General features: G+C 74.0%; 49 protein-coding genes and 1 tRNA gene (1 of these 50 only partly in view). 27 read left to right on the plus strand and 23 right to left on the minus strand.

What is annotated here, in order from left to right; genetic code table 11:
• Nucleotides 1-148: 148 nt before the first annotated feature.
• The 5 genes from ACFYXS_RS28300 to ACFYXS_RS28320 form a co-directional block, all read right to left on the minus strand.
• On the minus strand, nucleotides 149-901 hold the full coding sequence (locus ACFYXS_RS28300; protein ID WP_389253157.1) for a hypothetical protein: 753 nt from the start codon (nucleotides 899-901) through the stop codon (nucleotides 149-151).
• Between the two features lie 77 nt (nucleotides 902-978).
• Nucleotides 979-1,833, minus strand: a complete 855-nt coding sequence (locus ACFYXS_RS28305) for an RNA polymerase sigma factor SigF (RefSeq protein ID WP_319663801.1) — start codon at nucleotides 1,831-1,833, stop codon at nucleotides 979-981.
• Between the two features lie 168 nt (nucleotides 1,834-2,001).
• A complete protein-coding gene (locus tag ACFYXS_RS28310) occupies nucleotides 2,002-2,928 on the minus strand; it encodes an RNA polymerase sigma factor SigF (RefSeq protein ID WP_389253410.1) in 927 nt (308 codons plus the stop codon).
• 341 nt (nucleotides 2,929-3,269) lie between these two features.
• Entirely contained in the window at nucleotides 3,270-3,566 is a 297-nt protein-coding gene (locus ACFYXS_RS28315; RefSeq protein ID WP_389253159.1) for a Dabb family protein, read from the minus strand.
• Between the two features lie 28 nt (nucleotides 3,567-3,594).
• Complete coding sequence (locus tag ACFYXS_RS28320) at nucleotides 3,595-3,759, minus strand: hypothetical protein (protein WP_319663804.1); 165 nt, start codon at nucleotides 3,757-3,759, stop codon at nucleotides 3,595-3,597.
• Between the two features lie 384 nt (nucleotides 3,760-4,143).
• Between ACFYXS_RS28320 and ACFYXS_RS28325 the strand changes: the two genes are divergently transcribed.
• The gene (locus tag ACFYXS_RS28325; RefSeq protein WP_389253161.1) at nucleotides 4,144-6,180 is read left to right on the plus strand and encodes a choice-of-anchor D domain-containing protein; all 2,037 of its coding nucleotides are present in this window, start codon (nucleotides 4,144-4,146) and stop codon (nucleotides 6,178-6,180) included.
• A gap of 75 nt (nucleotides 6,181-6,255) precedes the next feature.
• Here ACFYXS_RS28325 and ACFYXS_RS28330 read toward each other — a convergent pair.
• From ACFYXS_RS28330 to ACFYXS_RS28345, 4 genes are all read right to left on the minus strand, one after another.
• A tRNA-Ser gene (locus ACFYXS_RS28330) sits at nucleotides 6,256-6,342 on the minus strand.
• A gap of 10 nt (nucleotides 6,343-6,352) precedes the next feature.
• Nucleotides 6,353-6,808 (minus strand): tRNA adenosine(34) deaminase TadA, encoded by a 456-nt coding sequence (gene tadA, locus ACFYXS_RS28335; RefSeq protein ID WP_389253163.1) that lies wholly within the window; start codon nucleotides 6,806-6,808, stop codon nucleotides 6,353-6,355.
• A gap of 32 nt (nucleotides 6,809-6,840) precedes the next feature.
• Nucleotides 6,841-7,383 (minus strand): tRNA adenosine deaminase-associated protein, encoded by a 543-nt coding sequence (locus ACFYXS_RS28340; protein ID WP_389253165.1) that lies wholly within the window; start codon nucleotides 7,381-7,383, stop codon nucleotides 6,841-6,843.
• A gap of 222 nt (nucleotides 7,384-7,605) precedes the next feature.
• A complete protein-coding gene (locus ACFYXS_RS28345; RefSeq protein ID WP_319663809.1) occupies nucleotides 7,606-7,806 on the minus strand; it encodes a hypothetical protein in 201 nt (66 codons plus the stop codon).
• A gap of 157 nt (nucleotides 7,807-7,963) precedes the next feature.
• Between ACFYXS_RS28345 and upp the strand changes: the two genes are divergently transcribed.
• Entirely contained in the window at nucleotides 7,964-8,599 is a 636-nt protein-coding gene (gene upp / locus ACFYXS_RS28350; protein ID WP_384290175.1) for a uracil phosphoribosyltransferase, read from the plus strand.
• A 91-nt stretch (nucleotides 8,600-8,690) separates the two neighbouring features.
• Here the strand turns inward: upp and ACFYXS_RS28355 are convergent, their stop codons facing one another.
• Together ACFYXS_RS28355 and ACFYXS_RS28360 are read right to left on the minus strand one after the other, a co-directional pair.
• Nucleotides 8,691-9,368 (minus strand): LytR C-terminal domain-containing protein, encoded by a 678-nt coding sequence (locus ACFYXS_RS28355; RefSeq protein WP_389253169.1) that lies wholly within the window; start codon nucleotides 9,366-9,368, stop codon nucleotides 8,691-8,693.
• Nucleotides 9,369-9,535: 167 nt separating this feature from the next.
• Entirely contained in the window at nucleotides 9,536-9,832 is a 297-nt protein-coding gene (locus ACFYXS_RS28360; RefSeq protein WP_319134963.1) for a type II toxin-antitoxin system VapB family antitoxin, read from the minus strand.
• Nucleotides 9,833-9,929: 97 nt separating this feature from the next.
• Between ACFYXS_RS28360 and ACFYXS_RS28365 the strand changes: the two genes are divergently transcribed.
• Nucleotides 9,930-11,486, plus strand: a complete 1,557-nt coding sequence (locus tag ACFYXS_RS28365) for a helicase HerA-like domain-containing protein (protein ID WP_389253172.1) — start codon at nucleotides 9,930-9,932, stop codon at nucleotides 11,484-11,486.
• Nucleotides 11,487-11,488: 2 nt separating this feature from the next.
• Here the strand turns inward: ACFYXS_RS28365 and ACFYXS_RS28370 are convergent, their stop codons facing one another.
• Nucleotides 11,489-12,136 (minus strand): HhH-GPD-type base excision DNA repair protein, encoded by a 648-nt coding sequence (locus ACFYXS_RS28370; RefSeq protein WP_389253174.1) that lies wholly within the window; start codon nucleotides 12,134-12,136, stop codon nucleotides 11,489-11,491.
• A 129-nt stretch (nucleotides 12,137-12,265) separates the two neighbouring features.
• On the opposite strand from ACFYXS_RS28370, the gene ACFYXS_RS28375 reads away from it, so the two are divergent.
• The 4 genes from ACFYXS_RS28375 to ACFYXS_RS28390 all read left to right on the plus strand — a co-directional run bounded on the left by ACFYXS_RS28375 (nucleotide 12,266) and on the right by ACFYXS_RS28390 (nucleotide 17,495).
• Nucleotides 12,266-12,751: a hypothetical protein gene (locus ACFYXS_RS28375; protein ID WP_389253176.1), complete on the plus strand. Its 486-nt coding sequence runs from the start codon at nucleotides 12,266-12,268 to the stop codon at nucleotides 12,749-12,751.
• A gap of 134 nt (nucleotides 12,752-12,885) precedes the next feature.
• The gene (locus ACFYXS_RS28380) at nucleotides 12,886-15,111 is read left to right on the plus strand and encodes a family 2 encapsulin nanocompartment cargo protein terpene cyclase (protein WP_389253178.1); all 2,226 of its coding nucleotides are present in this window, start codon (nucleotides 12,886-12,888) and stop codon (nucleotides 15,109-15,111) included.
• 282 nt (nucleotides 15,112-15,393) lie between these two features.
• On the plus strand, nucleotides 15,394-16,680 hold the full coding sequence (locus tag ACFYXS_RS28385; RefSeq protein WP_389253180.1) for a hypothetical protein: 1,287 nt from the start codon (nucleotides 15,394-15,396) through the stop codon (nucleotides 16,678-16,680).
• Between the two features lie 77 nt (nucleotides 16,681-16,757).
• Nucleotides 16,758-17,495, plus strand: a complete 738-nt coding sequence (locus ACFYXS_RS28390) for a siderophore-interacting protein (RefSeq protein WP_389253182.1) — start codon at nucleotides 16,758-16,760, stop codon at nucleotides 17,493-17,495.
• A gap of 15 nt (nucleotides 17,496-17,510) precedes the next feature.
• Here the strand turns inward: ACFYXS_RS28390 and ACFYXS_RS28395 are convergent, their stop codons facing one another.
• Both ACFYXS_RS28395 and ACFYXS_RS28400 read right to left on the minus strand, forming a co-directional pair.
• Nucleotides 17,511-18,524: a CU044_5270 family protein gene (locus ACFYXS_RS28395; RefSeq protein ID WP_389253184.1), complete on the minus strand. Its 1,014-nt coding sequence runs from the start codon at nucleotides 18,522-18,524 to the stop codon at nucleotides 17,511-17,513.
• Nucleotides 18,521-19,120 (minus strand): RNA polymerase sigma factor, encoded by a 600-nt coding sequence (locus ACFYXS_RS28400; protein ID WP_389253186.1) that lies wholly within the window; start codon nucleotides 19,118-19,120, stop codon nucleotides 18,521-18,523. The genes ACFYXS_RS28395 and ACFYXS_RS28400 overlap by 4 nt, the downstream gene beginning before the upstream one ends.
• Nucleotides 19,121-19,236: 116 nt before the next feature.
• Here ACFYXS_RS28400 and ctaD point away from each other — a divergent pair, with 116 nt between their 5' ends.
• The gene (gene ctaD / locus ACFYXS_RS28405) at nucleotides 19,237-20,901 is read left to right on the plus strand and encodes a cytochrome c oxidase subunit I (protein ID WP_389253188.1); all 1,665 of its coding nucleotides are present in this window, start codon (nucleotides 19,237-19,239) and stop codon (nucleotides 20,899-20,901) included.
• 10 nt (nucleotides 20,902-20,911) lie between these two features.
• A complete protein-coding gene (locus ACFYXS_RS28410; RefSeq protein WP_389253190.1) occupies nucleotides 20,912-21,427 on the plus strand; it encodes a PaaI family thioesterase in 516 nt (171 codons plus the stop codon).
• Here ACFYXS_RS28410 and ACFYXS_RS28415 read toward each other — a convergent pair.
• The 3 genes from ACFYXS_RS28415 to ACFYXS_RS28425 all read right to left on the minus strand — a co-directional run bounded on the left by ACFYXS_RS28415 (nucleotide 21,420) and on the right by ACFYXS_RS28425 (nucleotide 25,443).
• Nucleotides 21,420-23,276 (minus strand): GMC family oxidoreductase N-terminal domain-containing protein, encoded by a 1,857-nt coding sequence (locus tag ACFYXS_RS28415; RefSeq protein ID WP_389253192.1) that lies wholly within the window; start codon nucleotides 23,274-23,276, stop codon nucleotides 21,420-21,422. The genes ACFYXS_RS28410 and ACFYXS_RS28415 overlap by 8 nt on opposite strands.
• Nucleotides 23,273-24,676 carry a hypothetical protein gene (locus ACFYXS_RS28420; protein ID WP_389253194.1) on the minus strand — a complete coding sequence of 468 codons (1,404 nt, stop codon included), beginning with the start codon at nucleotides 24,674-24,676 and terminating at the stop codon, nucleotides 23,273-23,275. The genes ACFYXS_RS28415 and ACFYXS_RS28420 overlap by 4 nt, the downstream gene beginning before the upstream one ends.
• Before the next feature lie 68 nt (nucleotides 24,677-24,744).
• Nucleotides 24,745-25,443 (minus strand): FadR/GntR family transcriptional regulator, encoded by a 699-nt coding sequence (locus tag ACFYXS_RS28425; RefSeq protein WP_389253196.1) that lies wholly within the window; start codon nucleotides 25,441-25,443, stop codon nucleotides 24,745-24,747.
• Nucleotides 25,444-25,637: 194 nt separating this feature from the next.
• On the opposite strand from ACFYXS_RS28425, the gene ACFYXS_RS28430 reads away from it, so the two are divergent.
• Nucleotides 25,638-27,044, plus strand: a complete 1,407-nt coding sequence (locus tag ACFYXS_RS28430) for a serine hydrolase domain-containing protein (RefSeq protein ID WP_389253198.1) — start codon at nucleotides 25,638-25,640, stop codon at nucleotides 27,042-27,044.
• A gap of 8 nt (nucleotides 27,045-27,052) precedes the next feature.
• Here the strand turns inward: ACFYXS_RS28430 and ACFYXS_RS28435 are convergent, their stop codons facing one another.
• On the minus strand, nucleotides 27,053-28,465 hold the full coding sequence (locus ACFYXS_RS28435) for an amidase (protein WP_389253200.1): 1,413 nt from the start codon (nucleotides 28,463-28,465) through the stop codon (nucleotides 27,053-27,055).
• A gap of 864 nt (nucleotides 28,466-29,329) precedes the next feature.
• Nucleotides 29,330-30,304 (minus strand): YbhN family protein, encoded by a 975-nt coding sequence (locus ACFYXS_RS28440; protein WP_389253202.1) that lies wholly within the window; start codon nucleotides 30,302-30,304, stop codon nucleotides 29,330-29,332.
• A gap of 245 nt (nucleotides 30,305-30,549) precedes the next feature.
• Here ACFYXS_RS28440 and ACFYXS_RS28445 point away from each other — a divergent pair, with 245 nt between their 5' ends.
• Nucleotides 30,550-31,980 (plus strand): fibronectin type III domain-containing protein, encoded by a 1,431-nt coding sequence (locus tag ACFYXS_RS28445; RefSeq protein WP_389253204.1) that lies wholly within the window; start codon nucleotides 30,550-30,552, stop codon nucleotides 31,978-31,980.
• Nucleotides 31,981-31,986: 6 nt separating this feature from the next.
• Here the strand turns inward: ACFYXS_RS28445 and ACFYXS_RS28450 are convergent, their stop codons facing one another.
• Nucleotides 31,987-32,928 (minus strand): GlxA family transcriptional regulator, encoded by a 942-nt coding sequence (locus ACFYXS_RS28450; RefSeq protein WP_389253206.1) that lies wholly within the window; start codon nucleotides 32,926-32,928, stop codon nucleotides 31,987-31,989.
• Between the two features lie 186 nt (nucleotides 32,929-33,114).
• On the opposite strand from ACFYXS_RS28450, the gene ACFYXS_RS28455 reads away from it, so the two are divergent.
• From ACFYXS_RS28455 to ACFYXS_RS28515, 13 genes are all read left to right on the plus strand, one after another.
• Nucleotides 33,115-33,774 carry a DJ-1/PfpI family protein gene (locus tag ACFYXS_RS28455; RefSeq protein ID WP_389253209.1) on the plus strand — a complete coding sequence of 220 codons (660 nt, stop codon included), beginning with the start codon at nucleotides 33,115-33,117 and terminating at the stop codon, nucleotides 33,772-33,774.
• Nucleotides 33,771-34,205, plus strand: a complete 435-nt coding sequence (locus ACFYXS_RS28460) for a hypothetical protein (protein ID WP_389253212.1) — start codon at nucleotides 33,771-33,773, stop codon at nucleotides 34,203-34,205. Before ACFYXS_RS28455 ends, ACFYXS_RS28460 begins: the two co-directional genes overlap by 4 nt.
• Nucleotides 34,202-34,453: a DUF3817 domain-containing protein gene (locus tag ACFYXS_RS28465; RefSeq protein WP_389253214.1), complete on the plus strand. Its 252-nt coding sequence runs from the start codon at nucleotides 34,202-34,204 to the stop codon at nucleotides 34,451-34,453. The genes ACFYXS_RS28460 and ACFYXS_RS28465 overlap by 4 nt, the downstream gene beginning before the upstream one ends.
• Before the next feature lie 64 nt (nucleotides 34,454-34,517).
• Nucleotides 34,518-35,192, plus strand: a complete 675-nt coding sequence (locus ACFYXS_RS28470) for a YoaK family protein (RefSeq protein WP_389253216.1) — start codon at nucleotides 34,518-34,520, stop codon at nucleotides 35,190-35,192.
• Nucleotides 35,193-35,453: 261 nt separating this feature from the next.
• Nucleotides 35,454-36,665 (plus strand): ferritin-like protein, encoded by a 1,212-nt coding sequence (locus tag ACFYXS_RS28475; protein WP_389253218.1) that lies wholly within the window; start codon nucleotides 35,454-35,456, stop codon nucleotides 36,663-36,665.
• Between the two features lie 432 nt (nucleotides 36,666-37,097).
• Nucleotides 37,098-38,387 (plus strand): glycosyltransferase, encoded by a 1,290-nt coding sequence (locus ACFYXS_RS28480; protein ID WP_389253220.1) that lies wholly within the window; start codon nucleotides 37,098-37,100, stop codon nucleotides 38,385-38,387.
• Nucleotides 38,384-40,243: a right-handed parallel beta-helix repeat-containing protein gene (locus ACFYXS_RS28485; protein WP_389253222.1), complete on the plus strand. Its 1,860-nt coding sequence runs from the start codon at nucleotides 38,384-38,386 to the stop codon at nucleotides 40,241-40,243. Before ACFYXS_RS28480 ends, ACFYXS_RS28485 begins: the two co-directional genes overlap by 4 nt.
• 17 nt (nucleotides 40,244-40,260) lie before the next feature.
• On the plus strand, nucleotides 40,261-41,406 hold the full coding sequence (locus ACFYXS_RS28490) for a right-handed parallel beta-helix repeat-containing protein (protein WP_389253224.1): 1,146 nt from the start codon (nucleotides 40,261-40,263) through the stop codon (nucleotides 41,404-41,406).
• A gap of 169 nt (nucleotides 41,407-41,575) precedes the next feature.
• Entirely contained in the window at nucleotides 41,576-42,955 is a 1,380-nt protein-coding gene (locus ACFYXS_RS28495; RefSeq protein ID WP_389253226.1) for a UDP-glucose dehydrogenase family protein, read from the plus strand.
• A gap of 306 nt (nucleotides 42,956-43,261) precedes the next feature.
• Nucleotides 43,262-44,281: a Ppx/GppA phosphatase family protein gene (locus tag ACFYXS_RS28500; RefSeq protein ID WP_389253228.1), complete on the plus strand. Its 1,020-nt coding sequence runs from the start codon at nucleotides 43,262-43,264 to the stop codon at nucleotides 44,279-44,281.
• An 86-nt stretch (nucleotides 44,282-44,367) separates the two neighbouring features.
• Nucleotides 44,368-45,486: a hypothetical protein gene (locus ACFYXS_RS28505; protein ID WP_389253230.1), complete on the plus strand. Its 1,119-nt coding sequence runs from the start codon at nucleotides 44,368-44,370 to the stop codon at nucleotides 45,484-45,486.
• A 58-nt stretch (nucleotides 45,487-45,544) separates the two neighbouring features.
• A complete protein-coding gene (locus tag ACFYXS_RS28510; RefSeq protein WP_389253232.1) occupies nucleotides 45,545-46,303 on the plus strand; it encodes an IclR family transcriptional regulator in 759 nt (252 codons plus the stop codon).
• Nucleotides 46,304-46,422: 119 nt separating this feature from the next.
• Nucleotides 46,423-47,526: a PP2C family protein-serine/threonine phosphatase gene (locus ACFYXS_RS28515; protein ID WP_389253234.1), complete on the plus strand. Its 1,104-nt coding sequence runs from the start codon at nucleotides 46,423-46,425 to the stop codon at nucleotides 47,524-47,526.
• A gap of 13 nt (nucleotides 47,527-47,539) precedes the next feature.
• On the opposite strand, the gene ACFYXS_RS28520 is transcribed toward ACFYXS_RS28515, so the two are convergent.
• Nucleotides 47,540-48,532, minus strand: a complete 993-nt coding sequence (locus tag ACFYXS_RS28520) for a ricin-type beta-trefoil lectin domain protein (protein ID WP_389253236.1) — start codon at nucleotides 48,530-48,532, stop codon at nucleotides 47,540-47,542.
• A gap of 158 nt (nucleotides 48,533-48,690) precedes the next feature.
• Here ACFYXS_RS28520 and ACFYXS_RS28525 point away from each other — a divergent pair, with 158 nt between their 5' ends.
• From ACFYXS_RS28525 to ACFYXS_RS28535, 3 genes are read left to right on the plus strand one after another with little or no spacing between them, the layout of a single operon-like run.
• Entirely contained in the window at nucleotides 48,691-49,362 is a 672-nt protein-coding gene (locus ACFYXS_RS28525) for a sigma-70 family RNA polymerase sigma factor (protein WP_389253238.1), read from the plus strand.
• Nucleotides 49,359-50,591, plus strand: a complete 1,233-nt coding sequence (locus tag ACFYXS_RS28530; RefSeq protein ID WP_389253240.1) for a hypothetical protein — start codon at nucleotides 49,359-49,361, stop codon at nucleotides 50,589-50,591. Before ACFYXS_RS28525 ends, ACFYXS_RS28530 begins: the two co-directional genes overlap by 4 nt.
• Before the next feature lie 17 nt (nucleotides 50,592-50,608).
• Nucleotides 50,609-55,162 carry an FtsK/SpoIIIE domain-containing protein gene (locus tag ACFYXS_RS28535; protein WP_389253242.1) on the plus strand — a complete coding sequence of 1,518 codons (4,554 nt, stop codon included), beginning with the start codon at nucleotides 50,609-50,611 and terminating at the stop codon, nucleotides 55,160-55,162.
• Between the two features lie 117 nt (nucleotides 55,163-55,279).
• Here ACFYXS_RS28535 and ACFYXS_RS28540 read toward each other — a convergent pair whose 3' ends face one another.
• A complete protein-coding gene (locus ACFYXS_RS28540; RefSeq protein ID WP_384290250.1) occupies nucleotides 55,280-55,585 on the minus strand; it encodes a hypothetical protein in 306 nt (101 codons plus the stop codon).
• A 49-nt stretch (nucleotides 55,586-55,634) separates the two neighbouring features.
• Nucleotides 55,635-56,132, minus strand: partial view of a hypothetical protein gene (locus ACFYXS_RS28545; protein ID WP_389253244.1) — the 3' portion only. The gene runs 378 nt beyond the window's last position; the window shows 498 of its 876 coding nt (coding positions 379-876); the start codon falls outside the window, past its right edge; the stop codon is at nucleotides 55,635-55,637.

Genomic DNA, 56,132 nt, shown 5'->3' on the forward strand with positions numbered 1-56,132 from the left:
CCCGTGGCGCCTGCCCACCGACTGGGGGGTCCCCCCGCGGGGGGGGGGCCCGCCCCCCCCCCCCCCCCCCCCGGGGCCGGGGGGGGGGGGGCCGGGGGGGGGGGGGGGGGGCGCGGGCCCCCCCCCCCCCCCCCGCGGCGCCGCGCGTTCACGGGACCCGGACGGAGACGTCGCGGGTCTCGACGTGCATGCCCGGAGGCACCCGCCAGGCGTCGACGCACACCGTCCAGGTCTCGGTGAGGGCCGCCCCGCCCGCCAGCGGCGCCGGCACCGGGTCGCGGCTCTCGATCGTGGCCCAGTCCAGGCCGAGCAGGCCGATGATGTGGGTACCGAAGACCAGCGTGCCCGTCGGGGCCGGGTCGTCACCGGTGTTGGCCAGCGTCACCGTGACGTTCTCGCACCAGCGGTCCTCGGCGGCGGAACGGACGACCGCGCTCACCACCAGCCGGGCGGGCGCGCCCGGTGACGCGGACGGTGTCGCCGCGGGCGGCGGGGAGCCGGACGCGGTGGCGGACCCGGGGCCGGGCGTCGGACCCGGGTCGCCGCTCACGGGGGCGGTCGCCGTGGGCGTGGCCGCAGCCGTGGTGCCGGGGTCCGGTGCCGTGGCGGAGCCGGACGGTACCGGGGTGCCGCTCGCCGCCGGCGCGCCCGGCCGGTCCTGGGGCGTGGGGCTGCCCAGGCGGGGCGGAGCCGCAGCGTCGCCCGGGGGGACCGGGCCCACGCCGACGTTCCGGGGCACGTTCACCGCGGCGCTGCCCGCGGGGCCCGGGGCGCCGGCGGCGACCCAGCCCGCTCCCGCGCTCTCGCAGTCCGGGCCCAGGGCGGCGAAGGCGCCGAGACAGACGGCGGCCGCCGAGGCTGCGGCGAGCGCGCCCCGGCGACCGGTCGGTATGTGCACCATCACACCAGTGTAATGACGAACCGTCAGTACCCAAGGGGCCGAACCGGCCGATGCGCACCGGCCGGTCCGGCAACTGCCTAGTGCTCCGCGGTGAGTCCCTCGCGCAGCTGCGCCAACGTGCGGGTCAGCAGCCGGGAGACGTGCATCTGGGAGATGCCGACCTCCTCGCCGATCTGCGACTGGGTCATGTTGGCGAAGAAGCGGAGCATGATGATCCGCCGTTCCCGCGGCGGGAGTTGGGCGAGCAGCGGCTTGAGCGACTCGCGGTACTCCACGCCCTCCAGCGCGGCGTCCTCGTAGCCGAGCCGGTCGGCGAGCGAACCCTCGCCGCCGTCGTCCTCGGGCGGCGGGGAGTCCAGCGAGCTGGCGGTGTAGGCGTTGCCGACCGCGAGGCCGTCGACCACGTCCTCCTCCGACACGCCCAGCGCGACGGCGAGTTCGGCGACGGTGGGCGAGCGGTCCAGCTTCTGCGCGAGCTCGTCGCTGGTCTTGGTCAGCGCCAGCCGCAGCTCCTGCAGCCGGCGCGGCACCCGCACCGACCACGAGGTGTCGCGGAAGAAGCGCTTGACCTCGCCGACGATGGTGGGCATCGCGAAGGTGGGGAACTCCACACCGCGGTTGCAGTCGAAGCGGTCGATGGCCTTGATGAGACCGATCGTGCCGACCTGGACGATGTCCTCCATCGGCTCGTTGCGGCTGCGGAAGCGAGCCGCCGCGTACCGCACCAGCGGGAGGTTGAGTTCGATGAGCGTGTCCCGCACGTAGGCCCGCTCGGGGCTGTCGTCCGTCAGCTCGGAGAGCCGCAGGAACAGCGAGCGGGACAGCGTTCGGGTGTCGACGACGGCGGGTTCGGCGATGTCGAGGCTGTCGTCAGGAGCATCGTGCGGCGCTTCGGTGTTCAGCACCTTCGGACTGCCCACTTCTACGGACATGCCACCCCCTTGAGGTCGCGGACGGGTGTCGCGGGCGACGGTTCGTTCCCCCACTGGAATACCGGAGGCCGGACCGCGACAAACGCTGTTCCCGCAGAATGTCACATGTCGGCAACACGCTGTAGCGCCATGTCGACTTATTTCCGCAGGGAGGGTCCCTCGCAAAGGTTACGATTCGAGCTGATTTGCGGATCGCAGCCGAGCGAAGCTCCGGGACAGCAAACGCGACACATGCATCTGCGAAACCCCCAGTTCCGCACTGATCTGGGACTGGGTCAGATTCCCGAAGTAGCGCAGCAGGAGAATCCGCCGCTCGCGCTCGGGCAGCTGCACCAGCAGGTGCCGCACGAGGTCGCGGTGCTCGACCCCGGTCAGCGCCGGGTCCTCGTAGCCGAGCCGGTCCAGCAGGCCCGGCGACCCCTCCCCGCCCTCCTGGGCCGCCTCCAGCGAGGTCGCGTGGTACGCCCGCCCCGCCTCCAGGCAGGCCAGCACCTCGTCCTCGGACAGCTTCAGCCGGTCGGCGATCTCGGCGGTGGTGGGGGTGCGCCCGTGGGCCACCGTCAGATCCTCGATGGCGCCGCTGACCTGCACCCACAGCTCGTGCAGCCGGCGCGGGACGTGCACGGTGCGGACGTTGTCCCTGAAGTAACGTTTGATCTCACCGACCACGGTCGGCATCGCGAAGGTCGGGAACTGCACCCCGCGTTCCGGGTCGAACCGGTCGATCGCGTTGATCAGCCCGATCGTGCCGACCTGGACGACGTCCTCCATCGGCTCGTTCCGGCTGCGGAAGCGCGCCGCCGCATACCGCACCAGCGGCAGGTTGACCTCGATGAGGGCGGCCCGCACCCGCGCGTGGTCCGGGGTCCCCGGCTCCAGCCCGGTCAGTTCCTCGAACAGCACCTGGGTCAGTGCCCGGGCCTCGATCGCGTTGGTGTTGGTGGTCCCGGAGCGTGTCCCGCCGGGCCGGCCGACCTGCCGGACCGCGCCGTCCGCGCCGCCCTGCCCGGAGCCGTCGTCCCGGGTCTCCGAGGCGTCCTGGGCGACGTGACCGTCCGGGCCGACGGTGTCGCCGGCGACGGTGACGCCGTCCATGACGTCAGTGCCGGCGGTGCCGGCGGTGCCGTTGTCCGGGCCCCGCCCCTCGTGGCCGTCCCCGGCCTCGCGGGCGCTGTGGATCCTGCCGTCCCGGCCGCTTCCTCCCTCGCCCCGGGTGTCCTGCGTTGTACCGGTCCCGCTGTCGTCGCCGGGAATTGCTGGTGACGCCGTACGGGCCGACACGGGCATGCCACTCCTCATCGGTCCACTCATCCGGCAAAAGCGGTCATAGCATCACAATTCATGTGCACTGTGTGCAAGCGAGGCGCGGTGCTAGACGAAAAAGCCCTCCGCCCGGCGGGCGAAGGGCTGTTCGGGACCGGGGTCGGCCGGGGCCGTCACTCGAACACGTAGTCCGCGATCACCCACGTGGCGAATTCGTGCCACAGGGCCACTCCTGCCTGGTGAGCGGGGTGCTCCAGGTAGGCGGTGAGGGCGGCGGCGTCGGCGACGGAGGCGTTGAGGGCGAAGTCATGGGCGACGGGGCGCGGCGAGATGTTCCAGCCGAGCTCCCAGGAGGCGAGTTCCGGGATCAGGCCGCCGAGCTCCTCGAAGGCGCGCACGCCGGCGACGACTCGCGGGTCGTCCCGCTCGACGCCCTCATTGAGCTTGAAAAGGACCAGGTGGCGAATCACGGCGCTGACTCCTCGGGGTCGCGGCCGATCAGTTGATCAGCGCGGTCATGAACTCACCGACGCCCTTGGCGGCGTCCGATATGCCCTGGAAGCCTACCTGTACAAGATCAGCAGCACGCCCCGGCGACGTGATGATCGTATAGAGCACGAAGACCACGAGGACGTACATGGTGACTTTCTTCGCCTGCGCCATGGCTGGAGTGTATCCACCGAATGGGCCAATCAGGCGGTCTGATCTGCCGTCGTCCCCGGCTCGTTTCCGGCTCTTCACCGGCGCCCGCGGAACGCGGCCGCAGCAGCTCGCGAGCGAGGGAAACGGCCTTCCCGCGCCCTGCCGGTAGCGCCGTGCGAGGGGCCCGCGTCTCCCCGGCGCACCCGCCGCCGACGGGCTGTCAGGTCCCGCCGCGCAGGGGCGAGCGCTCCGTGATCACCCGGATGCGGACGCCCGGTGGCCCGGACATTCCCCCGCTCATACGGTGCGTAATTGACTGATCACCACACAAAAGTGCGCCTCGTCCCCCCACGACCGCGCTCCTCAGCGGAGGTTTCCTTGACCGTGCGTCACATATCCCGACGCTTGTCCCTCCCCCGCGCCGCGGCCGCCGTCGTCGCCCCGGCACTGCTCGCGCTCGGGCTGCCCGCCGCCCTGCCGGCCGCGGCCGCCGGAGCCGGCGCCCCCGTCCTACCGCTGACGCTGCAGAGGACCGTGACGACGGCCGGGGACGGCTTCGCCCACGCCGGCGGCGGCAGTGGCACGGGCTCGCGGCTCGGGGCGGCACCTCCGGAGGGCAGCACGCTCGACGCGGGCGTGGTGTTCTTCTCCTCGGACAGCGCTCCCGACGACCCGGCCGGCGACGCCAGCCCCTACCGCTTCGGCGACGGCGAGACGTCCGTGACCCTCCCGGACTCGGCCGTGACCACCACGACCGTGGGCGGCCGCACCGTCGCCGTGGCACAACTGCCGGCCGCCTTCGCCGGCCGCGCCGCGGACGCCACCTTCACCGGCACGGTCCGCGGCGGCTCGGCGACCCGCTGGCGGCTCGCCGCCACGTACACCGGGGGCGCCACCAAGGGCGCGGTCGCCAAGCGCGTGGTACTCGTCGCCGGTCCCAGCGCCCTGGTGGACGGCGGGGACACCCCGCGCGCCGCGTCCCCCCAGATCGCGGCCGGCGCGGCCAGGAGCGTACGCGTCGGCGGACTGCTCGACGATGCCGTCGGCACCGGGGCCGCCCCGGTCGGGGTCCGGGTCGACAGCGGGGCCACCAAGGGGTCGCCGGTGACCATCGGCGCCGGTGAGTTCGCCGCCGTCGGCGACAGCACCTGGCAGCCGGGGGCGACCACCGTGGACGGCAGGTTCGCCGGCGGCCGGGGCGCCGCGGGCGTCGCCCTGGGGTACGGCTTCAGCTACCCCCAGGCCGCCCAGCCGGAGTTCAGGACGTCCAGCATCACCGACGTCGACGGCGGCGACCTCGCCCCCGGCGACACGGTCGCCGTCTCGCGCTCCGTGGTGAACACCGGCGGAGCCCCGGCGACGGGCGTCGTCCTCACCGACACCCTCACCGATCTCACCGGCGTGATGGACGTCCGGGTCGACGGCGCCCCGCCGGCGCGGGACACGGTCACCGTCACGGCGTCCTCGGTCACCGCACGGCTCGGCACCGGAGCCGGTGCCGCCTCCGGTGGCACCCTCGCCGCCGGGGAGACCGTGACCCTGTCCTACACGGCGCGGGTGGCCGCCGCCCCGTCCGGCCCGACCGCGACCTCCTCGGTCACGGTGGCCTACGCCAACGGGGTGGCCGGACCCAGCGACCTGAGCCTGGGCATCGCCACGCCCGCCCTCACCCTGAGCCCGGCGAGCCTGGACTTCGGCAGCGGGCCGGTGAACACCACCGGCGCGGCCCGGACGTTCACGCTCACCAACCGCGGCGGCACCGCCCGGACCGTGAACGGAGTGTCGCTGTCCGGAGCGGGCGCGGCGGACTTCGCGCTCGGCGCCGGCACCTGCACGGGCAGCCTCCCGCCGCGGGCCCGCTGCACGATCCCGGTGACCTTCCGGCCCACGGTGACCGGCGCGCGCACCGCCACGCTGAACGTGGACACCTCCGCGGGCGTCCGCAGCGCGGCGCTGACCGGCGTCGGCGTCGCCGCCACGAGCAGCGCCGACGTGCAGATCACCCTCAGTGCGCCGGAGGCCGTCGCGCCGCGCGGCCCCCTCACGTACACCGTGCGGGTGGTCAACAACGGCCCGGACACCGCGACGGGCGTGGCGGCCACGCTGGAGCTCCTCGGCCGCGGACCGCGCTTCGACGACGACCCCCGGCCCGGCCAGGGCCCCTTCCCGGACATCACCTGGTGGGGGGCGAGCACCCACGCGCCCGGCGGTGTGCGGTTCCTCAGCGGCGGCGGCCCGCACCCGTCCATCCAGCGGGTCGTGTGGACCATCGGTGACCTCGCCCCCGGCCGGACGGCGACCTTCGAGGTCGACCTGACCGCGCCGCCCGGCCTCGGCCTGGTCACCTCGACGGCCCGGGCCGTCACCACCACCTTCGACCCCGCGTCCGACAACAACGTCGCCACCGTCGCCACCCGGGTGACGCGGGACGACGAGGACTGATCCGTACGAGGGAGCGGAAAACGACGAGGGGCCCGGCAGCCGAAGCTGCCGGGCCCCTCGTCATCCTGCTCAAAGCGGTAGCGGTGGGATTTGAACCCACGGAGGAGTTGCCCCCTCACACGCTTTCGAGGCGTGCTCCTTAGGCCGCTCGGACACGCTACCGAGGGAGAGCTTAGCGGACGTCCGGGTGTGCTCCGAAATCGTTTGTGCGAAAGAAGCGCGTGAGCAGCTCACCGCACTCCTCCGCGAGCACCCCGGAGATCACTTCAGGGCGGTGGTTCAGGCGCCGGTCGCGGACCAGGTCCCACAGCGAACCGGCCGCGCCGGCCTTCTCGTCGAGGGCGCCGTAGACGACTCGGTCCAGCCGGGACAGGACCGCGGCGCCCGCGCACATGGTGCAGGGCTCCAGGGTCACCACCAGCGTGCAGCCGCCGAGCCGCCAGGAACCGGCCGTCCTGGCGGCCTCGCGGATCGCGATGACCTCCGCGTGGGCGGTCGGGTCGCCGACCGCCTCCCGCTCGTTGCGGCCCCGGCCGATGACCGCGCCGTCCGCGGACAGCACGACCGCGCCCACCGGCACGTCGCCGGTGCGCGGGGCGAGGGTCGCTTCGTGGAGGGCGAGCCGCATGGGCCCGGCCCAGGGGTCGCGGAGCGGGTCGGTCAGCGGACCGCCTCCAGAACGTCCGCACAGCCCAGGGAGTCGGCGATCTCGCCGAGGGCCTCGCCCGTCAGCGCGCCGTCGCCGCTGAGCGCCAGCAGCTCCTTGCCGCTCATCCCCAGGTCCACGAGCAGCTCGGCGTCGCCGAGCGGGCCCACGGGCACGTGCACCTCCGTCGGCCCCGGGACCACGTCGTCGTCGAGTTCCTCGCTGTCACCCTCCTCGGTGCCGTCGAGGTCGACGATCTCGTCCAGGTCCTCCGGGTCGCGGCCGAGCAGCTCGTCGGTGAGCAGGATCTCGCCGTAGGAGCTGCGGGCCGCCGCGGCGGCGTCGGACACGTAGATCCGGGGGTCCTCCTCACCGTCGACCCGGACGACGCCGAACCAGGCGTCCTCCTGCTCGATGAAGACCAGGACCGTATCTTCCTCGGTAGAGGCTGAGCGGGCCACCTCGGTCAGGTCGCCGAGGGTTTCCACATCGTCGAGATCGGTCTCGCGCGCTTCCCAACCGTCCTCGGTGCGCGCGAGCAGTGCGGCGAAATACACCGTGACTCTCCCACAGGTCTCAGGCCGTCCGGACTTTCGGGCGGGAGCCGGATGATCAGCTCGGGGGTCCCCGCCCACACTCGGCATCGTGGCAGAAACCTCGGCTTTGCGAAGGGTCTTCCGCGCGTGCCGCGTGCCAGGGCTTCCGGCTTTTTCCCTGCGGCGGCCTGCGTGGACCCGCCGGAACCCGTCCGGCGCGGGCGGTTCGCCCGTCCTGGTGGCCTACCAGCGGAAGGTGCGCATCCGCATCTGCTGGCGCGCCCGCGCCGCGCGCGCCCTGCGGGGTTGCACCCGGTCGCGGAGCTCCTTGGCCTCGTTCAGCTCCCGCAGGAACATCGCCCGCCGCCTTCTGCGCTCGGCGTCGCGCTCCTGCTGCGTACGGGCGTCGCTCGCGTCGGCGCCACCACTGTCGTGCTCCGCCATGGGGCACCACCTCTAGTGATCCGCGGGGCCCGGGCGGGACAGTCCGGGCGTAGGGGCTCGCCTTCCCGCTCCAGTGTGGTTTCAAAGCCGCCCCTTGCCCAGCGCCTGCGGGCGGCCGTTTCTGCCCCGCGGCGGCGGCGACGTTAAAGTCGGGGACATGCGGATCCATGTCGTCGACCACCCCTTGGTGGCGCACAAACTCACCACGCTGCGCGATGAGCGCACCGACTCGCCGACCTTCCGGCGGCTGGCCGACGAGCTGGTCACCCTGCTCGCCTACGAGGCCACCCGTGACGTGCGCACCGAGCAGGTCGACATCGCCACACCGGTGGCACGGACCACGGGCGTACGGCTCTCCCACCCGCGGCCGCTGGTCGTGCCGATCCTGCGGGCCGGCCTCGGCATGCTGGAGGGCCTGGTGCGCCTGCTGCCGACCGCGGAGGTCGGCTTCCTCGGCATGATCCGCGACGAGGAGACGCTGGAGGCCAAGACCTACGCCACCCGCATGCCGGAGGACCTGTCCGGGCGGCAGGTGTACGTCCTGGACCCGATGCTGGCCACCGGCGGCACCCTGATCGCCGCGATCGACCTGCTGATCGAGCGCGGCGCGGACGACGTGACGGCCGTGGTGCTGCTCGCCTCCCCGGAGGGCGTCGAGGCGATGGAGCGGGCTCTGGCGGGCAAGCCGGTCACCGTGGTCACCGCCGCCGTCGACAGCCACCTCAACGAGAGCGGCTACATCGTCCCCGGCCTCGGCGACGCGGGCGACCGCCTCTACGGCACCGCGGGCTAGCGGGCGCCCCCAACTGGGACGTCAGGGCGGTACGGACCCCGTGTGCGGGGTCCGTACCGCCCTGACGTCTGTCGCGGACTGCCGGGACGCCCTAGCAGCCGGCGGGCTTGGGGGCCGCGCTCGGCTTGGCCAGGACGACGAGGTTCCTCTCGACGACCCGATCGGCGGCGAGGGTGGTGAAGCCCTTGCCCAGCATGAGGTCGACGGTGTTGGCCGCGTGCTTGCTCTTGGGGGCCGCGGGCTTGTAGGTGGTGGTGCCCTTGAACTGGGCGCCGACCAGCTTCATGGCCGCCTCCGCCTTCGTGCCGGAGCCGCCGAGCAGCAGGACGGCCGCGTTGACCTTGCGGTCGTACTCGGGGTCGGCGTTGCCGAAGGTGCCGATCTTGAAGCCCCGGGCGGCGAGCTGGTCGGCGGTCTTCTTGGCGAGGCCGCCCTTGGCGGTCGCGTTGTAGACGTTGACCGTGAGCTGCCCGGGTTCGGGGAACGCGATGGGTTTGGTGCCGGACGTACCGGGCGCCGGGACGACCGCCTTGCAGGCCCGCTGCTTCGAGGCGTTGGCCGCTTGCGCGGTCTTCCCCTTGGCCGCGGCGTCGCCATCGAAGACGTCGACCAGCTGGAGCGTGCCCCAGCCGGCGAGGCCGAGCACGGCGACGGTCGTGACCAGTACCGTCACGATCCGGAACTTGCTCCGTGGACGGCGCATTCGTGGGTACTGGTTCCCGGTGACACGGTACTTCCCGCCCATGCCAGGGGGCGTCAGCATGCTCATGTGCGCAGCGTAGTGCGGGATTCCGACTTGGCCTACTAAACGATCAACCAATCGCGGCCAATCGGGACGACTTGAACCCGAAAGGGTCAACAATCGGCTGAACGGATGTCAGGACCGGTTCGCCGGGACCCCTTGACCCATCCGGGGTGCCGGGGGCCCGTCCGGGCTCAGTCCATCTCCAGCACGCGCGCGTGCAGCACCTGCCGCTGCTGCAGCGCCGCGCGCACGGCGCGGTGCAGCCCGTCCTCGAGGTAGAGGTCGCCCTGCCACTTCACGACGTGCGCGAAGAGGTCCCCGTAGAACGTCGAGTCCTCGGCGAGCAGGGTCTCCAGGTCGAGTTGCCCCTTCGTGGTGACCAACTGGTCGAGGCGTACCGGACGTGGGGCGACGTCCGCCCATTCACGGGTGCTTTTCCGGCCGTGGTCGGGATACGGCCGCCCGTTTCCGATGCGCTTGAAGATCACACGGAAAGCCTACCGGGCAAGGGCGTACGGGCGCAGCAATGGCGCAGGAGTGCGATGGTGGGCAAATACGGTGATAGCGGGAGCAGCGGAGCAGCCCATGACCACGCCGACGACGCCCGACGCCGCGCGAACCATCGCCCAGGGGTACGCCTTCACCGGACCGGCGCTCGATCTCGGGGCGCTGCTGTGGGACGGGCGGTGTCTGACGGACGCCCCCGTCCGCGTCCCGCTCGGCATGCTCGGCCGGCACGGGCTCGTCGCCGGCGCGACCGGAACCGGCAAGACCAAGACGCTCCAGCTGATCGCGGAGCAGCTGTCCGCCCAGGGTGTGCCCGTCTTCCTCGCCGACGTGAAGGGCGACGTCTCCGGCGTCTCGGCGCCCGGGACGGCGGGCGACCGTGTGGCGCGGCGCGCCGCCGAGGTCGGGCAGGAGTGGTCGCCGCAGGGCTGCCCCGCCGAGTTCTACGCCCTCGGAGGCATCGGCCCCGGCGTCCCGGTCCGAGCTACGGTGACGAGCTTCGGCCCGGTGCTGTTCTCCAAGGTGCTCGGGCTCAACACGACGCAGGAGCAGTCGCTCGGCCTGATCTTCCACTACGCGGACAGCAAGGGCCTGGAGCTGGTGGACCTCAAGGACCTGCGGGCCGTCGTGGCCTTCCTGACCTCGGAGGAGGGCAAGGGCGAGCTCAAGGGGATCGGCGGGATCTCCCCCGCCACCGCCGGGGTCATCCTGCGCTCGCTGACGGCCTTCGAGGCGGAGGGCGCGGGCCCCTTCTTCGGGGAACCGGAATTCGACACGGCGGAACTGCTGCGGACCGCGGAGGGGGACGGGCGCGGGATCGTGTCCGTACTGGAACTGGCGGCCGTGCAGGACCGCCCGCGGCTCTTCTCGACCTTCCTGATGTGGCTGCTGGCCGACCTCTTCGAGGACCTGCCCGAGGTCGGCGACCCGGACCGGCCGAAGCTGGTCTTCTTCCTCGACGAGGCGCACCTGCTCTTCAACGGGGCGAGCAAGGCCTTCCTGGAGGCGATCACGCAGACCGTGCGGCTGATCCGCTCCAAAGGCGTGGGGATCTTCTTCGTGACGCAGACGCCGAGGGACGTGCCCGCCGAGGTGCTGGGCCAGCTCGGCAACCGGGTCCAGCACGCCCTGCGCGCCTTCACCCCGGAGGACGCCAAGGCGCTCAAGGCGACGGTGCGGACCTTCCCGACGTCGCCGTACGACCTGGAGGAACTGCTCACCGGTCTCGGCACCGGCGAGGCGGTGGTCACCGTGCTCAGCGAGAACGGCGCCCCCACCCCGGTCGCCGCCACCCGGCTGCGTGCTCCGCGGTCGCTGATGGGACCGGTCGCCCCGCAGGCGCTGGACGCGGCGGTCAAGGGCTCCGCGCTGTACGCGCGCTATGCACAGGCTGTGGACCGGGAGTCGGCGTACGAGCGGCTGAGCGAGCGGCCCGCGCCGGCGGCCGCGCCCACACCCACTCCCGCGCCCGCGCCGCGGAAACGTGAGGAGCGGCCGGAGGAGGAGGAGCCGGGTGTGGTGGAGCAGGTGATGGGCAGCGGGGTCTTCCAGTCGCTGGCCCGCTCGGTGGGCACCCAGATCGGGCGCGAGATCACCCGGTCCCTCTTCGGCACGTCCAAGCGGCGGCGACGGTAGGCCTACGCCTTCTTGGCCTTCTTCGCGGGGGCCTTCGCGGCGGGCGTGGCGGCCTTGGCGGGCTTCGCCGGCTGGGCCGCCTTCGCCGCACGCTTGGCCTCCTGCTTGAAGGCCCGCACCTTGTCCAGGGACTCCGGTCCGGTGATGTCGGCGACGGACCGGAACGAGCCCTGCTCGCCGTAGGCGCCGGCGGCCTCGCGCCAGCCGTCGGGGGCGACGCCGAGCTGCTTGCCGAGCAGCGCCAGGAAGATCTGCGCCTTCTGCTTGCCGTATCCGGGCAGGTCGCCCAGCCGGGTCAGCAGTTCCCTGCCGTCGCCGACGCCGCGCCAGACCGCCTCGGCGTCGCCGTCGTAGTGCTCGACGAGGTACTGGCACAGCTGCTGGACGCGCTTGGCCATCGAGCCCGGGTACCGGTGCACGGCCGGCTTCTCGGAGAACAGGGCGACGAAGGCCTCCGGGTCGTAGGCCGCGATCTCGTGGGCGTCCAGGTCGTCCCGGCCCATGCGGGTGGCGATGGTGTGCGGGCCGATGAAGGCCCACTCCATCGGGATCTGCTGGTCGAGGAGCATGCCGGTGAGTGCGGCGAGCGGGCTGCGGCCGAGCAGCGCGTCGGCCTCGGGCTGCTGGGACAGCCGGAGTGTGGTTGCCATGGTCCGATGATCCCGCGTGCGGCGGGCCGCCGCTCCCGTGTCACCCGAACGGCGCATCGCCGATGGCCGACCGGGCGGTGCGGGCGGACCGTGTGAGGTGTCCACCACCGACGCGATGGGAGCCTTGTGATGAGCCAGCAGACGCAGTCGGTCAAGCCGCATCACCACTCGGGCTGGGCCACTGGCGGCACCGTGTTCGCGGGGGTCCTGATGATGGTCTCGGGCGTCTGGATGATCCTCGAGGGCATCTCCGCCATCGCCAAGGACGACGTCTGGGTCCGGCTGGGCCACTACATCTTCAAGTGGAACCTGACGGCCTGGGGCTGGATCCACCTCGTGCTGGGAGTCCTCGTCCTCATCGTCGGCACGGCCCTGCTCTCCAGCGCGCCCGGCTGGGCGAGGGTCGCGGGTATCGCGCTGATCGCGTTCAACATCCTGGTGAACTTCGCCTGGCTGCCCTACACGCCGTTCTGGGCCTTCCTGATGATCGCGATCGACATCTTCATCATCTGGGCCCTGTGCCGCGGCTGGGGCGACGACCACCCCGACCATCACGACCACCACCCCGGGGACGGTCACCACGGCAGGGACGACAAGCTCGGCCACCCGGTCTGAGCACGCGGCGCAGCGCGGCCCCGGAGGCGTCCCCACGCCGCCGGGGCCGCGGCGTCGCGTACGGGATGTCACACCTTCGTGTGGCATGACCGGTCCGCCGGATAGCGCCCACCCGCGCGGGTAGCGCTGAACGAGTGACGCAGCCATTTGAACTGCCCGACTTCTACATGCCGTACCCCGCGCGCCTCAATCCCCGTCTGGAGGAGGCGCGGGAGCACTCCCGCACATGGGCGCGGGACATGGGGATGCTGGAGGGTTCGGGCATCTGGGACACCGCCGACCTCGACGCGCACGACTACGCGCTGCTGTGCGCCTACACCCACCCCGACTGCCCGGGACCGGAACTGTCCCTGGTGACGGACTGGTATGTGTGGGTGTTCTTCTTCGACGACCACTTCCTGGAGACGTTCAAGCGGTCCCAGGACCGCCGCGGCGGCAAGGCCTACCTGGACCGGCTGCCCGCCTTCATGCCGATGGACCTGGCGCAGGGCATGCCCGAGCCCGCCAACCCGGTCGAGGCGGGGCTCGCCGATCTGTGGAGGCGCACCGTCCCCGCCATGTCGCTGGACTGGCGCCGGCGGTTCGCCGAGAGCAGCGAGCACCTGCTCAACGAGTCGCTGTGGGAGCTGTCCAACATCAACGCGGGCCGGGTGCCCAACCCGGTGGAGTACATCGAGATGCGCCGCAAGGTCGGTGGCGCGCCCTGGTCCGCGGGCCTGGTGGAGTACGCGGCCGGGGCCGAGGTGCCGGCCGCGATCGCCCGGTCGCGGCCGATGCTCGTGCTGCGGGACGCCTTCTCCGACGCGGTGCACCTGCGCAACGACCTGTTCTCGTACCAGCGCGAGACGGAGGAGGAGGGCGAGCTCAGCAACGGCGTTCTCGTCCTGGAGAGCTTCCTGGGGTGCACGACCCAGGAGGCGGCGGAGTCCGTCAACGACCTGCTCACCTCGCGGCTGCAGCAGTTCGAGAACACCGCGGTCACCGAACTGCCCCCGCTCGTCGCCGAGCACGGGCTCGACGCGGCGCAGTGCGCCGCCGTGCTGGGGTACGTCAAGGGCCTGCAGGACTGGCAGTCCGGCGGCCACGAATGGCACATGCGCTCCAGCCGCTACATGAACGGCGGCGGCGCGGGGGCGCCCGCCCGCACCGGCTGGTCGCCCTTCGCGCTGCCCGGCGGGATCGGCCTGTCGGCCGGCACGGTGCGGACCACCGGACGCGCCGAGGCCGCCCGCGTCCGGGCCTTCACCCACGCGCCGCGGCGCACCGGGCCGCTCCCGCTGCCCGACTTCCTGATGCCCTTCCAGGTCACCCTCAGCCCGCACCTGGACGCCGCCCGGCGCACCATCGCCGACTGGGCGCACCGGATGGGCCTGCTGGAGCCGCAGCCCGGAGTCCCCTTCTCCTTCGTGTGGGACGAGCGCAAGCTGGTCGCGTTCGACCTGCCGCTGTGCGCCGCGGGCATCCACCCGGACGCGTCCCCCGAGGCGCTGGACCTCACCTCCGGGTGGCTCACCTGGGGCACCTACGCCGACGACTGGTTCCCGGCCGTCTTCGGCCGCACCCGCGACCTGGCCGGCGCCCGCGCCGCCAACGACCGGCTGTCGGCCTTCATGCCGGTCGACGGCACGCCCGCGCCCGTCCCGGTCAACGCACTGGAGCGCGGTCTTGCCGACCTGTGGGCGCGCACGGCCGGCCCGATGCGGCCCGAGGCGCGCAGCCGCTTCCGCGCCGCGGTCGAGAGCATGACCGCGAGCTGGCTGTGGGAGCTGGCCAACCAGGCGCAGCACCGCATCCCCGACCCCGTCGACTACCTGGAGATGCGCCGCCGCACCTTCGGCTCCGACCTGACGATGAGCCTGTGCCGGCTCGGGCACGGCCAGGTCGTACCGGACGAGGTCTACCGCAGCGGGCCGATGCGGTCGCTGGAGAACTCCGCCGCCGACTACGCCTGCCTGATGAACGACGTCTTCTCGTACCAGAAGGAGATCGAGTACGAGGGGGAGATCCACAACGCCCTGCTCGTGGTGCAGAACTTCTTCGGCTGCGACGAGCCGGCCTCGCTCGCCGTGGTCCACGACCTGATGACCGGGCGCATGAAGGAGTTCCAGCACGTCGCGGCGAACGAACTGCCCGTTCTCTACGACGACTTCGCCCTCGGCAAGGAGGCCCGGGCGGTCTTGGACGGCTATGTGCGCGAGCTGGAGAACTGGCTCGCGGGCATCCTGACCTGGCACAACGGCTGCCGCCGCTACGAGGAGGAGGAACTGCGTCGGCCGCCCGGCACGTCCCGGATGCCCTCCGGGGCACACGGACTCGGCACCTCGGCGGCCCGGTTGGTCACGCTGCTCGGGGCGCGGTAGCGCGGCGGCGGGCGGGAGGGGGCGGCCCGTGCGGGGCCGCCCCCGCAGGCACGGGTACGTGCCCGACGCGTCACAAATCGGTTGCCGCGCGGGGGAGATGTCGGCGATGATCCGGCGCATGATCGCTTCCGTCCCCGGCCGGAAGGGCGCGCGCCGCCCCGGTCGGTGAACCCCGAGGCCCCGGCCGTGCCGCCGGGCGCCCCCGCCCCCGGTCCCTCCCCTCCTCCAGCGGGCCCGCCCCCGCCGTTTCCTGCCGAGCCCGGACCCTGGAGGGACCCACCCGTGAACCCCGAACCGACCGAGATCCGCAACCTCATGGACGCCGGTGACACCGCGGGCGCGGTACGTGCCCTGCGTGCGCACGCCGACTCCGCCGACCCGGCGGCCCTCGCCCCGCTGGTCGCAGCCCTCGCCGGCCGCTCGGGCAGCGGCGACCTGGCCGCCGCCGCCACCGCGCTGGCCGCCGCGCCGTCCGGCGTGGCCGAGCTCTACGCGTACGGCTACGCCTGTGTGGAGGAGGGCGCCGCCTACCTGGCCGTGCCCGCTCTGCGCGCCGCGCTGCGTCAGGTCCCGGACTCCCGCCGCGTGCTGGTCGAGCTGGTCGCCGCGCTGGAGCGCGAGGAGCGCCACCGTGAGGCGCTGGACGTGCTCCGGGAGCGCGAGAGCGCACTGGCCGCCTGGCCGGAGCGTTATCTGCTGGCCCACAACGCCCTGATGGCAGGAGAGTCGGCGTTGGCCCGCGAGGCCGCTGCCCGGCTGCCGGTGCCCGTGGGCGACGACCAGAAGTGGCTGCCCGCCGACACCCGCCTGCGGCGCCGCCTCGGGCGGGCCGGCGCCGTCGCCGGGACCACCGCGCTGGACGGCGGTGACCTGCGCGGCTGGCACTGGGTGCTGACCGGGGGCGTACTGGCGACACTGTCCCCGTACGGCTTCGAGAGCATGAGGGGCCGGTACGCCTACGTCCAGGACAGCGCGGGGCTGTGCCGAGGCGGCCTGGACCGGCTCCGGCTGGCGCTCGCCGCGACCGGCGCGGCACCGCGCGCGGTGGCGGCGCTGCCCGACCGCTCCAGCCGGATCATGGGCCTGGCGGCCGCCCGCGTGCTGGAACTGCCCGTCGAACCCTATGAGCCGGGCCGCATGGACACCGTCGTCGTCGCGTACGACCTGACCGGCACGGACCCCGGGCTCCTCGACGGCCTGCGGGAGCCCGCCGCCGGCCAGGTGCTGTACGAGCACGCCACCTGCTGGACCCGGCCGCCCGCCGTGTCCGCGGACATCAGCGGACTGCTCGCGCAGCACTGCGTGGCGCCCTGGGGCGAGCGGTTGCGGATGTCGCCCGACGGATCCCCCGGGGTCGTCCCGCCCGACGACCGCTCCGAGCACGACATCGCGCACGAGGTCGTGGCCGCCGATCCGATGCCCGACCGGGGCGACGGAGGCACCCCTTCCGACCCGGACGCGGGGTTCAGCGCCTTCGCCGCGCGGCTGGCGGGGCGTTGGCCGGACGGTGACGGGCTGCGGGAACGGACGGCCTCGGCCGGGCCGGTGGGGAGTGCGCGGTTCGTCTGAGGAGGCGATGGTGGTGCGGGTCCCCGGGCGCCTACGGTGGACCCGCATCTCCGGCCCAGCGGTGAGGAGTTCCACCGATGAACGCGCCCAGTCCCCAACGCGCCGCTCTGCGGGACCGGTTGCTCGACCGGTTCCTGCTGCACGGCACCGTCGTGTCCGTGGAGCGCGTGGCCGCCCGCATGCGGCGGCTGCGGATCGAGGGACCGGGGCTGGGCGGGACGGCCTGCCGGCCGGGACAGCAGGTGCGGGTGCACGTGGACGGGCTGACCCGGCGGACGTACTCGGTCTGGCACCACGACCCGGCGGGCGACGCGATCGAGCTGTGCGTGATGGAGCACCCGGAACCGGGACCCGGCGCGCGCTGGGGCGCGGCGGCGGAGGCCGGGACGCGGGTCCGGCTGGGCCGGCCGGAGGGGTCGTTCGTGCTGCGCCCGGAGGCGGGCTTCCACGTCTTCGTGGGCGAGGAGACGGCCATGCCGGCGCTGGGCGCCATGCTCGCCGCGCTGCCCGGGGACGCGTCCGTGCACGGCTGCGTGGAGACGGCGACCGCCGGGGACCGGCTGCCCCTGGCGCACGCGGACCGGCTCGCCTGGCGGCTGCGCGGTGACACCTCCGCCGCCGCCTCCGGAGCACTCGCCGAGGCCGTCCGGGCGCTGGACCTGCCGGACGACCCCGCGGGCGGTGCCGCCTACGTCGCGGGGGAGGCCCGCACCGTGCAGCTGGTGCGCGATGTGCTGGTCCGTGAACGCGGTTGGGAGCGCAGGTCGGTGCTGACCAAGCCGTTCTGGAGCCCGGGCAGGCGCGGCCTGGAGTGAGCGGCGGGCCGCCCCTCACTTCGCGTCGCGGATCCACGCCTCGTAGGACATCACGTCGCCGGCCCGTACCCGGTACTCCGCCCGGGCCATGGTGAAGGTGGTCTCGATGCCCAGGACCCCGCCGGTGCGCGGGTCGAGGATCACCATGATGCGGGTGACGCCGGTGTCGAGGACGTACGCCTGTCCCGGACGCCCGAGGCGGTCGGTGATCGCGCCGACCGGGCGCAGGTCCTTCGCGGCGGCCAGCAGGGTGTCGATGGCCGCGATGTCCCGGACGCCCGGCGTCCAGTCGCCCAGCAGCGAGGGCAGCACGTCCAGCAGGTCCTGCGTGCGGGTGCAGGCGCAGCCGTAGACGTCGCGCAGGTAGCCGCGCCACTCCGCGGCGTCGTGCGGCGGCTCGGAACCGGACAGCCCGTACGGCGGCAGCGTGCCGGGCGGGTACGACGCGCGGTGCAGCACTTTTCCGTCCGCGACGGTGCGGGGGGCGCCGCCGGGGTCGGTGATGACGGGCGCGCCCGGGTGCAGGGGGTCGGTGGCGACGACGAGTTCGGTACCGCTGCCGTCGGCGTTCCACCGGGTCAGGCGCTCCTCCGGCACGGTGACGGGCGGCCGTGCGCCGGGCCCCTCTTCCATGCTCATGCTCCACGACATCAGGTGAGTGCCCCCTCGTGTCCCCGGCGCCGTGTCCCCGCCGGCCGCGGCGGCGTCCCGGGCCGCCCGCGCGATGTCGGCCAGCGGCACCGCCGGGGAACCGGCCTCGGGACGCAGCGCGACGGGCGCCGCGACCGCGGGCGCGCTGCCCGCGCCGGACAGGGTGAAGGCCAGGACGGCGGTGACGGCGACGGCCGCCGCCACACCGGCCGGCACCAGGCGTCGCGCGCGCCAATGCCGCCGCGCCGGCGCAGGGCGCATCAGCCGGCGCAGCGCGTGCTCGGCGCGCGCGTCCAGGGGGCGGTCGGCCCACCGCGGATCGCCCGCCGGCACGGGGTCGGCCTGCCGCAGCAGCTCCAGGTCCCGCTCTTCGGTCATGGCCGTGACTCCCCTTCGTCCGTGTTCCGCGTGGCCGGTGCGGCCTGCGCCCCGGCGGGTGCCGCGCCCGCCGCCACCGTCATCCCCATGCGGTCGATCTGCTCGCGCAGCCTGCGCCGCGCGCGGTGCAGCCGCATGGCTGCCGCGCTCCGGCCGCAGCCGAGGGCGACCGCCAGTTCGCCGACGTCGAGTTCCTCCCAGACGGTCAGCCGAAGCGCCTCCTGGTCGGTGTCCGGCAGCCGCTCCAGTGCCTCGTGCACCCACGCCCCGGGGCGCTCGGCGCCGGGGCTCGGCACGAGGTGCGTGCCGTGCGCCGTCTCGTGGTTCCCTATCCGGTCCAGCAGCCTGCGGCGGCGGCCCCGGCCGCGCACAGTGTTGGCGAGGCAGTTGCGGGCCACGCCGTACAGCCAGGGCAGCGGCTGACCGGGGAGTTCGCCGCGGCGCCGCCACGCGACGGCGAACACCTCCGCCGCCACTTCCTCCACCTCGTCCTGCTCCTGGCCGTCCAGCCGCCGCGCGACGTAGCGGCAGATCGCCCAGTAGTGCTCGCGGTAGGCCGTGGCGAACGCCTCGCTGTGCGTCTCGTCCGTGCTCATGACCGCTTGGTGTCCGACATGGCACCGATCATCACACCTGTCCGGTGTGATGTTTCCGCCGGTCCTCGCGGGCGCCCGCCGGTGACGCGCCGGGCGGTCCCGGACACCTGGCGGGCATGAGACTCAGTGACGTACGCGGGACCGCCGCGGTGCGGTGGCTGACCACCACGGACCACAAGACCATCGGCACGCTCTACCTGGTCACGGCGTTCGCGTTCTTCTGCGTGGGCGGTGTGATGGCGCTGCTGATGCGCGCCGAGCTCGCCCGCCCCGGAACGCAGGTAGTGACGAACGAGCAGTTCAACCAGCTGTTCACGATGCACGGGACGGTGATGCTGCTGATGTTCGCCACTCCGCTCTTCGCGGGCTTCGCGAACTGGATCATGCCGTTGCAGATCGGCGCGCCCGACGTCGCCTTCCCCCGGCTCAACATGTTCGCGTACTGGCTCTACCTGCTGGGTTCGCTCATCGCCGTGAGCGGATTCCTGACCCCGTCGGGCGCGGCGGACTTCGGCTGGTTCGCGTACTCGCCGCTGTCGAGCGCCGTTCACTCGCCCGGCGTGGGCGGGGACCTGTGGATCATGGGGCTGGCGCTGTCGGGCTTCGGGACGATCCTGGGCGCGGTCAACCTCATCACCACGATCGTCTGCATGCGCGCCCCCGGCATGACGATGTTCCGGATGCCGATCTTCACGTGGAACGTGCTGCTCACCGGCGTCCTGGCGGTGATGGCCTTCCCGGTGCTGGCCGCCGCGCTCTTCGCGCTGGAGGCGGACCGGACGTTCGGGGCCCACATCTTCGACCCGGCGAACGGCGGAGCGCTGCTCTGGCAGCACCTGTTCTGGTTCTTCGGGCACCCGGAGGTCTACATCATTGCGCTGCCGTTCTTCGGGATCATCAGCGAGGTGATCCCGGTCTTCTCCCGCAGGCCGATGTTCGGCTACACCGGGCTGATCGCCGCGACCGTCTCCATCGCCGGCCTGTCGGTCACGGTCTGGGCGCACCACATGTACGTCACGGGTGGGGTGCTGCTGCCCTTCTTCTCCTTCATGACCCTGCTCATCGCGGTGCCCACCGGAGTGAAGGTCTTCAACTGGATCGGCACCATGTGGAAGGGCTCGCTGAGCTTCGAGACCCCGATGCTCTGGGCGACCGGCTTCCTCGTCACCTTTGTCTTCGGCGGCCTGACCGGGGTGCTCCTCGCCTCGGCGCCGCTGGACTTCGAGGTCTCCGACACCTACTTCGTCGTGGCGCACTTCCACTATGTGGTCTTCGGGACGGTGGTCTTCGCGATGTTCTCGGGACTGCACTTCTGGTGGCCGAAGTTCACCGGCAAAATGCTCGACGAACGCCTCGGCAGGATCACCTTCTGGACGCTCTTCACCGGTTTCCACGGCACGTTCCTCGTCCAGCACTGGCTGGGCACCGCGGGGATGGTCCGGCGCATCCCGGACTACCTGGCGGCCGACGGCTTCACCACGCTCAACACCCTCTCGACGATCAGCTCCTTCCTGCTGGGGCTCTCCCTGCTGCCGTTCCTCTACAACGTCTGGCGCACGGCGAAGTACGGGAAGAGGGTCGAGGCGGACGATCCGTGGGGCTGGGGCCGTTCCCTGGAGTGGGCCACCTCCTGCCCGCCGCCGCGGCACAACTTCCGCTCCCTGCCGCGCGTCCGGTCCGAGTCGCCCGCGTTCGACCTGCGCCACCCCGAGACGGGGATGTCGGAAACGATATCGAGACTGCCGGATGCGACTCTCCCGGCCGGCCGTGGCGGAGCCTAGGTTCGACGGCATGACGACGTACGAAGCCGCCACGACCACCCGTTCGCGCACCCACACCTGGGAGGCCCGCCCCGAGCCGACCGCGGAGATCCTGGGGATGACCGGCCGCGAGATCCTCCAGGGCGCGCTGGACGGGCGGTTCCCGGCCTCCTCGATCATGAGCACGCTGGGCTTCCGGCTCGTCGAGGTCGGCGACGGCCGCACGGCCTTCGAGGGCGACCCCGGCGACCACCTGATCAACCCGATGGGCACCGTGCACGGCGGTTTCCTCGCCACCCTGCTGGACTCGGCGCTCGGCTCCGCCGTGATGAGCCGGCTGCCGGCCGGATCGACGTACACCACCGTCCAGTTGGGGGTGCACATGATCCGGCCGGTGCTCGCGGGGACGCCCACCCTGCGCTGCGAGGGCACCGCGCTGCACGTCGGCCGGACGACGGCCACCGCGGAGGCGCGGGTCGTCGGCGCGCACGACGGCAAGCTGTACGCGCACGGCACGACGACCTGCGCCGTGCTCCGCCTCAGCTGACCGACGCCACCGCCGCCTCGGCCACGGCCAGGGCCGTCGCCATGATGCTGAGCTGCGGATTCACCTCCGGGCAGCTGGGCAGCGCGGAGGCGTCGGCGATGTGGACGCCCGCCACGCCGCGCAGCCGGCCGTCCGGCCCGGCGGGCGCGGTGCGCGGGTCGGCGCCCATCGCGACCGTGCCGGTGGGGTGGAACGCGGACAGATGGAGCTGACGTACCGTCACGCGATCCAGCGTGTCGCGCAGCTCGGCGGGAGTGCGGGCCCGCGGCGCGGCGGGGATACCCGTGAGGACCTCCCCCGCCCCCGCGGCGAAGAGCAGGTCGCCCATGGCGCGCACCGCGCGCAGCAGACGCCGGGCGTCGCGCGGGTCCACGTCGTAGCGCAGCAGCGGGCGTCCGCGGCCCAGGACGCGGCCGCCCGGCCGGTCCGCGATCATCGCGCCGAACGTGGCCAGCCGCCCCGAGTCCTCCAGTTCCGCCCGCAACTCCCGTCCGACCCCCGGCAGGACGAAGGAGCCCATGCCCGGCGGCGGGGCCGTGGCCTCGATGAGGATGCCGTCCGCGTGCAGTTCCTCCACGCCCGCGCTCTGCAGCACCGCCGGGCCGCCGTCCGCGACGGGTTCGGCGAAGCGCCCGGCCACGCTGGTGGCCGGATGCACGGCGAGGTTGCGGCCGATCCGCGGATGCCGGCCGAGACCGGAACGGCGCAGCAGCGGCGGGGTCTCCAGCGCGCCGGCGGCGACCACCACCAGCGGGGCCAGGATCTCCAGCGTGCTGCCGTCGGCGCGCCGTACGGCCACACCGCGGGCCCGCGGCCCGCCGGGCCGGTCCGGGTCGGTCAGCACCCGGCGCACCGAGGCGCCGGTGACGATCCGCGCCCCGGCGGCGCACGCCTGCGGCAGCACGGACAGCTGCACGCTCTGCTTCGCGCCGGCCGGGCAGCCCACCACGCACTGGCACGAGCCGCGGCAGCCGGGCGCGTTGCGCCGCAGCGGACCGGCCCGCCAGCCGAGTTCACGGGCGCCGAGCAGCGCGAGCGTGCCGTTGCGGCCCAGCACGTCGAGCGGCTGGGTGGCCACCCGCAGGGTGCGCTCGACCTCGTCCAGGCGCGCGCCGAAGGTCTCCGCGTCGGCGAGGGCGCCGAGCCCGTGCTCCCCGCGCCAGCGGGCCAGCACATGGTCAGGGGTGCGGTAGCAGGTACCGGAGTTGACGACCGTGGTGCCTCCGACGGCGCGGCCGGTGGGCACGACGAGCGGCGGATTGCCGAGGGCGACGGTCGCGCCGCCGTCCCGGTACAGCTCGGCGAAGCGGTCCAGCGGGGCCCGGCGCCCGAACTCCGCGGTGGTGTGCCGGCGGCCCTCCTCCAGGACCAGGACCCGCAGCCCGGCCCGGGCCAGGGTCCGCGCCGCCATCGCACCGCCCGCACCGGACCCGATCACCACGGCGTCCGCCCGTGAGCGGTCCGGCCACCGCGCGGCGGGTACGCAGTCCAGCGGCGGGTCCTGCGGGGCGGCAGGGGCGGCCGGTGCGCCCGTGCGCAGCATCCGCTCGGTCCCGGCGGCCAGCAGCACCGGCACCTTCACCACGTCCAGCAGCGGCAGCAGCGCGGGCCGGGCGGCGAGCCCGGTCACCACCGTCTCCCGCTGACCCGGTGTCAGCCGCTCCAGTCCGTGCCCGGTCCGCGTCCTGGCGTACCCGTCGACCGCCGCTGCCGCCGCCCGGAACCCGTGCCGCGCCGGTGCGGGCATCGCCGCGAGCAGGCCCTCCAGCCGCGCGGCCACGCCCGTGCTCCAGTCGCCCTCCCCGTCGGCCGCCAGCAGCGCCTTGACCAGCCCCTCCACCGCGCTCACCGGTCGCCGACCTCCGCGTGGGCGGTGCCGTCCAGCGTCCACTCGGCCTCGGTGTGCCAGCCGCCCGCGGCACGGCGTTCGAGGAGGACGTGGGCGTCGGCGGTCTCGCTGTTGCGGCAGACGGCGGCGGCGCCGTCGGGATCGGCGTAGTCGAGGGCGAGGGTGCGCTCGGGGTGCTGGGTGACCCGTACCGTGACGCGACGCCGGCCGGCGCGGCCGGTGACCGTCCACTGCGGGAGGGCTATGTCGGCCCTGAACCGCCGCAGGCCCGCGCGGCCGAGGGCGGGGCGCAGCCCGCCGCGCGGCCAGTCGCGGCCGTCCTTGCGCAGGCGGAGGAAGACCAGAGGGGGAAGCCGGTCCAGCCCGGGGCGGGTGGAGACGGCGGCCACGATCTCCAGGACGTCGCCGCCCCCGAGGTCCGCGTGCAGCCAGGCCCAGCGGCGGGCGTTGCCGTGCCCGTAGATCCGGGCCGACGCCCCGGGCGCCCGGCGCAGGTCCAGGTCGCCGGAGCCGTGGCGGACGCGTCCGGTGTAGCGGGCCCGCGGCGACGGCAGGATCTGTGCCGCCGGCAGCAGCGGGCGCCGCCACGACCAGCGCGGGAAGGTGTAGAGCGGTTCCGCGTCGCCGGGTTCCTCGGTGAGGTCCCAGGACAGGGCGCCCGCGGTGCCGCGCAGCCGCCCCGGCACGGCCTCGACGCCGCCCGCGGTGAAGCCCTCCGGGCGTTCCGCCGCTCCCGCCGTCCTCGCCGTCGCTTCCGGCCACGGCACGGGCCCGAAGCGGGCGTGCTCGACGGGTCCGGCGCCCTTGGCGGGGAAGACGGCCGCCCAGCCGTGCGCGTGGGCGCCGCCGCCGTCGGCCGGGGTGACCACCTCGTGGTGCAGCCACAGTCCCGCGCCCGTGGCGGGGTCGGTGGCGGTGGTGTACCAGACCTCGGTGCGGCCGGGGGCGCCGCCGGAGCGGGGCGCCCACTGCGCGCGGGCCTCGTCGCGGACCGGGAAGCGGAAGCTCGCGAGGAACGGCCCGAGTGCGGTGGCGGTGCGGAAGCGCAGCGTCCCGGTGCCGGCCGGTTCCGCGGATCCGTCCCGGGTGAGCGTGAACGGCAGGACGGTCATCGACCGCAGCGGGTGGCGCGGGGTGACCGACTTCCAGCCGTCGAGGAGGCAGCGCTGCCCGTCGAGGGTGAACTCCAGCCGGTAGTGGATGCGCCGCCGGACCAGCGGCGAGATCTCCAGGGTGCCGGTGACCTCGGGGTCGTCGGCGCGGCCCGCGATGCGCAGCCGCCCGGTGACCCGGGCGGGCGTGGTGCGGTGGGGGAGCAGCAACCGGTCACTGCGGACGGCGAGTTCCATCCGCACCGGCCGGTCCTCGTCCTCGCCGGACAACCGCACGGTGCCGGACATCGTCTCGGCGAAGACGGTGCCACGCGGAGCGCGGGGAGCGCGGGGAGCGCGGGGGCCACGGGGGCCGCTCACCGGGTGGCCGCCTTCAGCCCGGCGCGCATGATCCGTTCGGTGGCGGTCAGATAGGTCTCCGCCGCCTCGCGGGCCGCCGCGGGATCGCCCGCCTCGACGGCGGCGACGACCGGTTCGAGCCGTCCGTGGGCCTCCTCCGGGTCCTGGAAAGGACCGGAGAGGTGACGCCGCATCGGCAGGTAGGCGTTGAAGAGGGTGTTGGTGAGCAGTACGTAGACCCGGTTGCCCGTCGCGCGGGCCAGCGCGCGGTGCACCTCGGCGTCGGCGAGCTGCACCGCGTCCGGCTGTTCGGCCTCGCGCACGGCCTCGATCCGTTCGCGCAGCCGGGTCCGGTGCGCGGCGGTGGCCCGCGAGGCGGCCGTACCGGCGATCAACGTGCCGACCCCGCGCCGCACTTCGAAGATCTCGCCGAGCCAGCGCGCGTCGTGCCGGACCAGCATGGGCAGCAGGTCGACGCCGCCGAGCCGCTCGTAGTCGCGCACACGGGTGCCGATGCCGTGCCGGGTCTCCAGCAGCCCGGCCTGCACGAGCCGCCCGAAGGCGTGCTTGAGCGTGGTGCGGGTGACGCCGTAGCCCTCGGCGAGCCGGCGTTCGGGCGGCAGCAGACTCCCGGCGGGGTGGCGGCCGGCGAGGATCTCCTCGCGCAACCGGTCCTCCAGGACGTCCACGATCGACTCACGCGGCAGCGCTTCCATCTCACCCTCCAGTGGCTCAGTGGCTCATCCACTCAATCCAATCGTCCGACGCCCCGTCAAGACCCGGGCGGCGCACGGTTCTCACCCGCACGGCCGTGGCCGGCCGCTCTCCGGTCGCCGTTCCCCGGACCGCGGCTTACGTTCGCGATGGCGCGCCCCGTCCTCACCCCACGGCCGAAAGGCACAGAACAGACATGACGCCCACGTGCGCACGTCCGCCCCGGAACCGCAGCAACGTGAGTCGGGCGATCGCGGTGGCGCTGGCCGCCGCGGCCCTTCCCACCGCCCTGGCCTGCGGCGGCCCCACCCGCACCGACCGGCCGAACGCCACCGCTCCCGCCGCGGCGTCGTCCTCCCCCGCCACCGGGCCCGGTGAGGGTACGGCCCCGCCCGGCGGCGCGGCCTTCCCCAAGCTGAGCGGCGACATCACCAAGCGGCTCGACTCGGCGATCCAGGACGTGCTGAAGGAAACGGGCGTGCCCGGCGTGATCGCCGGTGTGTGGGCGAACGGCAAGGGCTCGTACGTGCGCGCCTTCGGCGTCTCCGACAAGCAGTCGAACGCCAAGATGACGTCCGACCTGTACATGCGGATCGGCAGCGTCACCAAGACCTTCACCGTCACCGGGCTGCTCCGGCTGGTCGACCAGGGCAAGGTGAAGCTGGACGACCCTGTCGGGAAGTACGTGGACGGCGTGCCCGACGGCGACAAGATCACCCTGCGCCAGCTGGCCGACATGCGCAGCGGGCTGTTCAACTACTCCGAGGACGCGGGCTTCGACAAGGCGCTCAAGGAGAACCCCGAGCGCACGTTCCTCCCCGCCGAACTGCTGGCCTACGCGTTCCAGCACCCCTCGAACTTCTCGCCGGGGCAGCGGTTCCAGTACTCCAACACCAACACGGTGCTGATCGGCATGGTGATCGAGAAGGTCGCCAAGCAGCCGCTCGCCGGTTATCTGCAGCGCAACGTCATCACGCCCGCCCGGCTCGGGCGCACGTCCTTCCCCAAGAACAGTTCCCTGCCCGACCCGCACGCCCGCGGCTACACGACGGACACGGTGAACGGGCAGGAGGCCGACGCCACCGGCTGGAACCCCTCATGGGCCTGGGCCGCCGGAGCGATGATCTCCGAGCTGCGGGACCTGCGCACCTGGGCGCACACCCTGGCCACCGGGACGATCCTCTCCCCCGCGAGCCAGAAGGAGCGCCTGGACTTCCAGCCCACCGGGCTCCCGGGCACCGGCTACGGCCTGGGCATCTTCGACAACCACGGCTGGATCGGCCACAACGGCTCCCTGCCGGGCTACCAGGCCGTGGTGGTCTACCTCCCGGAGGCGGAGGCCACAGTCGTCCTGCTGCTCAACTCCGACACCGCGCACCAGGGCAGCGAGCCCAGCACCCTGTTCGCCCAGGCCGTCACGAAGATCGTGTCGCCCGACCACGTGTACACGCTCCCGGCGATGTCCAGCACCCCGCCCACCCCCGTCCCCAGTTCCTCGCCCGCGACGGCCACGCCGCCGTCCCCCTCCGCCTCCCCGAGCGTCGTCCCGCCCACCTCCGGCCCGACCGTCCCCGTGGTCCCGCCCACCCCGGGCACGACCTGACCGACGACCTAGCCGACGGCGTACGGCGGCCTGCGGTCCCGCCACGGGACGGCCTGCTCCAGCTGGGCGGCGACGCCCAGCAGCAGGTCCTCCCGGCCCTGGGCGGCGACCAGTTGCACCCCGACCGGCAGCCCCTCGCGGCTCAGCCCCAGCGGCAGGCTGACCGCCGGGTTCCCGGAGACGTTGAACGCCGCCGTGAACGGGCCGTACGCGAACAGCCGCCGCAGCCAGGACCGCACGGTGCGGCCCGGGTCGTCCTGGGCGAGCGTGCCGTGCGGCGCGGGCAGGGCGCCCAGCGTCGGGGTGAGCAGCAGGTCGTACGCGGTGAAGAAGCGGCCGACCGCGCGCGTCACCCGGTGCTGGGCGTCGACGGCCGCCATCAGCTCCAGCGCGGTGCACGCCTCGGTCTCGGCGAGCACCGCGCGCGACACCGCCTCCAGCCGCGACCGGTCCAGCCGGGGCGCCGCGCGCAGGATCGCCCCGCCGCTCGCCAGCGCGACCAGCACCGAGGCCTCCACCAGGTCCTCGCCGTCCACGGCGGGGGAGACCTCGGTCACGGTGTGCCCGATCCACTCCAGCACCTTGCCCGCGTTCACGGTGACGGCCGCGACCTGCGGGTCGACCGCGTCGCCGGTCCAGGCCGCGGTGGTCAGCGCGATCCGCAGCCGGCCGGGGTCGGCGCGCACCGCGTCGGCGTACGGGCGCGGGACCGGCGGCAGGGTCACCTTGTCCCCGGGCACGGGCGCTCCGACGGCGTCGAGGAGGACGGCGGCGTCCCGCACCGTCCGGGTCAGTGCGAACTCCGTCTGCTGCCCGAAGGCGGCCTCGCCCGCGAGCGGCCCGGACGGCGTGCGGCCCCGGGACGGCTTCAGGCCGACCAGTCCGCAGCACGCGGCGGGGATACGGATCGAGCCGCCCGCGTCGTTGGCGTGGGCCACCGGCACCGCGCCCGCCGCCACCAGGGCGGCCGCGCCGCCGCTGGAGCCGCCGACGCCGCGCGCCGGGTCCCAGGGGTTGCGGGTCGGTCCGTACCGCAGCGGCTCGGTCGCGAAGCTCAGCCCGAACTCCGGCGCGGTGCTCTGGCCGAGCGCCACCAGCCCGGCGTCCCGGAACCGGCCCATCAGGTCGTGGTCGGCCTCCGCGACGGCGCCCAGGACGGCCCGGCTGCCCAGCGTGAAGGGCACACCCCGGACGAACGGCCCGCTGTCCTTGACCACGAACGGCACGCCCGCCAGCGGCCCGTCGGCGGCATGGGCGGGCGCCGGGTCGAACAACGGCAGTGTGAGGGCGTTGAGTTCGGCGCCCGCCTCGGCCAGGGCACGCCGCGCGACGGTCTCGACCTCGACCGCGGTCACCTCCCCCGCGCAGATCAACTCCCGCAGCCCGACCGCGTCCTGCTCTGCGTACTCGTGCGGCTCCAACGCCCCTGCCTCCCCGGCTCGTGCCCGGCGGTCAGACTGGCACGCCCCGGACCCGCCCGACCACGGGGTTTTCCCGGGTGCGGGGTGGGGCACGGTGGCCGGCGACCGTCCGGCACACGAGCCGCTGAGGATGAGCGGGCGTGGTGATGGGGCCGATCGGCATCAGCGGCCCGGAGGTCCGGAAAGCGATTGCCCGGGCCCCACGGCGTTACCGCTGACGACGGGCGGCGGCGCGCATCGGGGGGACGGCCCCGAGGGGCCCGCCGGTCGAGCGACCTTCCGCCGCACGAGCGGGGCGGCGACGGGCGGAGCGGAGGCCGCCCGGGGTGGGAAGTGCCGTGGCCGATCGGCATCGGCGTGGCGAGGTCCGTCGACATGTGCCCGGGCCGGAACGTCATTCACCCGGTCCACGGCGGAGTTTCCGCGGGTCGCGGGGGTGGGGCGGTCGGACGACCGTTCCCCGTACGAGCGGGGCGGGGGTGAGCGGGAGCCGAGGCCGCTCCCCCCAGGGGGCGGAAGCCGAGGCCGCGATGCGCGCGGCGACATGGTCGATCGGTAGCGGTGTGGCGAGAGCCGTCCGGACGTGCCCGGGCCGCCGGCTCTTGGGCCGGGAAGTGATGGCCCCGGTCCGCAGGGCCACCGTCCACGTCGGCCTGGGGCCGCGCGCGTCGGTCGCCGGCCGGCCCCGGGGTTTCCCGGGTCGTGGGGCAGCGCGGTCGGACGGCCGGGCGCACGCGCCTGCCGGGACCGCGATGGCGATGGCCCCCGGCACCATCGCCCAGGTCCGCCGAGGGGGCGCCCGCGTTGGGCCCGTCGGCGTACCGGCGCGACGGGGTCGGGCGGGAGCCCGGGGCGCTGCCGCGGTCAGACGACCTTCCAGCGGACGAGCGCGCCGAGGGTCAGCGCGCCCGGGATGAGGGGAATCCAGACCGTGACGATGCGGAAGCCGAGGACGACGGAGGTGGCGGCCGCGACGGAGGCACCGGAGGCGACGAGGGCGAAGACGAGCGCGGCATCGACGGAGCCGAGGCCGCCCGGGGTGGGGAGGGCCGCGGCCGCGATGCTCGCGGCGACGTACGCGACGGCGACGTGGCCGATCGGCACCGGCATGGCGAGCGCCATCGACACCGCGACCAGGCCGGCCGCCTGCAGGGCCGGGAAGGCGAGCGCCCCGGCCCACAGGGCCAGCGCGCGCGACGGCCGGGCGTGCAGCGTGCGGGCGTCGGTGAGCGCGGTGGCCAGGAAGCTCCGGACGGCGGTGCGCACCTTCCGTACGGCCAGCAGGGCGATCACCGCCGCCGCGCAGACACCGGCGATCACGGCGGCGGTGGTGCCGATCGGGAAGGAGACGCCGTTCGGCAGCAGGCCGTGCAGCCGCAGCGCGTGCGGGAAGACGGCGATCAGGAGCACCAGCAGCGCCCCGCGCCCCACGCACTCGGCGAGGAAGTACAGGGCGATGGCCGCCGCCGACCGGGCCGGGGGCAGGCCGCACGCCCGCATGAAGCGGAGGTTGACCGCGCTCGCGCCGATGCCGGCGGGCAGCAGGTGGTTGGCGGCGCCCGCGGCGAACTGCGTGGCCAGCAGGCGTCCGGCGGGGAGCCGTTCCAGGACGACGCCCTGCCGCATGAGGGACACCGCGACCCAGCCGAGCCCGGTGGCGGCCATCGCGGCCACCAGCCAGGCGCGGTCGGCGTCGAGGAGCTGCCGACCGCCGGAGGCGATGAGCGGCCAGTGCAGGACGACCCAGTAGCCCACCAGGACGATGGGGGCCGTGCAGGCGATCTGGCGGACGGGAATGCGCCGCAGGGCGGCTCGGATGTGCTGGATGGATATGGCCATGATCTCTTTAGCCCCCGCGCCTCACGCGCCTGTCCGCAGGTACTGTCGTCCCTTAATGCCCTGCTGACACGACTTTCCGGTGTCCTCCCGCTGACGTGCGGCCGCTGTGCGGATGGCGGAAAGACGATGCGGGGGGTGGGGCCCCCGCGGCGCCCGGTACGGCGCCGCCGCGCGTACGCCGCCCCGACCCGGCGCGGTCGCCGCCGGCACCGCCGCCGTTCACCCCCCGCGGGCATCCCGGGAGTATGCGCTGCTGCCTGATTGCCGCCCCGGCCCTGCTGACGGCCGCCGCGTCCGCGTCGCTGCGCCGGCGGACGGCGTCGTGGCGGGCGCCGCACCCGGACGCCGTGGCGGCCGTCCACCTGGAACTGGTCACGCTCACCGAGGACTCGGCCGTCATCACCTGGTACACGGGCGTGCCCGGTACCGATGACGGCACCGGCGCGATGCTGCCCGCGCCGACGGAGGGGCAGGTCGACTGGGGCACCCACCCGGCGCGCCTGAACCGCACCGCGTACGGCGAGGACCGTCCGACCGCCCATCACCACGTCGAGCTGACCGGCCTGGAACCGGGGCGGACCTACTGGTACCGGGCCCGTTCCCGGGGCGCGGCGGCGGCGCCGACACCGCTGCACCTGGTGGGCGGGAACGCGGTGGGCACCTCTCCGTCCGGGCTGGGCGACGGCGGCCCGTACGCCTTCACCACGCCGCAACCCCCGCCGGGGACCTTCCTGCTGGCGGTCGCGCTCTGCAACGACCTGCACCTCGGCGAGACCAGGGCGGGACTGGTCGCAGGGGTCCCGCTGATGCGCGGGGTCGGGCAGGACGAGGGGCTGGAGCCGTACCCGCGGATCATGGGCCGCGCGCTGGTGGAGGACGCCCGCCTGCGCGGGGCCGACTACTTGCTGGCGGCCGGGGACCTCTCCGCCGGCGGCACGGCTGCCGACCTGGACGAGGCCAAGCGCATCCTGGACGGCTTCGGCGGCCAGGGCGAGGACTGGTTCGCCGTGCCCGGCAACCACGACCGCGCCGCGGTCGCGGGCGCCGGGCCCTTCGCCGCCGACGGACCCGGTTGGTTCGACCACGAGTTGCACGGGCTGCGGATCATGGGCCTGCACACCTACGACAAACCGGGCAACGGCGGTGACGCGGGGGGCCTGTCGCCCGAGCAGCTGTCCTGGTTCCGGGCCCGGCTGCGGGCCCACGCCGACCAGCCGACCGTGGTGTTCGGCCACCACCCGCCGGCGGTGCAGGACTCCCCGTTCCCCGTGACCGGTGGGCAGCGGCTGAACCGGCGCCAGGCGCGCGCCCTGCTCGACGGCTACGCCGCGGCCCCCGGCGTCTTCCTCCACCACGCAGGGCACACCCACCGCAACAAGCGCACGGTCCTGCCCGCGGCACCGGGCGTGACGTTCCAGGAGGTCGGCGCGGTGAAGGAGTACCCCGGCGGCTTCTGCCTGCTGCGCTTGCACACCGGCGGCTACGCCCTGAACTTCTACAAGACCCGCGGCGCGGCCGCGCGCCGCTGGAGCGAGCGCAGCCGCCGGGTCGCGGCGGGACTGTGGCCGCAGTTCGCGTTCGGCCGCGGGGTCGCGGACCGCAACAGCGTGACCGTGCGCGACCTGTCCGGCGTACGGGCGCCCGGCCGGCGGCGGGCGGCCGCCGTGACCGCCTGACGCCGCTCAGCCGCGGAAGGCGCGCCGGTAGGCCTGCGGGCTGGTGCCGACGACGCGCTTGAAGCGCTCGCGGAAGGCGGTGGGGGAGCCGAACCCGGCCTGGACGGCGATGCGGTCGACCGAGTGGGACGTGGACTCCAGCAGGTACTGGGCCCGGCGGACCCGGGCACGGTGCAGCCACTGCAGCGGGGTGGTGCCGGTCTGCTCGCGGAAACGGCGGTTGAGGGTGCGTGCGCTGGTGCCGGCGTGCGCCGCGATGTCCTCCAGGGGGAGTTCGCGGTCGCAGTTCTCCTCCATCCAGCGCAGCAGCGGCTCCATCGTGGCCCCGGCTGGTGCCGGCGGCTGCTCGTGGACGATGAACTGCGCCTGGCCGCCCTCCCGTTCCAGCGGCATGACCGACAGCCGCGCGGTGTCGGCGGCGACGGCGGAGCCGTGGTCCTTGCGGATCATGTGCAGGCACAGGTCGAGCCCGGCGGCGGCACCCGCCGAGGTGAGGAACTGCCCGTTGTCGACGTAGAGGACGTCGGGGTCGACGGTCACCTCAGGGTGGAGGGCGGCCAGTTGGGCGGCCGCCAGCCAGTGGGTCGTCGCCCGCAGCCCGTCCAGCAGCCCGGTGGCGGCCAGGACGAAGGCGCCGACGCACACCGACGCGATCCGGGTGCCGTGCGCCGCGGCCTCCCGCAGCGCCCGCAGCACCTCCTCCGGCACCGGCCGCGAGGGGTCCGCGGTGCCGGGCACGATGATCGTGTCGGCGTCGGTGAGGCCTTCCAGCCCGTACGGGGCGCGCAGCGTGAACGGACCGGCGCCGACCTCGGGGTCCGGCGCGCAGATCCGCAGCCGGTAGGCGGGGCGGCCGTCGGGCAGCCGGGTGCGGGAGAAGACCTCGATCGGGGCCGCCAGGTCGAAGGCGATGACCTGGTCGAGCGCGAGGACGGCGACCGTGTGCATGGCGCGAGTGTAGGTGTCCGACGGGATCTGGCCAAGGCATCAGTGTGGGAAATTACCGGACTTCCCAGGTCGAGGCCATTGGCGAGAATCCGTTGGCATGTGGCAACAGCGCCACTTCTGCCGTGCTTCCGGCCGCCCTAGCGTCGGAGGCGTCCGATCAACGTCCACCGCTGCGGAGGGGTGCCGATGCACGCCCAGTTCGTCCTGTTCGACGGCTTCGACCCACTCGATGTCCTCGCGCCCTACGAGACACTGGGGGCCGGCGGCGTCGAGGTCTCCCTCGTCTGCGCCGAGGGCCCCCGCGACGTGCCCAGCGGCCTCCGCGGGGTGTCCCTGCGGGCGGAGGCGGTGCTGGACCCGGCGCGCGCGGACCTGGTCGTGGTGCCCGGCGCGGCCGGTCGCGTCCTGGCCGGGGAGGAGGACGACGACGCGGACGACACCGTTCCGGCCCGCCTGGCCCGCACGCTCGGCACCTCGCTGCCGGGGCTGCTCAAAGCGGCCATGGACCGGCCCGGCACCATCGTCGCCGCGGTCTGCGGCGGCTCGCACGTGCTGGCCGGGGCGGGACTGATCGGCGGACGTCACGCCACCACCCACGTGCTCGGCCTGGACGCGCTGTGGAACGCCGGGGTGAAGGTCGTCGACGCCCGCGTCGTCGACGACGGCGACCTGGTCACCGCCGCCGGCGTCACCTCGGGGCTCGACCTCGGCCTGTACCTGCTGGAGCGGGAGCTCGGCCCGCGCGTCGCGCACGCCGTGGAGCGGCTGCTCGCCCACGAGCGCCGCGGTGTGGTCTGGCGCGACGCGGGCCTCGTTCCGGCCGGGGCCCGAGGACGCCGCCCGTGACCAAGCTCCTTCTCGCGGTGCACGTCCTGGCCGCGATCGTCGCCGTCGGCCCGGTCACCGTGGCCGCCAGCATGTTCCCCCGCATGGTCCGGCAGGCACCGCGGTCGGCGCCGCTGCTGCACCGCATCTGCCGGGTGTACGCGGGCCTCGGCGTGGCCGTCCCGGTGTTCGGGCTCGCCACGGCCGGCAGCATGGGCGTCCTCGGGGACGCGTGGCTCGTCACCTCCATCGCCTTGACGGCCGTGGCCGCCGGAGTGCTCGGTGTGCTCGTGCTGCCGAGGCAGGAGGCGGTGCTCGCCGCGCTCGACGCGGGGACCGACCCGGGCAGGACCGTCGCGCGCCTCGCCATGCTCACCGGTGCCTTCAACCTGCTCTGGGCGACGGTCACCGTACTGATGATCGTCCGCCCCGGTTCGACGACGGGAGCGTGACCGCCGTGCGCCCGCTGCGGATCGCCTCCGCCGTCGAACTGGTCTCGCTGGTCGTCCTGCTCGCCAACCTCGCCACCGTCCATCTGCCCTCGGTCTCCTCCCTCATGGGGCCGGTCCACGGCTGCGCCTGGCTCTGGGTCGTCATCGCCGTGTACAGGGCGGACGGTTCCGCCGGCGCGGCCCGGATCTCCGCCCTGGTCCCGGGCGTCGGGGGTCTGCTGGCGCTGCGCAGGCTGTCCGCGCCGTGACCGGGACGCCCTGATCCGCACGGGGGTGGTGGCGCCCGGTCGCGGGTGCGGCCAGGCTTCCGCCATGGAAACGACGCTCGGCCGGGCCGCCTCCCGCCTCTTCCCCGGAACGCCCGGCCACCACGGGGTGCTGCCGCCGCTGCTGGTCGTCCTGACCTTCGTCACGGGTGTCGTGGACGCCGTCAGCTACCTCGGCCTCGGCCGGGTCTTCGTGGCCAACATGACCGGCAACGTGGTCTTCCTGGGATTCGCGCTGGCCGGGGACCGCGCGCTGTCCGCCGTGGCGTCGGTGGCCGCGGGGGCGGCGTTCTTCGCCGGGGCGGCGGCCGGCGGGCGGCTGGTGCTGCGGGTCGCGCATCCCGTACGGCTGTTCACGCTGCTGGTGGCCGCGCACGCGGTACTGGTGGCGGCCGCGATCGGCGCCTGCGCCGCGGACAGTTCGCGTTACGTGCCGATCGTGCTGCTCGCGCTGGGGATGGGCCTGCAGAACGCGGTGGTGCGCAGGCTCGCCGTGCCCGACCTGACGACCACCGTGCTCACTCTCACGGTGACCGGGCTCGCCGCGGACCGCCCGGGACCGGCGACCATGCGCCGGGTGCTGTCGGTCGCGGCGATGTTCGCGGGCGCCCTCGCCGGCGGCCTGCTGCAGATCCACTACGGCAACGCCCTCGCGCTCGCCCCGGCGCTGCTGCTGCTCGCCGCGGTCGCCCTCGCGGCGGTGCCCGGCTCGCGGGACTGAACCGGCGTCAGGGGCGTGGAGCCGGACGCCGGGCCGGGGGAAACCCGGCGCCCAGAGCTCTTTCCTCACACACCCGCGGCCGTTCCGCCGCGACGGTCGGCTGCCCCGCCTCCGGCGTCCCAAACGGCCGAGTCCGGTGCGCGACCGTTGCGCCGCCCGGGCGGTGCCTGCCGCCACGCCGGGTGCAGCGCCCCGGGGGCGCCGGCGCCGGCTGGTAGCTTCGCCACCCTCCGCAGACGGCTCCTCGGGACGGAGAACTGGGTGACTCAGCGCCGCGACGACACCGACAACCGACCGGGCGACGGCCCGGCCGACGCGCACGACGACGCCGCGGCCCTGGGCAGGCGGGGCTTCGTCGCCTCGGCCGCGCTGGCCGCCGCGGGGCCCGTCGTCCTCGGCGGCCCGGCCCACGCCGCAGCGCCCGCGGTGGCGCCGGTGCAGCGCGGCACCGTCGCGCGACTGCTCGAGATCCCCGCGCCCGGCCGCGATGTGCGCTGGATCCGGCAGGCCCTGCAGATGGCGGTGCAACTGGAGCTGTCGACCATCCCGCCCTACCTGTGCGCCTGGTGGTCGGTGAAGGACCGCCGCGGCGAGGTGGCCCACAGGCTCCGGGGCATCGTCATGGACGAGATGTTCCACATGGGCCTGGCCTGCAACATGCTCACCGCCGTCGGCGGCCGCCCCTGGATCGCGGGCGCGGTGCCGGCGTACCCGGGTCCGCTGCCGGGCGGGGTCCGCAGCGAGCTCAGGGTGTACCTGTCCGGGCTCACCAAGAAGTACGTCCACGACGTGATGATGGGCATCGAGATGCCCGAGAACCCGCTGCTGCGCTCGCTCGGCGGACCGCCCACCATCGGCGACTTCTACGACGGGCTGCTGGAGGCCTTCCGCGGCGTCCGGCCCCGGCTCACCGCCCGCGGCCAGATGACCCAGCGGATCGGCGGCGACGGGCTGCGGCCGATCCGCAGGCCGGCGGACGTCGAGTGGGCGATCGAGATCATCAAGGAGCAGGGCGAGGGCACGTCCTCCTCGCCCCAGGCGCATCTCTCCCACGACACCCTCGGCCACTACTACGCCTTCGCGGAGATCTACCACGGGCGCGCCCTGCGCAGGGTCGGCGGGCTGTGGGAGTTCACCGGCGCCCTCGTGCCGTTCCCCGAGGTCCGCCCCATGGGCGTGGTACCGGCGGGCGGCTGGGCCCGTCCGGCGCGTGAACCCGGCCGTCTGCTGCAGCACTTCGACGTCCGGTTCAGCGAGATGCTGCGCGGCCTCCAGACCGCCTGGGGCACGGGTGACGCCCACGCCCTGGACGCGGCGGTCAAGGTGATGACGCAACTGGAGGAGCCCGCCGTCGGGCTCATGGACATGCCCCTCCCCGACGGCAGCGGCCACACCTACGGTCCGCAGTTCCACGTGGTGCACCCCGCGGGGGGCCGCCTCGCCACCGCGCACGGCGGCCCGCCGGTCCACTGACCGTCGCTCGGGGCGCTGGACGAAGCGGACAATCCGGGTGTCCCGAGGGGGCGTTCATCGCGCGTTCACCAGGCCCGATGCGGCGATGTGACATCGGCCACACAGGTTACGGAGCGTCAGTACCTCCGCTTCCTGGGGCCGGGTGCCGGAGCGGAGCCTGCCCGGTGGAAGCTGTGAGGGTCCCGGCCTGATAGGGAGCGGGTGACGGCCTTCGACCCCGTCGGCCACAACGTCCAATTTCGGCCGTTGTCCGATCGGTTCCGGTTCACCGAGAGCACTTCCCTGCACGAAGGGGCCTTCGTGACCAAAGTGAAGTTTGTGTTACCCGCGTGAAGGCGTTGTGTTTGATGCCTTAGATTTTCCGTACCTGAGTCGCTTGCGTCGCTTTTTTGGTCAATCGTGTTTGACCCGGTTCGTGTGGGGGCCTTTTTCATGTCGAGTTTCTTGGACTCGTCCTGGTCATGGCTGGTGGAGGCGGTTGGTGAGACGTCCTGGCGGGACGTGATGCCGCTGGGCCTCGCCGGTGTTTTCGTGTGGGGACTCTGGCTCTACCGGGCGGTGCTGTCCCGGTTCGCGAGACCCGTGGTGAACAACTTCCGCACCACCACCTCGGTCGTGGTGCCCGCCTACCGGGAGGACCCCGACATCCTCCTGGACTGCCTGGACACCTGGCTCGCGCAGAACCCCATGGAGGTGATCATCGTTCCCGACGTGGAGGACCACGAGGTGCTCCGCCGGCTGGCGCAGGTGACCGACCCCCGGGTGCGCGTGATCGCCTTCGAGCACCGCGGCAAGCGCTCCGCGCTCGGCGTGGGCATACGCGCGGCCAGCGGTGAGGTGGTCGTCCTGGTCGACTCCGACACCCGCTGGGAGCCCGGGCTGCTGGACGCCGTGCAGATGCCCTTCGTCGACCCCGCGGTCGGCGGCGTCGGCACCCAGCAGAACGTCTACCTCCGCGGATCCAGCGTCTGGCGCCGCATAGCCGACTGGCTGGTCAACCTCCGCTACTACGACTACGTCCCCGCCATGGGCCGGGCCGGCGCCGTGGCCTGCCTCTCCGGGCGCACCGCGGCCTACCGCCGCGCGGCGATCACGCCCGTACTGACCAACCTGGAGGACGAGTTCTTCCTCGGCCGCCGCTGCATAGCCGGCGACGACGGACGGCTCACCTGGCTGGTTCTGGCCTCCGGCTACAAGACGGTCCACCAGTCCTCGGCCCGCGCGCTGTCGATGTTCCCCTCGTCCTTCCGCGCGTTCGTCAAGCAGCGGGTGCGCTGGAGCCGCAACTCCTACCGCTGCTACCTCACCGCGGTGTACAAGGGCTGGCTGTGGCGCCAGCCGCTGGTCACCAAGATCACGGTGCTGCAGATCCTGCTGACCCCCGTCACCATGGGCATGGCCGTCGGCTACCTGGTCTTCAGCCGCCTCGACCTGAGCGTCCGGGGCATCGTGCTGGCGCTGATCTGGCTGCTCGTCGGCCGTGGGGTGCGCGGCTACTCGCACCTGCGCCGGCACCCCCACGAGGTGCTGCTGCTGCCGCTGCTGGCCCTGGTGGTCATCATGATCTCGCTCCCCATCAAGCTGTACGCATTCGTCACGATGAACAAGCAGGGATGGCTCACCCGCAGCAGCGACACCATCGGCGGCGAGGGCCAGGACTCCGCATCGCTCGGCACGACGCAGACCACCGCCACCTCCGGCTTGGGGGCCTTCCAGTCATGACTCGCCCGATACCCGCGCGGCGCACCCGCCTCGCGCTGCGCGTCGCGGCGGCGCTGCCCCTCACCGCGCTGCTGCTCGCCCCGGCCGTACCCGCCCTCGCCGACGACTCCGGGGACACGACCTCGCAGTACACCGCCGAGGAGTCCGAGACGCAGACCGCGCTGGTCGCCGGTGAGGACCACCGGCTCGACCAGATCCGCGCGATCGCCGCGGTCGCGTCGCTGAAGGACCTGAAGTACACCAAGCCGTACCGGCTGGAGACGGCCGGCGGCTACACCCTCGTACTGACCCGGCGCAGCCAGGTGTACACCATCGCCGACCTGCTGAAGCTCGCCCCGCAGACCTTCGTGCGCAAGCCGGACGGGTCGTACCTGCTGACCGAGAACATCTATCTGAACTCCGGCGCCAAGCTGTTGCTCTCCAGCCCCGGCGGGCTGAACCTGCACCTGGCCAGCAGCCGGCTGGGATTCGTCTCCATCGTCTCCTTCGGCGGCCGGATCATGTTCGACGGCGCCCCGCAGGCGCACGTGAAGGTCACCAGCTGGGACCCCCAGAAGAACAAGGCCGACACCGACCCCCGGGACGGACGGGCCTATGTCCGCGCCATCGGCGGCCAGTTCTCCATGAGCTACGCGGACATCTCCGACCTGGGCTTCTGGAGCGGCCGGACCGGCGGGCTCAGCCTGACCGGAACCGACCGCCCCAACACCGGCAGTCTCGGCGGGCCGGACTCCACCGACGAGGACGACTCGGGGCAGCTCAGCAGCAGCGGCGCGCTGGCCGGCCCCGCGGGCAAGCTGACCAACCCGGACAGCCGTTTCACCGTGCCCAAGCTGTCCTACGTGTCGGCGGACATCAGCCACTCCACCGTGACCGGCAACGCCTACGGGCTGTTCGCCTCCGGCGCGACCGGGGTGACCATCGACTCCACCACCATCAGCGACAGCCTGCAGGACGGCCTCGTACTGCACCGCTACGTCACCAACGCGGTCGTCGAGAAGACGGTGTCGCGGGACAACGGCGGCGACGGCTTCGTCATGGCCCGCGCCACCCAGCAGGTGCGCGTGTCGGGGTCCAAGTCGATCGGCAACGGCGGCAACGGCTTCACGATCAGCGGCCAGGCGCTGGCCCACGGCCCGTCCGCCTCCGGCCAGTCCGTCAGCAACTACGGCTCCAACTCCGTGTCCAGCAGCACCGCCAGGGACAACGGCCACTACGGCATCGAGGTCCTCGGCGGCACCGACGTCGGCGTGCAGGACAACACCGTCAACGGCGGCGACATGGGCATCGTGGTCCGCAAGGACGCGGAGAAGGTCGCCGTCACCGGCAACCACCTGGTCGGCCAGTCCCGGCAGGGCATCTCGGTGCGCGACGGGGTGACCGGCGCCAAGGTCACCGGCAACATCGTGGAGAACGCCGACACGGCCGTGTACGTGCGCGACTCCGTCGCCGAGGTGCGCGGCAACACCGTCGAGAACGCCGGCAACCACGGCGTCTCGCTGGTCGGGGACATCGGGGGATCCACGATCTCCTACAACGTGATCGCCGGCGTCGGCCCGAGCGCCATCGACAACACCCGTGCCAGCGGCGACGTCACCGTCAAGCAGAACCAGACCTTCGCCTGGTACGACACCAGCTCGTTCTGGGTGAAGTTCCGGCACTACGCGAGCCCGATGACGCTGCTGTGGGCGGCCATCCTGCTGCTCATCGTCTTCTCCGCGGCACTCGGCCAGCGCGGCCGCCGCGCCCGGCAGCTCGGCCGCCACCCGTACCTGGACAAGCGCCCGCTGCCCAAGGACAACGTGCGCGAGATCCGCCTCGCGAACCAGGACCGGGTCCCGGTGATGGCCGAATGAAGTCAGGAACCCGGACCATGTGGGTCTCCGGGGCCGCCCTCGTCATCGCCGTCGTGGCGCTGATCGTGGCGCTGGCCTCGGGCGGCGACGACGGCGCCTCGCGCGCCGGCGCCGCGGCCGACACCGTGCGCAGCGCCTCGCCGTCCGCCCCGCAGGCGCCGGACGAGGAGCCGACCGCGCCCGCCACCGGGCCGCTCGGCACGCCGTCGCCGTCGCAGCCGCCGTCCTCGCCGCAGTCCACCGACTCGCCCTCGGTCTCCGCCGGCTCGGTCACCTGCCCGGCGCCCACCGTCATGGTGAACGACGCCAACTCACTGGACGACGCCCTGGGCAACGCCATGCCCGGCGACGTCATCGGGCTCGCCGACGGCACCTACAAGGACAAGTTCACCGCCGAGACCTCGGGTACCGCCGACCGGCCGATCTGGGTCTGCGGCGGCCCCGGCGCGGTCATCGACGCCGGTGACGTCGACGGCGGCTACGCCTTCCACCTCGACGGCGCCAGCTACTGGCGGCTGGTGGGCTTCACCGTGCGCAACGGCCAGAAGGGCGTGATGGCCGACCACGTCGAGCACGCCGTCATCCAGGGCCTGACCGTGGAGCACATCGGCGACGAGGCCATCCACCTGCGGAACTTCAGCAGCGACAACGTCGTCCGCGACAACACGGTCCGCGACACCGGCCTGCGCAAGCCCAAGTTCGGCGAGGGCGTGTACATCGGCAGTGCCGAGTCCAACTGGTGCACGGTCAGCAAGTGCAAGCCGGACAACAGCGACCGCAACGTGGTCACCGGCAATCACATCAGCGCCACCACCGCCGAGTCGATCGACATCAAGGAGGGCACCACCGGCGGCACCGTCACCCGCAACACCTTCGACGGCGCCGACCTGTCCGGGGACCACAACGACTCGTGGGTCGACGTCAAGGGCAACGGCTGGACGATCTCCTTCAACACCGGAAGCCACGCGGCCGCGGACGGCTTCCAGACGCACGAGATCCTCAAGGGCTGGGGCCGCGGCAACACCTTCAAGGGCAACGTCGCGCACGTGGACGGCCCGGGCTACGGCTTCAACCTCACCCCCGTCAACGGCAACAAGGTGACCTGCGACAACAAGGTCTCCGGCGCGGGGAAGGGCCTGACCAACACCGACTGCGCGCACTGACGCACCGCGTCGGGCCCGCCGCACCGCCACACCCCGCACCAACCGTCGCGCGGGGCCCGTCCCGAGGACGGGCCGCCGCGGCGGCCCGTCACGCCCCGGGGGCGCCGTGATCCGCGGCGCCCCGCACCACCCCCGACCCGCGAAGACACCGAGAAACCCTGGAGCGATCATGGCAGCCATCACCCTCGCGGAGGACGTCGCCGGCGCCAGACCCGGCGAAGCCGACGGGACGGCCCCCCGCCTCACCGTCATCGGCACCGGATACCTCGGTGCCACGCACGCCATCTGCATGGCCGTCCTCGGCTTCGACGTCCTGGGCGTGGACGTCGACCCGGTCAAGATCGAGCGGCTCGCCGGGGGCGAGGTGCCCTTCTTCGAGCCCGGGCTGCCCGAACTGCTCGCCAAGGCACTGGACTCCGGGCGGCTGCGCTTCACGACCAGCTTCGAGGAGGCCGCCGAGTTCGGCGACGTCCACTTCATCTGCGTGGGCACGCCCCAGCAGCGGGGTTCCGACGCGGCCGACATGACCTATGTCGACGGCGCGGTGACCGAACTCGCCCGCCACCTGCGCCGGCGCGCCCTGGTCGTCGGCAAGTCCACCGTCCCGGTGGGCACCGCGGCACGCCTCACCGAACTGGTGCGCAGCACGGCCCCGGCCGGCTCCGAGGTCGAACTCGCCTGGAACCCCGAGTTCCTGCGCGAGGGCTACGCCGTGGACGACACCCTGCGCCCGGACCGGCTGGTCTTCGGCATCGCCTCGGACTGGGCCGAGGAGCGGCTGCGCGCCGCCTTCGCCCCGGTGATCGCCCGCGACACCCCGGTGGTCGTCACCGACCTCACCACCGCGGAACTGGTCAAGGTCGCGGCCAACTCCTTCCTCGCCACCAAGATCTCGTACATCAACGCCATGGCCGAGGTCTGCGAGGCCACCGGCGGCGACGTCACCGGCCTCGCCGAGGCGCTGGCGTACGACGACCGGATCGGCGGGCGCTTCCTCAAGCCCGGCCTCGGCTTCGGCGGCGGCTGCCTCCCCAAGGACATCCGGGCCTTCGCGCACCGCGCCGAGGAGCTCGGCGTCGGCCAGGCCGTCGCCTTCCTCCGCGAGGTGGACGGCATCAACAAGCGCCGCCGCGCCCGCACCGTCGACCTCGTGCGCGAGATGGCGGGCGGCGACCTCACCGGGGTGCGGGTCACCGCCCTCGGTGCCGCCTTCAAGCCCAACTCCGACGACATCCGCGACGCGCCCGCCCTGGACGTGGCACGCACCCTGCACGAGCTCGGCGCCCACGTCACCGTCGTCGACCCGGCCGCCACCGAGAACGCGCGGCGCAGCCACCCGGAGCTGTCCTACGGCACCGACGCGCTCTCCGCGGCGACCGGCGCCGACGTCGTCGTCCTGCTCACCGAGTGGACCGAGTTCCGGCAGATCGACCCCGAGGCGATGGGCGCCGTGGTCGCCTCGCGCCGCATCGTGGACGGCCGGCACGCCCTGGACCCCGTCCAGTGGCGCACCGCGGGCTGGGAGTACCGGGCCCTCGGCCGCCCCTGACGCCCGGTCGCGCCGGGTCCCGCGCGGGACCCGGCGCGGTCGAACCGCTCTGCCCCGGCCGTGACGTCCGCTGCCGGCGCCGAGTGCGGCCGCGCGGCGATGTGCCGTCCACGGTCCGCCCCCGGCGGGCAACCGCCGTGCCCCGGCGCCGGGTTCCGGCCGGTCGACGGGCTCCGGGGCGGCGGGTCACCGGTACGCCGCGACCGCGCTGACCCACCGGCGAACGGCCTGGCCACGGCGGCGCCGCGGGGTCACGGCGAGGCGCGTGGAGCGGTGAACAGGGCATGCCACGGGTAGTCGCGGGGTATGAGAATCGGCCTGCTGGACATCGGATCGCACACCGCGCACCTGCGCATCGCGGATCTCACCCCGGGGCTCCCGCCGTGGCCGGTCACCTCCCACAAGCGGGCGATCCGGCTGGCCGCCGGCACCGACCGTTCGGGGACGATCGACGACGCGGCGGTGCGCCGGCTGGTCGCGGCGGTGGGTGAGGCGGTCGCCGTCGCGGAGTCCTACCAGGTCGATGTGCTCCTGCCGTTCGCGACGTCGAGCGTGCGCGACGCCGCCAATCGCGAGGCCGTGCTCGCCGAGGTACGGGCCGCCACCGGGGTCGAGGTCTCCCACATGGACGGTGAGGAGGAGGCCCGGCTGACCTTCCTCGCCGCACGGGGCTGGTACGGGTGGTCGGCCGGGACGATGCTGCTGCTCGACATCGGCGGCGGCTCGCTGGAGATCGCCCACGGGGCGGGCCGGGAACCGGCGTTCGCCGTCTCCCTGCCGCTGGGCGCGGGACGGCTGACCCGCGACCACCTCCCCGCGGCGGGCCCGAGCCGGGGCAGGGACGTCAAGGCCCTGCGGCGTCACGTGCGTTCGGTGCTCGCCCGGCCCGCCGCCGTGGTGGGCGGACTGCCGCGGCCGGCGCTCGGCGTCGCGGCCTCCAAGACCTTCACCCAGCTCGCCTGCCTCACCGGCGCCCCGCGTCCCAAGGCCGGTCCGCACGTGCCGCGCACGCTCGACCGGGCGGCCCTGGGCGGGTGGATCCCGCGGCTGGCGGCCCTGCCGGTCGCCGACCGGGCCCGGCTCCCCGGGGTCTCGGCGACCCGGGCCCGGCAGATCCTCGCCGGTGCGGTCGTCGCGGAGGCCCTCATGGACCTGCTCCGCATCGAGCGCCTCCAGGTGTGCCCCTGGGCGCTCCGCGAGGGGATCCTGCTGCACCGCCTGCGGGAGTTGGAGGGCGTGTCCGCGGGACGCGTCGTCCCGCTGCGGCCGTTCGCGCGTGCGGCAGGCGGGTCCGGAGGGGTGGCCGGGGCACGTGTGTCCCGGTGAACCCCCGTCTTCTTGATGGCCGGTCGGAGCGACCGTACGCTGCGGTCTGCTCACTTCTGATCCGCCGGCGATGGGGAGTTGACGTCTTGTCCGGAACGCATTCCGCACCGCCGACCGACGAGGACGTCCTCCGGGCCGTGGAGCGGCACCTGTCCGAGCGCGGCGGCGGCCCCGTCCGGTTCGGCGCCCCCACCGCCGTGCGGATCTCCTGGCACTCGCTGCTGGACTGCCGGATCGTACGGACCACGGAGACGCGCACCGAGAGCGCGCGGACCCACAAGGGCCGGATCGACCTGTCGAAGCGGGCGGTCTACACCGAGCTGACGACCCACAAGGTCGACCCGCCGCCGGAGCCCGGCCGGCCGCGCCGGATCGAGCTCGTCCAGCGGGACTCCATACGCGAGCGGGCCTGCGAGTGCGGCAACGGGACGTGGCACTGCAAGCGGTGCGAGGGCCGCGGCGACATCCCCTGCGACACCACCGTCGTCTGCGCCGCCTGCCGCGGCCTGGACCCCTGCACCGCGTGCGAGGGCACCGGCCGCGCCCGGGACCGCGCGTCCACGCGCCGCGGTGCGGCGGACGGCACGGCCGGTGCCCCGGTCGCGGCCTCGTCCGAGCGCGTACGGTGCGCGAAGTGCCGCAGCCCCCGCACCGCCTGTCCCAAGTGCGCGGGCCGCGCCCGTACGGAGTGCCCCAAGTGCGAGGGCCGCGGCTCCGTCCCGTGCCCGCAGTGCAAGGGCTCCGGCACCGTCCCGCACGACGCCTGCGCCGGCACCGGCGTGCTCACCGCGTGGACCGGTGCCGTCATCGAGGAGCGCGACCGCGCCGACGCGGTGACGCTGCCCCGCAAGCGGCCGCCCCGGCGGGCGCGGCGCCGCGCCGGGTCCGCCGGGGACTGGCGCGAGACGGTCCTGACCTCGTCCCGCGCCGATCTGCCGGGCGACCTGGAGCACGAGCACCACGACGCGATCGCCCCCCGGCTGGGCCGCACCCCCGGCGAGGTCGCCCGCCGCGTCACCATCCGCCATCTGCCCCTCGCCCGGCTCGCAGCCGACCAGGATCCGGACCGGGTCTTCTACGTCTTCCCCGGTCGTTACGGCCTGGAGGTCGTCCCGCTCCCGTCCCGGCGGCGGGTGCTGCACGCGAGCGCGGTGGCGGTGGCCGCGCTGGTGGTGGTCCTGCTCGTGCTGGCGCTGGTCCTGTAGCGCCCGGTCGCGGGCCCGGGGGGTTGCCCGGCCGGTGCGCCGGGAGCAGGCTGGGGGCATGGGCGCTCAGGACGGCCCGACACTCATCACGTCCGTCCAGCGGGCCTTCCGCCTGATGGAGGCCGTAGGGGCACACGAGGGCGGCGCCCCGGCGAAGCAGCTGGCACGCGAGGTGGGCCTGCCGCTGCCCACCGCCTACCACCTGCTGCGGACCCTGTGCCACGACGGCTACGTGCGGAAGCTGGACGACGGCGGCTTCGTCCTCGGCGACCACCTGCACTCGCTGTCCTCCGGCAGCCGCGCCCAGTGCCTGCTGACCCGGGTCCGGCCGACACTGGCCGGTCTGCGGGACGAGGTGTCGGCGGCGGCCTACCTGACCTTCTACGAGGACGGCGAGATCCGCGTCGCCGAGATCGTCGACGGCCCCCGGGCCCCGCGCGTCGACCTGTGGGTGGGGTCCGAGGAGGCCGGGCACGCCACCGCGCTCGGCAAGTGCGTGCTGCGCGAGCTCGACGGCGAGGGCCGCCAGGACTACCTGTCCCGGCACCCCCTCGCCGACCTCACGCCGCACACCGTCACCGACCGTCCGGAACTGCTCCGGCAACTGGACGACCCACCCCTGGCCCCGGCGGTCACGGACCTGGAGGAGTACGTGCTCGGCACCGTCTGCCTGGCCGTGCCCGTCCGCTGCGGCGACGTCCTCGGGTCGCTGGGCGTCTCCCTGCCGGCCGGCCGGCTGCCGCACGCCGAACAGGTCCGGTCCCGGCTGCTCGCGGCGGCGGGCCGGGTCACCCGGAGCCTTTCGCTCACTATGTGAAAACGCGGCCCTTGCCGCCGCCCGGTCTTCCCTGTTCTCTGGAGTTCATTGGACAAAACGGACATCCAGACGCCGCGTCCGTCGCGTGCGTCGTGAACGGGAGAAGTGCGGAAGCGGACATGATCAGCGCCCCGGACCGAGACCACGAGCACCGCCCCCCGTCCGCCGCCGGCTCCCGCCTCGCCGCGGCTTTTCCCGTACTGCTGCTGTGCACCGTCGCGCTCGCCGCGGTCGCGGTGGGCGCCGGACCCGGCTGGCTGCCGCTGCTGGCGGTGGTGCCCGCCCTGGCCGCCGTCACCTGCCGGCCCTGCGGCGTGCTGGCGGTCGGCCTGCTCGCCGTGGCGCTGGGCTCCCTCGCCGGGTCCCGGGCCGACGGGCCGGGACGGGAGCAGACCATCGTGCTGTGCACCCTGGTCGCCGTCACCCTCACCGGCGCACTGGCCAGCCGGCTGCGGGTGCGCCGCGAACGCGTCCTGGCCGCGGTGCGCTCGGTCGCCGAGGCCGCCCAGCACGCGCTGCTCCAGCCGGTCCCGGCCACCGTCGGCCGGTTCCAGGTGGCCGTCCGCTACAGCGCCGCCGCGGCCGAGGCACGGATCGGCGGCGACCTGTACGCCCTGGTCCACAGTCCGTACGGGGTCCGGGTGATCGTCGGGGACGTGCGCGGCAAGGGCCTGCCCGCGGTCGGTACGGCCGCCCTCGTGCTGGGCGTCTTCCGCGAGGCCGCCTACGACGAGCCCGACCTCCTCGACGTCGTCGCCCGCATCGAGCGCAGCCTCGCCCGCAACCTGGGCCCGGACGACTTCGTCACCGCCGTCGTCACCGGGCATCCCGGCGCCGACCGCCTGGAGGTCGTCAACTGCGGCCACGCGGCCCCGCTGCTGATGCGCGGCGACGACAGCGACGGCGTCCGGCCCGTACAGCTCGTCGAACCGCCGCACCCCGCGCCGCCGTTGGGGCTGCGGGCGCTGACCGGGCAGGCTCCGGCCCTGCAGGTGCTGTCCTTCGCCGACGGTGATCAACTGCTGCTCTACACCGACGGCGTCATCGAGGCCCGCAACCGCGACCGCGAGTTCTACCCGCTCGCCGACCGGGTCCCGCTGCACCTGACCGACGAGCCGTCCCGCACCCTGAGCGCGCTCGGCGACGAACTGCTCAGCCACGTCGGCGGCCGCCTCCACGACGACGCCGCGCTCCTGCTGCTGCGCAAGCCCGCGGCCGTCTGAGCGCCGGGGACGGTCAGCCCTTGTGCCACTTCTGGTTGGGCTGGCCGTTGCACGTCCACAGCTGCAACCGCGTGCCGGAGCCGGTGCCCTCGTCCACTGCGTCCACGCACTTGTCGGCCTGCCGGTTCACCAGGTCGCCCGCGGCGCTGAGGTAGAACTGCTGCGCCCCGTTGCCCCGGCAGGTCGCGAGCTGGATGACGGCGCCGTTGTCGGTGGAGCCCCAGGCCACGTCCATGCACAGGCCCATCGCGCGCAGGCTGCCGTCGGAGGCGAAGACCCACTTCTGGTTGGCCATGCCGTCGCAGTTCCAGATCTGCAGCGGGGTGCCGTCCTTGGCCGTGCCGCTGGTGGCGTCGGTGACGTCGATGCACCGGCCGGACGCCGATCCGATCAGGCCCGTGCCCGGCACGACCGGGGGCTTCCCGGAGCCGCCGGTGCCGCCGGTGCTTCCCGAGCCGCCCGAATCCCCCGAGCCGCCGGCGGGCTTGCCGGTGGGCGTCGCGGTGGCGCCGCCGGTGTGCGGGGTGCCGGCGGGGTGGTCCTGCCCCCCGGTCCCGGTCTGCTGCCCCGACGTTCCGCTGCCGGAGGCGGGCAGCCCGGCGCCGCCCGTGCCCTGACCGCCCGTGCCCTGACCACCCGTGCCGGCCGCGCCGGACGGCCGGGAGCCGCCGGGGGCGGCCGGCCGGCCGGGCCGCGCGGAGGGGGCACCGGGGCTGCCGGAGCCGGTCGCCCCGGGGTCGGGAGCGTCCTCGGCGACCGTCCTGACGGAGGTCGCGGGCGCATCCGAGAAGAGGTCGATCCGCCCGAGCAGGGGCACGATCAGGATGCCGACCACGGCCAGCGCCACCACCCCGACGGCGGTGGCCCACACCCGCTTGCCCGGCACCAGTCCGCGTCGCGGCAGGGTGGGACGGCGGGCGAAGGTCTCGGTGAACGGTGCCGCCGGGTCACCGGTCCGGTCCTCGGACGGACTGCCGGAGGACCCGGAAGAAAAAACGGACGGCACGACGTCTCCTCAAAGGCGCGAAGAATTCATCGGAAATCAGCAAGAGGGGCATAGGAAAAGCCCTGCGCCCCCGTCGCGGCAGCGTCGGCGTCACGGGAGCACCCACACCGTAGCGAACTCCTGTCACGGTACGATCGCGGCTGGGAACGGATGGCCGAATGCCGACCGATCTTGCCCAACTGCGGTTGTGCGCCCTGTCGTGGGCGCTGCATTCAATCACCGCCGCAATCATCTTCGATCCCTGGGGAGAGGTCGTGAGCCTCGTCGACCATGGCCGCACAGGCGAGGAAGAGGACGCTGTCGCGCTCCTCCTCGCCGAACGGGACAGCCTCCGCCGCTTCGTCACGGGACTGATCGGACGCGACCCCCACACAGTGGAGGACGTGGTCCAGGAGACCCTGCTGCGGGCCTGGCAGCTCGCCCCGCTCCTGGAGTGGCGCGAGCGGCCGATCCGCATGTGGCTGTTCCGGGTGGCCCGCAACCTCGTGGCCGACCGCGTCCGGAGGAACCGTGCCGTGCCCATTGGGGTCACACCGGACGACTTCGCCGCGGCGACCACCGCGTCCGTCCCGGACCACGCCGAGGAGGTCGGGGACCGCCGCGTGCTGGTCGAGGCCCTGCACGCACTCGCCCCCGCGCACCGCGAGGCGGTGGCCCGGGTCCACCTGCTCGGGCAGACCGGGGAGGACGTGGCCCGCACCCTGGGCGTGCCGCGGGGCACGGTCAAGTCCCGCACCCACCACGGCATGCGGGCGCTGCGCGACGAACTCGGCGCCCGCGGGCTCGGCGGACCGGCGGGCGACGCCGTGCGCGGAAGGACCGCCGCGTGATCGCCGGGGGCGGGCTGACCGCCTGGCTCGGGCTGGCCGGCGCCGTCATCCTCGTCGTGACGCTGACGCACTGGCTGGTGCGGCGCGGAGGCGGCTGGAAGGCCCTGTTCCGCCGCACGCGACGTGAAGTACGGCTGACGGTACTGGCGTTCACCGTGCCGGTGCGCACCGAGGTGCGCTACCGGCGCCGGCTGCGACTGCTGCTGCGGCTCCTGAAGGACCCGGCCCTGTGGGCCGACGCGGAACGGGCCATGACCCGGGCCGCGGCCGTCGACCCGGCGGCCCGCCCGTACGGCGTGCTGGCCGGGCCCGAGCTGCTGGGCGTGCTGGTCGCCGCGGGTGCGGCGCAGGGCTCCGCGGTCCCCGTACCGCCCGAGCCGTGGGCGGCGGACGCCGCCGACCCGCGCCTGTGGTGGATCACCCGCGCCGACGTGGCCGAACCCAAGAGCCCCGAGAGTCCGGAGAGCCCCGAGAGCGCGGAGAACGCGCAGGAGGCCGGCGCCGCCGCCGTGCCGCTGCTGGTCTGCGCGGGCACCGACGGACGCAACGCGGTGCTGCTGGACCTGTACACCGGGCCGCCCGCGGTCTCCGTGCACGGCGCCCCGCGCGCCTCCCGCGCGGTGCTCCAGGCCCTCGCCGCCCAACTGGAGGTCCGGCTGCCGGCGGGCTCGGTCGCGGTCGCGGCCGGGGTGCACCCGCGGCACGCGGGACGGCCGGCGGCGGAGATCGTGGAGCAGCCCGGGATCGCCTTCGCGGTGTGCGCGGAGCCGGTCGACCGGCCGCTGCCGGACGGCGTGCGGCTGCTGACCCTGGGCGCCGCCCGGGGCCGGGTGCGGCTGCTGGCCGTGGCCCGGGACGGGATGCTCACCGTCCACGGCGCTCCCGCGGTCGGGCGGATCGACGCCCTGCCGCTGTCGCGCGCGGTGGTCAAGGCCCTGCACGACCTGCCGCCCCACCCGGCCTCCGCCGGGCCGGACGACGAGCCGCCGGTCGTCCTCGCGCCCGTCGTGCACCCCGACGTCCTGCCCGCCGGTGTCGCCGCGGCGCCCCACGACGATCTGGCCGAGCCCGACTTCGCGCTCGGGGTCACCTCCGAGGCCGCACCGGCACCGGCGGCCGCACCGGCCGCCCGGCGCCCCGCCGCCGCGGACGGCCTCGCCGACGACGACCTCGCCGAGCCCACGACCTCCGGCATCGCCGGCGTCTCCGCAGCACCTCAGACGCCCTGACGCACCGACGGGAAACCGTGAACCTCACCATCACCACCGTGGACAGCGCGGACGGACTCCGCCGCGACCACCAGTTGCGGCTCCCCGCCGACGCCACCATCGGGGAACTCGCCGCGGCACTGGAGCAGCAGCACGCGCCGGCCGACGCGGCCGGCTCCGGGCCGGAGTGGGCGGCCGCCGCCGCACCCGCCGCGCGGCCCCTGTACGCGGGCGGCCACCGCCTGGACCCCGCCGCCCACGTCGCCGGCGCCGGTGTCCGGGACGGGGGCCTGCTGGGCCTCGGCGGCCCCGCCGTGGCCGCCGACCTGGTGCGGCTGGCCGGCGACGACGAGCTGGAACTCGCCGAGGTGCACGTGGTGTCCGGCTCCGGCGCCGGGCGCACCTGGCGGCTCGGCCCCGGCAGTCACGAGATCGGCTCCGACCCGCTGTGCGCGATCCGGCTCGACGCCCTGGCCGGGGGCGTGCCCGCCCGCGGCCTGTGGGTGACGGTCGCCCCCGACGGGACCGCGTCCTGGCACCGCACGTCCGAGGAGCCCGGCGGATCGGTGCGGGCGCGCGTGGCGGCCCCGCCGCCGGACGACGCCGTCACCGCCCTGCGCCGTCCCCGCCCGCTGCGGGTGGCCACCGAGCGCACCGGCGCCCCCGGGCAGCCGGTGCCGTGGCCGGCCGGGGAGGACCTGACCGTCGGGTCGGTGCTGCTGCGGCTCAGTACGCCGGTCGAGGCGGACGGCGCCGTCACCCCGTCCGCCGACGGGTACGGGATCGACTACAACCGCCCGCCGCGGATCGCGCCGCACCTGGACGCCGAGCGGGTCCGGCTGCCGTCGCCGCCGTCGCCGCCGAACAAGCGCCCCTTCCCGGCCGTGATGATGCTGTCGCCGGTGATCCTCGGCCTGTTCATGATCAGCATCTTCAAGTCGTACTACTTCGTCGTCTTCATCCTGCTCGGCCCCACCATGCTGGTCTCCAACTGGGTCACCGGCCGGCGCACCGCCCGCAAGGACTACGAGGAGGCGGAGCGGCAGTACGCCCGGCGCCGCGCCACGCTGGAGGAGGGCGTCCGCGAGGCGGTCGCCCGGGAGCGCACCGTGCGCGACATCACCGGGCCCGACCCGGCCGCCGTCGCCCTCATTGCCACCGGCCCCGGCGGCCGGCTGTGGGAGCGGCGCCGCCACGACCCCGACCACCTCGTGCTGCGCCTGGGCACCGCCGACCAGCCCTCGCTGCGCGAGCTGGAGGACCCCTCCCGCGACGAGAACCACCGCGCGATCCGCTGGAACATCCCCGACACCCCCATCGGCGTCGACATCCCGGCGCACGGCGTGGTCGGCATGGCCGGTCCCGCGGCGGACGTACAGCCGCTCGCCCGCTGGCTGGTGATGCAGGCGGCCGTTCTGCACAGCCCCCGCGACCTGCGGGTCATCGTCCTCACCGAGCCCGAGCGGGCCGCGGACTGGGCCTGGGTGCGGTGGCTGCCGCACCTGCGCCCCGCAGGCGCCGCCGGGCCCGTCGTCCTGATCGGCAACGACGCGGAGTCCACCAACGCCCGGGTCGGCGAGCTGGTCTCGCAGATCGAGTCCCGCAAGCGCGCGATCGGCGCGGACCGCAACGCCGGCTTCCGTGAGGCCGACGTGCTGGTGATCGCCGACGGCGCCCGCCGGCTGCGCGACGTGCCCGGCATGGTGCAGGTGCTCACCGAGGGCCCGGGTGTGCGCGTCTTCAGCGTCTGCCTGGACGAGCAGGAGCGGCTGCTGCCCGAGGAGAGCACCGGAGTGGTGCTCGCCGCCGGCGGCCGGCTGACCGTCAAGCGCCCCGGCACCCCCGACGTCCCGGCGGTCCGCGCCGACCAGGTCGCGGCGCAGTGGTGCGAGCAACTGGCCCGCGCGCTGGCGCCCCTCCGGGACGTGAGCCCCGAGCACGACGCCGGACTCCCGCAGCGGGTACGGCTGCTCGACCTGCTGGGCCAGGAGCCGCCCAGCGCGGAAGCCCTCCTGGAGGGCTGGCGGAATCGGCCCGCGTCCACCTCCTTCGTGCTCGGCAGCGGCTTCGACGGGCCGCTCTCCCTGGACCTGGTGCAGGACGGCCCGCACGGCCTGGTCGCGGGGACCACCGGCTCCGGCAAGTCCGAGCTGCTGCAGACCTTCGTGGCCTCGCTCGCCGCCGCCAACCGCCCCGACGAGCTGACCTTCGTCCTCGTCGACTACAAGGGCGGCAGCGCCTTCAAGGAGTGCGCGCACCTCCCGCACACCCTGGGCATGGTCACCGACCTCGACGCCCACCTGGTGGAACGGGCCCTGGAGTCGCTCGGCGCCGAACTGCGCCGCCGCGAGCAGGTGCTCGCCGCCGCCGACGCCAAGGACCACCCCGAGTACCGCGCCAAGCGCGCCGCCGACCCCTCCCTGGCGCCGCTCCCCCGGCTGCTGCTGGTCATCGACGAGTTCGCGACCCTGGTGCGCGAGGTGCCCGAATTCGTGCCCGGCCTCATCAGCATCGCCCAGCGCGGCCGTTCGCTGGGCATCCACCTGATCCTGGCCACCCAGCGTCCGGCCGGTGTGGTGACCGGCGACATCCGGGCCAACACCAACCTGCGCATCGCGCTGCGGGTCACCGACCAGACCGAGAGCCAGGACATCATCGACACCCGGGACGCGGGCGACATCTCGCCCGCCACCCCGGGACGCGCTCTGATCCGCCGCGGGCCGAAGTCGGCGGAGCCGTTCCAGACCGCCTGGGTCGGCGCCGAGCGTCCCCGCCCGAGGGCGGAGGGAACCCCCGAGCCGGAGGCCGGGGCCCGCAAGGCGGTCCGCGCCGGCGAACTGTCGTGGGACGGGCTGGGCCGGCCCGCGGTCCTGCCCGCCGAGCCCGCCGCGGCGGCCGTCGCACCGCAGAGCCCGGCACCGACCGACCTTCAGGAACTCGTCGCCGAGATCCGCGCCGCCGCGGACGGGCTGGAGGACTTCACCCCCCAGGCCAGCCCCTGGCTCCCGCCGCTCCAGGACGCACTGGTCCTGGACGATCTCGACGCGTTCGGCTCCGCCCGCGAGGGGCGGCTGCTCATCCCGTACGCGCTGGAGGACGTGCCGCAGCTCCAGCAGCGCCGGGTGGCCGTGGCCGACCTCTCCTCCTTCGGGCACCTGTACGTCATCGGCTCCCCGCGCTCCGGCCGCACCCAGGTGCTGCGCACCCTGGCCGGCTCCGCCGCGCGCAAGGCGAGCAGCGCGGACGTGCACCTGTACGGGATCGACGCGGGCGGCGGCGGTCTGGCCGCCCTCACCGCGCTGCCGCACTGTGGTGCCGTGGTCTCCCGGCACGACATGGAGCGGCTCGGGCGCCTGCTGCGCCGCCTCAACCAGGAGCTGACGAATCGTCAGGACCTGGCACAGCAGCACAACGCCACCGGCATCGCCGAACTCCGCCGGCTGCTGCCCGCGGCCGAGCGTCCCGCGCACATCCTGTTGCTCGTCGACGGCTGGGACTCGCTGTCCGTCATCCTCGACGAGCACGACCACGGCCAGCTGGTCCAGGAGGTCATCCGGCTGGTGCGCGAGGGCGCGGGAGCCGGCATCCATGTCGTCGCCACCTCCGAACGCTCCTTGCTGGGCGGGCGGATGGCCGCCCACAACGACCACAAGCTGCTGCTGCGGCAGGGCGACCGCAGCGACTACCAGGCGGTCGGCCTGATGCCCGGCAAGATCCCGTCGCACATCCCGCCCGGCCGCGGCTGGCACGTCCTGACCGGCACCGAGACCCAGGTGGCGCAGCTCGCCCCGGGCGGCGGCACCGAGCAGGCCGAGGCGCTCCGCTCGATCGGTGAGACCGCCCGCAAGCGGGATGCCCGGGTACCGCAGGCGCGCCGGCCGTTCCAGATCGCCTCGCTGCCGCGGTCGGTGGAGTTCGCCGAGACCTACGACAAGGTGCCCGCCGCCTCCAGGCGCCCGCTGTGGGGCCTGCTCGGCGTCGGCGGCGACTCCGGCGAGCCCGTCGGCGCGGACCTCGCCGGCTCGTCCTCGGTGTTCGGCGTGCTCGGCCCCGCCGGGTCCGGGCGCAGCAACGCCCTTGCCTCGCTGGCCGTCTCGCTGCTGGCAGGCGGCACCTCGCTGGTCGTCCTCACCCCCCGCGAGTCCCCGCTACGGGCGCTCGCCCGGCATGCGACGGCCCGGGTGCTCACCGAGCCGGACCCGTCGGCGGACGACGTGCGGGCGGCGCTCGACGCGCTGCCCGGCCCCCGGGTGGTGATGGTCGACGACGCCGACCTGCTGATGAACCCGGCCGCGGACAAACTCCTCAAGGAGATCGCGGTCTCCGGCCGCGACCAGGGCCTCGGCCTGGTCTACGCCGCCTCCGCCGACGGACTCCAGGGCGGCCTCAGCGGCTGGACGGTCAGCGCCAAGCGGGCCCGCCGTGGTCTGCTGCTCGGCCCGAAGACCCTCTCCGAGGGCGATCTGATCGGTGTACGGCTGCCGCAGAGCGTCGTGCGGTCGGTCGCCCACCCGGGTCGCGGCTGGACCGCGGGCCCGGGCGGCACGGTGATGGCCGTCCAGGTGCCGTTGACGACGCTGCGCGCCGAGTAGCGCGCCGGAACGGCGGAGGGGCCGGACAGGAAGCGTGCTTCCCGTCCGGCCCCTTCTGTATGTTCGCTGTGCTTTGCCGTGCTTTGCCGTGCTTCGCCCCGCTTCGCCGTCCGGGGATCAGCCCTTGGTGAGGCTGCTGCTGATGCCCTGGTCGAACTGGATCGCGTTGTCCTTGATGCCCTTGAACATCTCCGAGAAGTCGTTGATGCCCTTCACGGCGGCCAGCAGGCTGGTGTCGAAGTTGTTGTAGGTCGTCCGGATGACCTCACTGGACTGCTGGAAGACCATGCCGTCGTCGACCAGGGTGTTGACCCGGTTGCGCAGGTTGCTCAGCACCGGGAGCAGGTTCTCGTGGGCGTCGTGGAGCAGCGCCACGACCTCCTCGATCTTGGCGTAGTCGAGGTTGATGCCGTTGTAAGCCATGGTCGTCCTGTCCGTTCTGGATTGTCGGTGGGGGGGTACCGGGGGAGGGCTACGCGATGTGCGGGTTGGTGCCGCCGGGCGGGTGCGGGGGCGGCCGGTCGTCGCCGTTGTTGTGGCTGCCGGAGCCGGATCCCGAGCCGTTCGGGTCGTCGCCGCCGACCGGCTGCCAGTCCGGCTGCTTGCCGTCGGAGCCCTTCGGGCCGCGGGTGTACTCGGTCTTGTCGCCGTCGCTGCCGGTGACGGTCATGGTGCCGCTGCCGTCGTCGTGGAGGGTGGTCACCGAGTGGACCGTGCTTCCGTCCGGGTACGAGGTGTCCGTCGTGTAGTTCAGCCCGTCGGGGCTGTAGTTCGTGGTCGAGGTGTACGTCTTGCCGTCGTAGGTGACGGTCGACACCTCCTTGATCACGTGCCGGTTCGCGTCGAGCGTCAGATCCGTCACGACGCTGCCGCGCGAGGTGTCGATCTGCTGATGCAGGGGCGGCTGGTCGCCGGGATTCGTGGCGGAGCAGAAGTCCGGCATCGTGCCGTCCGGGCCGGGCACGCAGTC

The organism is Streptomyces sp. NPDC002574 (assembly GCF_042889545.1).
Classification (GTDB): domain Bacteria; phylum Actinomycetota; class Actinomycetes; order Streptomycetales; family Streptomycetaceae; genus Actinacidiphila.

Excerpts from the sequence above, each read along its gene's own strand:
- ACFYXS_RS28300 (WP_389253157.1), bottom strand. The coding sequence starts at position 901 with ATGGTGCACATACCGACCGGTCGCCGGGGCGCGCTCGCCGCAGCCTCG.
- ACFYXS_RS28305 (WP_319663801.1), bottom strand. The coding sequence starts at position 1,833 with ATGTCCGTAGAAGTGGGCAGTCCGAAGGTGCTGAACACCGAAGCGCCG.
- ACFYXS_RS28310 (WP_389253410.1), bottom strand. The coding sequence starts at position 2,928 with ATGGACGGCGTCACCGTCGCCGGCGACACCGTCGGCCCGGACGGTCAC.
- ACFYXS_RS28320 (WP_319663804.1), bottom strand. The coding sequence starts at position 3,759 with ATGGCGCAGGCGAAGAAAGTCACCATGTACGTCCTCGTGGTCTTCGTG.
- tadA (WP_389253163.1), bottom strand. The coding sequence starts at position 6,808 with ATGCGGCTCGCCCTCCACGAAGCGACCCTCGCCCCGCGCACCGGCGAC.
- ACFYXS_RS28345 (WP_319663809.1), bottom strand. The coding sequence starts at position 7,806 with ATGGCGGAGCACGACAGTGGTGGCGCCGACGCGAGCGACGCCCGTACG.
- upp (WP_384290175.1), top strand. The coding sequence starts at position 7,964 with ATGCGGATCCATGTCGTCGACCACCCCTTGGTGGCGCACAAACTCACC.
- ACFYXS_RS28355 (WP_389253169.1), bottom strand. The coding sequence starts at position 9,368 with ATGAGCATGCTGACGCCCCCTGGCATGGGCGGGAAGTACCGTGTCACC.
- ACFYXS_RS28365 (WP_389253172.1), top strand. The coding sequence starts at position 9,930 with ATGACCACGCCGACGACGCCCGACGCCGCGCGAACCATCGCCCAGGGG.
- ACFYXS_RS28370 (WP_389253174.1), bottom strand. The coding sequence starts at position 12,136 with ATGGCAACCACACTCCGGCTGTCCCAGCAGCCCGAGGCCGACGCGCTG.
- ACFYXS_RS28375 (WP_389253176.1), top strand. The coding sequence starts at position 12,266 with ATGAGCCAGCAGACGCAGTCGGTCAAGCCGCATCACCACTCGGGCTGG.
- ACFYXS_RS28390 (WP_389253182.1), top strand. The coding sequence starts at position 16,758 with ATGAACGCGCCCAGTCCCCAACGCGCCGCTCTGCGGGACCGGTTGCTC.
- ACFYXS_RS28395 (WP_389253184.1), bottom strand. The coding sequence starts at position 18,524 with ATGACCGAAGAGCGGGACCTGGAGCTGCTGCGGCAGGCCGACCCCGTG.
- ACFYXS_RS28400 (WP_389253186.1), bottom strand. The coding sequence starts at position 19,120 with ATGAGCACGGACGAGACGCACAGCGAGGCGTTCGCCACGGCCTACCGC.
- ctaD (WP_389253188.1), top strand. The coding sequence starts at position 19,237 with ATGAGACTCAGTGACGTACGCGGGACCGCCGCGGTGCGGTGGCTGACC.
- ACFYXS_RS28410 (WP_389253190.1), top strand. The coding sequence starts at position 20,912 with ATGACGACGTACGAAGCCGCCACGACCACCCGTTCGCGCACCCACACC.
- ACFYXS_RS28420 (WP_389253194.1), bottom strand. The coding sequence starts at position 24,676 with ATGTCCGGCACCGTGCGGTTGTCCGGCGAGGACGAGGACCGGCCGGTG.
- ACFYXS_RS28425 (WP_389253196.1), bottom strand. The coding sequence starts at position 25,443 with ATGGAAGCGCTGCCGCGTGAGTCGATCGTGGACGTCCTGGAGGACCGG.
- ACFYXS_RS28430 (WP_389253198.1), top strand. The coding sequence starts at position 25,638 with ATGACGCCCACGTGCGCACGTCCGCCCCGGAACCGCAGCAACGTGAGT.
- ACFYXS_RS28440 (WP_389253202.1), bottom strand. The coding sequence starts at position 30,304 with ATGGCCATATCCATCCAGCACATCCGAGCCGCCCTGCGGCGCATTCCC.
- ACFYXS_RS28445 (WP_389253204.1), top strand. The coding sequence starts at position 30,550 with ATGCGCTGCTGCCTGATTGCCGCCCCGGCCCTGCTGACGGCCGCCGCG.
- ACFYXS_RS28450 (WP_389253206.1), bottom strand. The coding sequence starts at position 32,928 with ATGCACACGGTCGCCGTCCTCGCGCTCGACCAGGTCATCGCCTTCGAC.
- ACFYXS_RS28455 (WP_389253209.1), top strand. The coding sequence starts at position 33,115 with ATGCACGCCCAGTTCGTCCTGTTCGACGGCTTCGACCCACTCGATGTC.
- ACFYXS_RS28470 (WP_389253216.1), top strand. The coding sequence starts at position 34,518 with ATGGAAACGACGCTCGGCCGGGCCGCCTCCCGCCTCTTCCCCGGAACG.
- ACFYXS_RS28480 (WP_389253220.1), top strand. The coding sequence starts at position 37,098 with ATGTCGAGTTTCTTGGACTCGTCCTGGTCATGGCTGGTGGAGGCGGTT.
- ACFYXS_RS28485 (WP_389253222.1), top strand. The coding sequence starts at position 38,384 with ATGACTCGCCCGATACCCGCGCGGCGCACCCGCCTCGCGCTGCGCGTC.
- ACFYXS_RS28490 (WP_389253224.1), top strand. The coding sequence starts at position 40,261 with ATGTGGGTCTCCGGGGCCGCCCTCGTCATCGCCGTCGTGGCGCTGATC.
- ACFYXS_RS28495 (WP_389253226.1), top strand. The coding sequence starts at position 41,576 with ATGGCAGCCATCACCCTCGCGGAGGACGTCGCCGGCGCCAGACCCGGC.
- ACFYXS_RS28500 (WP_389253228.1), top strand. The coding sequence starts at position 43,262 with ATGAGAATCGGCCTGCTGGACATCGGATCGCACACCGCGCACCTGCGC.
- ACFYXS_RS28510 (WP_389253232.1), top strand. The coding sequence starts at position 45,545 with ATGGGCGCTCAGGACGGCCCGACACTCATCACGTCCGTCCAGCGGGCC.
- ACFYXS_RS28515 (WP_389253234.1), top strand. The coding sequence starts at position 46,423 with ATGATCAGCGCCCCGGACCGAGACCACGAGCACCGCCCCCCGTCCGCC.
- ACFYXS_RS28525 (WP_389253238.1), top strand. The coding sequence starts at position 48,691 with ATGCCGACCGATCTTGCCCAACTGCGGTTGTGCGCCCTGTCGTGGGCG.
- ACFYXS_RS28540 (WP_384290250.1), bottom strand. The coding sequence starts at position 55,585 with ATGGCTTACAACGGCATCAACCTCGACTACGCCAAGATCGAGGAGGTC.